The sequence below is a fragment of the Streptomyces sp. NPDC036822 genome, from assembly GCF_055609145.1.
Window position 1 is genome coordinate 55,661 of record NZ_JBVJPY010000003.1, and the last position, 55,870, is coordinate 111,530.

At 70.9% G+C, this 55,870-nt stretch carries 51 protein-coding genes, 2 tRNA genes and 1 other RNA gene (1 of these 54 only partly in view); 27 read left to right on the top strand and 27 right to left on the bottom strand.

Translation table 11 applies throughout. From position 1 onward, the window contains the following. The 6 genes from ACZ68P_RS07780 to ffs form a co-directional block, all read right to left on the bottom strand. Nucleotides 1–882, bottom strand: the 5' portion of a protein-coding gene (locus tag ACZ68P_RS07780) for a phosphoribosylaminoimidazolesuccinocarboxamide synthase (RefSeq protein ID WP_471003996.1). It extends 30 nt beyond the left edge of the window; 882 of the gene's 912 nt are visible here — the first part of the coding sequence; the start codon lies at nucleotides 880–882; its stop codon lies beyond the left edge, outside the window. Nucleotides 883–979: 97 nt separating this feature from the next. Beyond that, complete coding sequence (locus ACZ68P_RS07785) at nucleotides 980–2,440, bottom strand: N,N-dimethylformamidase beta subunit family domain-containing protein (protein WP_471003998.1); 1,461 nt, start codon at nucleotides 2,438–2,440, stop codon at nucleotides 980–982. A 313-nt stretch (nucleotides 2,441–2,753) separates the two neighbouring features. Further along, the gene (locus tag ACZ68P_RS07790; protein WP_471004000.1) at nucleotides 2,754–4,616 is read right to left on the bottom strand and encodes a M48 family metalloprotease; all 1,863 of its coding nucleotides are present in this window, start codon (nucleotides 4,614–4,616) and stop codon (nucleotides 2,754–2,756) included. Nucleotides 4,617–4,859: 243 nt separating this feature from the next. Next, nucleotides 4,860–6,110 (bottom strand): phosphoribosylamine--glycine ligase, encoded by a 1,251-nt coding sequence (gene purD / locus ACZ68P_RS07795; RefSeq protein ID WP_471004002.1) that lies wholly within the window; start codon nucleotides 6,108–6,110, stop codon nucleotides 4,860–4,862. A gap of 61 nt (nucleotides 6,111–6,171) precedes the next feature. After that, the gene (locus tag ACZ68P_RS07800; protein WP_471004004.1) at nucleotides 6,172–8,325 is read right to left on the bottom strand and encodes a DNA polymerase III subunit gamma and tau; all 2,154 of its coding nucleotides are present in this window, start codon (nucleotides 8,323–8,325) and stop codon (nucleotides 6,172–6,174) included. Nucleotides 8,326–8,368: 43 nt separating this feature from the next. Beyond that, an RNA gene (gene ffs, locus ACZ68P_RS07805) (signal recognition particle sRNA small type) lies at nucleotides 8,369–8,467 on the bottom strand. A 128-nt stretch (nucleotides 8,468–8,595) separates the two neighbouring features. On the opposite strand from ffs, the gene ACZ68P_RS07810 reads away from it, so the two are divergent. Continuing rightward, nucleotides 8,596–8,683: transfer RNA gene (locus ACZ68P_RS07810), tRNA-Ser, on the top strand. A 62-nt stretch (nucleotides 8,684–8,745) separates the two neighbouring features. Here ACZ68P_RS07810 and ACZ68P_RS07815 read toward each other — a convergent pair. The 13 genes from ACZ68P_RS07815 to ACZ68P_RS07875 form a co-directional block, all read right to left on the bottom strand. Then, on the bottom strand, nucleotides 8,746–10,026 hold the full coding sequence (locus ACZ68P_RS07815) for a tyrosine-type recombinase/integrase (protein WP_471004006.1): 1,281 nt from the start codon (nucleotides 10,024–10,026) through the stop codon (nucleotides 8,746–8,748). Between the two features lie 10 nt (nucleotides 10,027–10,036). Beyond that, on the bottom strand, nucleotides 10,037–10,258 hold the full coding sequence (locus ACZ68P_RS07820) for an excisionase family DNA-binding protein (protein WP_471004008.1): 222 nt from the start codon (nucleotides 10,256–10,258) through the stop codon (nucleotides 10,037–10,039). A gap of 469 nt (nucleotides 10,259–10,727) precedes the next feature. After that, nucleotides 10,728–12,203 carry an ATP-binding protein gene (locus tag ACZ68P_RS07825; protein ID WP_471004010.1) on the bottom strand — a complete coding sequence of 492 codons (1,476 nt, stop codon included), beginning with the start codon at nucleotides 12,201–12,203 and terminating at the stop codon, nucleotides 10,728–10,730. Between the two features lies 1 nt (nucleotide 12,204). Further along, entirely contained in the window at nucleotides 12,205–13,065 is an 861-nt protein-coding gene (locus ACZ68P_RS07830; protein ID WP_471004012.1) for a bifunctional DNA primase/polymerase, read from the bottom strand. A 295-nt stretch (nucleotides 13,066–13,360) separates the two neighbouring features. After that, the gene (locus ACZ68P_RS07835; RefSeq protein WP_471004014.1) at nucleotides 13,361–15,466 is read right to left on the bottom strand and encodes an FtsK/SpoIIIE domain-containing protein; all 2,106 of its coding nucleotides are present in this window, start codon (nucleotides 15,464–15,466) and stop codon (nucleotides 13,361–13,363) included. An 89-nt stretch (nucleotides 15,467–15,555) separates the two neighbouring features. Next, entirely contained in the window at nucleotides 15,556–15,738 is a 183-nt protein-coding gene (locus tag ACZ68P_RS07840; RefSeq protein ID WP_471004016.1) for a DUF6257 family protein, read from the bottom strand. After that, complete coding sequence (locus ACZ68P_RS07845) at nucleotides 15,738–15,902, bottom strand: hypothetical protein (RefSeq protein ID WP_471004018.1); 165 nt, start codon at nucleotides 15,900–15,902, stop codon at nucleotides 15,738–15,740. Before ACZ68P_RS07845 ends, ACZ68P_RS07840 begins: the two co-directional genes overlap by 1 nt. A 76-nt stretch (nucleotides 15,903–15,978) precedes the next feature. Continuing rightward, nucleotides 15,979–16,170: a hypothetical protein gene (locus tag ACZ68P_RS07850; protein ID WP_471004020.1), complete on the bottom strand. Its 192-nt coding sequence runs from the start codon at nucleotides 16,168–16,170 to the stop codon at nucleotides 15,979–15,981. Next, a complete protein-coding gene (locus tag ACZ68P_RS07855) occupies nucleotides 16,167–16,544 on the bottom strand; it encodes a DUF6251 family protein (RefSeq protein WP_471004022.1) in 378 nt (125 codons plus the stop codon). Before ACZ68P_RS07855 ends, ACZ68P_RS07850 begins: the two co-directional genes overlap by 4 nt. Nucleotides 16,545–16,755: 211 nt before the next feature. Continuing rightward, complete coding sequence (locus tag ACZ68P_RS07860) at nucleotides 16,756–17,094, bottom strand: RRQRL motif-containing zinc-binding protein (protein ID WP_471004024.1); 339 nt, start codon at nucleotides 17,092–17,094, stop codon at nucleotides 16,756–16,758. Beyond that, nucleotides 17,094–17,963 (bottom strand): DUF2637 domain-containing protein, encoded by an 870-nt coding sequence (locus ACZ68P_RS07865; RefSeq protein ID WP_471004026.1) that lies wholly within the window; start codon nucleotides 17,961–17,963, stop codon nucleotides 17,094–17,096. The genes ACZ68P_RS07860 and ACZ68P_RS07865 overlap by 1 nt, the downstream gene beginning before the upstream one ends. Further along, nucleotides 17,960–18,460 carry a Pycsar system effector family protein gene (locus tag ACZ68P_RS07870; protein WP_471004028.1) on the bottom strand — a complete coding sequence of 167 codons (501 nt, stop codon included), beginning with the start codon at nucleotides 18,458–18,460 and terminating at the stop codon, nucleotides 17,960–17,962. The genes ACZ68P_RS07865 and ACZ68P_RS07870 overlap by 4 nt, the downstream gene beginning before the upstream one ends. Next, nucleotides 18,457–18,723 (bottom strand): DUF6284 family protein, encoded by a 267-nt coding sequence (locus ACZ68P_RS07875; RefSeq protein WP_471004030.1) that lies wholly within the window; start codon nucleotides 18,721–18,723, stop codon nucleotides 18,457–18,459. Before ACZ68P_RS07875 ends, ACZ68P_RS07870 begins: the two co-directional genes overlap by 4 nt. 466 nt (nucleotides 18,724–19,189) lie before the next feature. On the opposite strand from ACZ68P_RS07875, the gene ACZ68P_RS07880 reads away from it, so the two are divergent. Both ACZ68P_RS07880 and ACZ68P_RS07885 read left to right on the top strand, forming a co-directional pair. Next, nucleotides 19,190–20,026, top strand: a complete 837-nt coding sequence (locus tag ACZ68P_RS07880) for a sigma-70 family RNA polymerase sigma factor (protein WP_471004032.1) — start codon at nucleotides 19,190–19,192, stop codon at nucleotides 20,024–20,026. Nucleotide 20,027: 1 nt separating this feature from the next. Next, nucleotides 20,028–20,837 carry a protein phosphatase 2C domain-containing protein gene (locus tag ACZ68P_RS07885; RefSeq protein ID WP_471004034.1) on the top strand — a complete coding sequence of 270 codons (810 nt, stop codon included), beginning with the start codon at nucleotides 20,028–20,030 and terminating at the stop codon, nucleotides 20,835–20,837. A 165-nt stretch (nucleotides 20,838–21,002) separates the two neighbouring features. Here ACZ68P_RS07885 and ACZ68P_RS07890 read toward each other — a convergent pair whose 3' ends face one another. Then, the gene (locus tag ACZ68P_RS07890) at nucleotides 21,003–22,292 is read right to left on the bottom strand and encodes a DUF5677 domain-containing protein (RefSeq protein ID WP_471004035.1); all 1,290 of its coding nucleotides are present in this window, start codon (nucleotides 22,290–22,292) and stop codon (nucleotides 21,003–21,005) included. Nucleotides 22,293–22,570: 278 nt separating this feature from the next. Then, a complete protein-coding gene (locus tag ACZ68P_RS07895; protein WP_471004037.1) occupies nucleotides 22,571–23,746 on the bottom strand; it encodes an HNH endonuclease in 1,176 nt (391 codons plus the stop codon). Between the two features lie 776 nt (nucleotides 23,747–24,522). Between ACZ68P_RS07895 and ACZ68P_RS07900 the strand changes: the two genes are divergently transcribed. Continuing rightward, nucleotides 24,523–26,952 carry a helicase-associated domain-containing protein gene (locus tag ACZ68P_RS07900; protein ID WP_471004039.1) on the top strand — a complete coding sequence of 810 codons (2,430 nt, stop codon included), beginning with the start codon at nucleotides 24,523–24,525 and terminating at the stop codon, nucleotides 26,950–26,952. A 289-nt stretch (nucleotides 26,953–27,241) separates the two neighbouring features. Here ACZ68P_RS07900 and ACZ68P_RS07905 read toward each other — a convergent pair whose 3' ends face one another. Continuing rightward, nucleotides 27,242–29,650, bottom strand: coding sequence for an ATP-binding cassette domain-containing protein (locus tag ACZ68P_RS07905; RefSeq protein WP_471004041.1), 2,409 nt, complete (start codon nucleotides 29,648–29,650; stop codon nucleotides 27,242–27,244). A gap of 989 nt (nucleotides 29,651–30,639) precedes the next feature. On the opposite strand from ACZ68P_RS07905, the gene ACZ68P_RS07910 reads away from it, so the two are divergent. From ACZ68P_RS07910 to ACZ68P_RS07920, 3 genes are all read left to right on the top strand, one after another. Continuing rightward, the gene (locus ACZ68P_RS07910) at nucleotides 30,640–31,314 is read left to right on the top strand and encodes an ABC transporter ATP-binding protein (protein WP_471004043.1); all 675 of its coding nucleotides are present in this window, start codon (nucleotides 30,640–30,642) and stop codon (nucleotides 31,312–31,314) included. Next, nucleotides 31,311–33,581: an ABC transporter permease gene (locus ACZ68P_RS07915; RefSeq protein WP_471004045.1), complete on the top strand. Its 2,271-nt coding sequence runs from the start codon at nucleotides 31,311–31,313 to the stop codon at nucleotides 33,579–33,581. Before ACZ68P_RS07910 ends, ACZ68P_RS07915 begins: the two co-directional genes overlap by 4 nt. 84 nt (nucleotides 33,582–33,665) lie before the next feature. Continuing rightward, nucleotides 33,666–33,866 (top strand): DUF4287 domain-containing protein, encoded by a 201-nt coding sequence (locus tag ACZ68P_RS07920; RefSeq protein WP_471004047.1) that lies wholly within the window; start codon nucleotides 33,666–33,668, stop codon nucleotides 33,864–33,866. A 7-nt stretch (nucleotides 33,867–33,873) separates the two neighbouring features. Here the strand turns inward: ACZ68P_RS07920 and ACZ68P_RS07925 are convergent, their stop codons facing one another. Next, complete coding sequence (locus tag ACZ68P_RS07925; RefSeq protein WP_471004049.1) at nucleotides 33,874–35,070, bottom strand: MFS transporter; 1,197 nt, start codon at nucleotides 35,068–35,070, stop codon at nucleotides 33,874–33,876. Nucleotides 35,071–35,188: 118 nt separating this feature from the next. On the opposite strand from ACZ68P_RS07925, the gene ACZ68P_RS07930 reads away from it, so the two are divergent. From ACZ68P_RS07930 to ACZ68P_RS07945, 4 genes are all read left to right on the top strand, one after another. After that, complete coding sequence (locus ACZ68P_RS07930; RefSeq protein ID WP_471004051.1) at nucleotides 35,189–36,193, top strand: ArsR/SmtB family transcription factor; 1,005 nt, start codon at nucleotides 35,189–35,191, stop codon at nucleotides 36,191–36,193. An 80-nt stretch (nucleotides 36,194–36,273) separates the two neighbouring features. Then, nucleotides 36,274–37,212 (top strand): alpha/beta fold hydrolase, encoded by a 939-nt coding sequence (locus tag ACZ68P_RS07935; RefSeq protein ID WP_471004053.1) that lies wholly within the window; start codon nucleotides 36,274–36,276, stop codon nucleotides 37,210–37,212. A gap of 9 nt (nucleotides 37,213–37,221) precedes the next feature. Next, the gene (locus tag ACZ68P_RS07940) at nucleotides 37,222–38,277 is read left to right on the top strand and encodes an aldo/keto reductase (protein ID WP_471004055.1); all 1,056 of its coding nucleotides are present in this window, start codon (nucleotides 37,222–37,224) and stop codon (nucleotides 38,275–38,277) included. A gap of 172 nt (nucleotides 38,278–38,449) precedes the next feature. After that, nucleotides 38,450–39,679, top strand: a complete 1,230-nt coding sequence (locus ACZ68P_RS07945; protein ID WP_471004057.1) for a winged helix DNA-binding domain-containing protein — start codon at nucleotides 38,450–38,452, stop codon at nucleotides 39,677–39,679. A 35-nt stretch (nucleotides 39,680–39,714) separates the two neighbouring features. Here ACZ68P_RS07945 and ACZ68P_RS07950 read toward each other — a convergent pair whose 3' ends face one another. Next, a complete protein-coding gene (locus tag ACZ68P_RS07950) occupies nucleotides 39,715–40,347 on the bottom strand; it encodes a MarC family protein (protein WP_471004059.1) in 633 nt (210 codons plus the stop codon). A gap of 138 nt (nucleotides 40,348–40,485) precedes the next feature. Between ACZ68P_RS07950 and ACZ68P_RS07955 the strand changes: the two genes are divergently transcribed. After that, nucleotides 40,486–40,902, top strand: coding sequence for a YciI family protein (locus ACZ68P_RS07955; RefSeq protein ID WP_365713509.1), 417 nt, complete (start codon nucleotides 40,486–40,488; stop codon nucleotides 40,900–40,902). Continuing rightward, nucleotides 40,899–42,209: an RNA polymerase sigma factor gene (locus ACZ68P_RS07960; RefSeq protein ID WP_471004879.1), complete on the top strand. Its 1,311-nt coding sequence runs from the start codon at nucleotides 40,899–40,901 to the stop codon at nucleotides 42,207–42,209. Before ACZ68P_RS07955 ends, ACZ68P_RS07960 begins: the two co-directional genes overlap by 4 nt. A gap of 101 nt (nucleotides 42,210–42,310) precedes the next feature. Here ACZ68P_RS07960 and wrbA read toward each other — a convergent pair whose 3' ends face one another. Next, nucleotides 42,311–42,919, bottom strand: coding sequence for an NAD(P)H:quinone oxidoreductase (wrbA, locus tag ACZ68P_RS07965; protein ID WP_471004061.1), 609 nt, complete (start codon nucleotides 42,917–42,919; stop codon nucleotides 42,311–42,313). Between the two features lie 188 nt (nucleotides 42,920–43,107). Here wrbA and ACZ68P_RS07970 point away from each other — a divergent pair, with 188 nt between their 5' ends. The 3 genes from ACZ68P_RS07970 (at nucleotide 43,108) to ACZ68P_RS07980 (ending at nucleotide 46,538) form a co-directional block, all read left to right on the top strand. Then, nucleotides 43,108–43,842, top strand: a complete 735-nt coding sequence (locus ACZ68P_RS07970) for a TetR/AcrR family transcriptional regulator (protein ID WP_471004063.1) — start codon at nucleotides 43,108–43,110, stop codon at nucleotides 43,840–43,842. A gap of 415 nt (nucleotides 43,843–44,257) precedes the next feature. Further along, entirely contained in the window at nucleotides 44,258–44,860 is a 603-nt protein-coding gene (locus ACZ68P_RS07975; protein ID WP_471004065.1) for an HhH-GPD-type base excision DNA repair protein, read from the top strand. A 115-nt stretch (nucleotides 44,861–44,975) separates the two neighbouring features. After that, nucleotides 44,976–46,538 (top strand): M28 family metallopeptidase, encoded by a 1,563-nt coding sequence (locus ACZ68P_RS07980; protein ID WP_471004067.1) that lies wholly within the window; start codon nucleotides 44,976–44,978, stop codon nucleotides 46,536–46,538. A gap of 194 nt (nucleotides 46,539–46,732) precedes the next feature. Here the strand turns inward: ACZ68P_RS07980 and ACZ68P_RS07985 are convergent, their stop codons facing one another. After that, complete coding sequence (locus ACZ68P_RS07985) at nucleotides 46,733–47,473, bottom strand: class I SAM-dependent methyltransferase (protein ID WP_471004069.1); 741 nt, start codon at nucleotides 47,471–47,473, stop codon at nucleotides 46,733–46,735. A 475-nt stretch (nucleotides 47,474–47,948) separates the two neighbouring features. On the opposite strand from ACZ68P_RS07985, the gene ACZ68P_RS07990 reads away from it, so the two are divergent. Both ACZ68P_RS07990 and ACZ68P_RS07995 read left to right on the top strand, forming a co-directional pair. After that, nucleotides 47,949–48,245: a type II toxin-antitoxin system VapB family antitoxin gene (locus tag ACZ68P_RS07990; protein ID WP_009067182.1), complete on the top strand. Its 297-nt coding sequence runs from the start codon at nucleotides 47,949–47,951 to the stop codon at nucleotides 48,243–48,245. Between the two features lie 112 nt (nucleotides 48,246–48,357). After that, entirely contained in the window at nucleotides 48,358–48,984 is a 627-nt protein-coding gene (locus ACZ68P_RS07995) for a LytR C-terminal domain-containing protein (protein ID WP_471004072.1), read from the top strand. Between the two features lie 269 nt (nucleotides 48,985–49,253). Here ACZ68P_RS07995 and upp read toward each other — a convergent pair whose 3' ends face one another. Then, on the bottom strand, nucleotides 49,254–49,889 hold the full coding sequence (gene upp, locus ACZ68P_RS08000) for a uracil phosphoribosyltransferase (protein ID WP_365713492.1): 636 nt from the start codon (nucleotides 49,887–49,889) through the stop codon (nucleotides 49,254–49,256). Between the two features lie 89 nt (nucleotides 49,890–49,978). Here upp and ACZ68P_RS08005 point away from each other — a divergent pair, with 89 nt between their 5' ends. The 9 genes from ACZ68P_RS08005 (at nucleotide 49,979) to ACZ68P_RS08045 (ending at nucleotide 55,776) form a co-directional block, all read left to right on the top strand. After that, a complete protein-coding gene (locus ACZ68P_RS08005) occupies nucleotides 49,979–50,161 on the top strand; it encodes a hypothetical protein (RefSeq protein WP_471004074.1) in 183 nt (60 codons plus the stop codon). Nucleotides 50,162–50,396: 235 nt separating this feature from the next. Beyond that, nucleotides 50,397–50,936: a tRNA adenosine deaminase-associated protein gene (locus tag ACZ68P_RS08010; protein ID WP_471004076.1), complete on the top strand. Its 540-nt coding sequence runs from the start codon at nucleotides 50,397–50,399 to the stop codon at nucleotides 50,934–50,936. A gap of 125 nt (nucleotides 50,937–51,061) precedes the next feature. Continuing rightward, a complete protein-coding gene (tadA, locus tag ACZ68P_RS08015; RefSeq protein WP_471004881.1) occupies nucleotides 51,062–51,490 on the top strand; it encodes a tRNA adenosine(34) deaminase TadA in 429 nt (142 codons plus the stop codon). Between the two features lie 273 nt (nucleotides 51,491–51,763). After that, nucleotides 51,764–51,848, top strand: a tRNA-Ser gene (locus tag ACZ68P_RS08020). 450 nt (nucleotides 51,849–52,298) lie between these two features. Then, the gene (locus tag ACZ68P_RS08025; protein WP_365713486.1) at nucleotides 52,299–52,463 is read left to right on the top strand and encodes a hypothetical protein; all 165 of its coding nucleotides are present in this window, start codon (nucleotides 52,299–52,301) and stop codon (nucleotides 52,461–52,463) included. A 10-nt stretch (nucleotides 52,464–52,473) separates the two neighbouring features. After that, the gene (locus tag ACZ68P_RS08030; protein WP_365713484.1) at nucleotides 52,474–52,767 is read left to right on the top strand and encodes a Dabb family protein; all 294 of its coding nucleotides are present in this window, start codon (nucleotides 52,474–52,476) and stop codon (nucleotides 52,765–52,767) included. A gap of 209 nt (nucleotides 52,768–52,976) precedes the next feature. Next, nucleotides 52,977–53,822 carry an RNA polymerase sigma factor SigF gene (locus ACZ68P_RS08035; RefSeq protein WP_365713482.1) on the top strand — a complete coding sequence of 282 codons (846 nt, stop codon included), beginning with the start codon at nucleotides 52,977–52,979 and terminating at the stop codon, nucleotides 53,820–53,822. A gap of 245 nt (nucleotides 53,823–54,067) precedes the next feature. Next, complete coding sequence (locus ACZ68P_RS08040; RefSeq protein ID WP_365713480.1) at nucleotides 54,068–54,976, top strand: RNA polymerase sigma factor SigF; 909 nt, start codon at nucleotides 54,068–54,070, stop codon at nucleotides 54,974–54,976. A 50-nt stretch (nucleotides 54,977–55,026) separates the two neighbouring features. Continuing rightward, a complete protein-coding gene (locus tag ACZ68P_RS08045; RefSeq protein ID WP_471004079.1) occupies nucleotides 55,027–55,776 on the top strand; it encodes a hypothetical protein in 750 nt (249 codons plus the stop codon). Nucleotides 55,777–55,870 lie beyond the last annotated feature (94 nt).

Here is a 55,870-nt window from a genome sequence, read left to right on the forward strand (position 1 = left end):
GTACGCCTCCAGGTACTTCGCCCGGGTCGCGTCGACGATCTCCTGCGGGAGGGCGGGCGGCGGGCGCTCGCTCGTGCGGTCCCAGCCGGAGGCGGCCGAGGTCAGCCAGTCACGGACGAACTGCTTGTCGTACGACGGCTGGGCGCGGCCCGGCTCCCAGCTCGCGGCCGGCCAGAAGCGGGACGAGTCCGGGGTCAGCACCTCGTCGGCGATGACCAGCCGGTCGCCGTGCGGGGTGGACTCGAAGCCGAACTCGAACTTGGTGTCGGCGAGGATGATGCCGCGCTCGCGGGCGATGTCGCGGGCCCGGCTGTAGACGGCGAGGGTCAGCTGCCGCAGATGGGCCGCCGTCTCCGCGCCGACCTGGCGGGCGACCTCCTCGTAGCTCACGTTCTCGTCGTGCTCGCCGACGGCGGCCTTGGTGGCCGGCGTGAAGATGGGGGCGGGCAGCTCGGAGCCGTCGGTCAGCCCCTCGGGCAGGGCGAGGCCGCAGACCGTACGCGACTCCTTGTACTCGACGAGCCCCGACCCGGTCAGATAGCCGCGGGCCACGCACTCGACGGGCACCATCCGCAGCGACTTGCAGACGAGCGTGCGGCCCGCCCAGTCGGCGGGGGCGCCGGCCGGCAGGTCGGTGGACACGACGTGGTGGGCGGCCAGGTCGGACAGCTGATCGAACCACCAGAGCGAGAGCTGGGTCAGGACCCGGCCCTTGTCGGGGATCTCGGTGGGCAGGACCCAGTCGTACGCGGACATACGGTCACTGGCCACCATGACGAGGTCGCCGGCCTCGTTCTGGTAGAGGTCACGCACCTTGCCCGTGTGGAGGTGGGTCAGGCCCGGGACCTGAACAGGCTCGGGCTTTTCTACGAATCCGGACACGGTTCCTCCGCGTAGGTTGATCCAGGAGCGCTTCGATTCTCTCGCATCCTGGCGTGGGGGCGTCGCCCGGCCCCGCCCCCTGCCTGTCGTTCTTCGCTCAGTCCCGCTTGCAGATGCGGTCCAGGAGGTTCGCGGTGGCGCGCTGGATCCGTGGATCGACATGGCCCGGCCGGTCCAGGGCGGGCGACCAGGCGAACGTGCCGGAGGCGAAGACCCAGGCGCCGGACGGGGACCGGTAGAGGGAGGTCTCCTGGTGGCGCAGCGCCCCTTCGCTGTCCTGGTAGGGCGAGTGGGCGAGGAGGATCCGGCCGTCGTGCTCGGGCAGGGCGGTGCGCGGGAAGTAGCGGTCCGCCTCTCCGGCGACCAGGCCCTGGATCTCGTCGCCGTCGCCCGCGCCGGTGGACTCCCAGAGCCAGTGGTCCGCGTTCCGTACGACCAGGGGGTGCGGCTCGGGCACCCTGCCCGCGTACTGGAGGCCGAGCAGCTGCTGCTCCGAGCGGTCGACCTCGCGCCAGAGAGCCGGGCGGCCGGGACCGCGGCGCTTGCGGCAGGTCAGCAGCCGGTCGGGGACGCCCGACGGGGAGGGGCCCAGCTCGACCTGCCAGTACATGGTGTTGGCCGAGAGGAAGACGAGCGACGTGCCCTGGTCGCGGGCGAGTTCGACCGTCTTGCGCATCGGCACGGACCAGTACTCGTCGTGTCCGGGGAAGACCAGGCCGCGGTAGCGGGTGGGGTCGACGCGCCCTGCGTGCAGGTCACGGGTCTCGGCGTACGCGAGGTCGTAGCCGTACCGCTCGGCCCAGCGGATGAAGTCGTAGGCGTGCCCCACGTGCAAAGGCAGGCCGGCCCCCGCGTAGGGGCGGTCGAAGGAGACGGTGACCGCCGCGTCCTCCTCGCCGAGGAGTCGGCCGTGCTCGTCCCACGCGTGGTAGAGGCTGGCGCCCGTCCGGCCGTCCTCGGGGTAGAGGTTGTACGCCTGCCAGGTCACGTCCGGAAGGACGAGGAGAAGGTCGGCGGGGTGGTCGTCGCGGACGGTGAAGGGGATGTGGGAGCGGTAGCCGTCGGCGGTGGTGAGGACGGCGACGTACGCGCCGATCGACCAGAAGGACGGGATCTGGAGGCGCCAGGACTGCCACCAGTGGTGGCAGGAGACGGTCCGGTCGGCGGTGAGCGGGGCCGGCTGGACGATGCCGGCGAGCCGCGGACTGGTGGTGATCTTGGTGGCGCCCTCGCCGGCGTAGTGACCGATGCGGTAGATGTCGACCGAGAACTGCTGCGGCGGGTCCACGGTGATGTGGAAATCGATCGCCTCGCCGGGCGCGACGGCTCCGCTGGACGTGAAGCCCTTGATCTGGCGGTGCACGTCGTCGGCCGTACGCGGGCCGCCGCTGCCGCCGCGGGCGAGGGTCGTGTCGGCGTACCAGGGGACGACATGGCCGGTGTCGTCGAAGTAGTTCTCCGACCCGCGCAGCCAGGGCAGGGGGCCCTGCCCGAACGGGTCCGTGACGGCATGGGCGAGTGCGCCCGATTCCCACCGCCTGATCTGCTCCGCCCCCATGACGCGCCCCTCCCTTGACTCCCCCGTGTCGTGTGCTGTGCCGTGTGCTCGTTCTGTGCCGGCCGCCGCCCAGGCTCTGCCGCGGCGGCTCTGTCATGTGCTGCTGTCAGTGCCGGTCCCCAGCACATCACATAACGCACGCACTCCGTCACCGTTCGTCGCGAATTGACGTGAACGGAAGGCAGGCTTCCGGGTTTGACGGCTCCGGGCTCGCCGTTTCCCGTCCCTGGAGCGGCGGTCGGGGCCCAGGTCCGGTCCCCGCTGTGGTGGCCTACCGCCGAGCGGCCGCCGGGGCCGACCGCCGGGCACGGCGTCACACGAGGCGCACCGGCTTCTCGGGTCGGACACCGGTCTCCATGAGCCACGCGCGCAGGGGCTCCGCGTCACCGTCCTCCACCAGGGAGAGGACCCGGGCGGCCAGGTCCGTGCTGCGGGCCCCGCCCACCAGCAGCGCGGGGCCGTCGAGCCAGTCGAGGCCGGGGGCGGCGCCGGCGGTGTCCACGGCGGCGCAGCAGACCATCGCCGTCACGTGGTCGGCGAGCAGGTCCCGCCCGGTCCGGGGCGGCTGGAGCGGGAAGAGCGGCAGCTGGTCGTCGGCCTCGCTCCCGCCCAGCGCCGCGGCGTGGGGACCGGGGACGGGCACGGCGGGCTTGGCGGCCTCCTCACGGGCCACATGGGCGCTCAGAGCGGCGGCGAGGGAGTCGGCGGCGGCGTTGACCGGGGAGAGGGCCTCGGGGAGAGGCTCGGGGAAGGCTTCGGGGAGAGCTTCCGGCAGGGCCTCGGGGCGGGCCTCGGCGGGGGCCGCGTCCGGGAGGGCGGGCTCGGGGGCCGCGTCCGCGAGGGCGGGCTCGGCGGGAGCGCCCGTAGGGGCGTCGGGGGCGTCGGGGGCGACCGGGTCGGCCTTTCGCGCCGGCACCGACAGGTGGGACATCACACGGGTCAGAGTCGGCCCGTCGGCGGCCGAGCGGCCGGCGGTCCCCGAGGGCCGTACGCCCAGCTCGTCGAGCACCTGGTGGAGGCGGGCCGCGTCCGCGCGCCACTTACGGTCCACGACCTCCTCCGGATACTGGCTCCACTCCACCGGTGACCAGTCGGGGCCGGGCTCGGCCGGGCCGCCGTGGAAGAGCCGGGCGGCGAGCAGCGAGGCCGCCTCGTCCACCGCGCCGGGCTCCTCCAGCAGGTCGCAGGCGGGGCGCTCACCGAGCCGGGTGGTGAAGCCCTCCGCGAGCCGGTCACGGCGGGAGAGCTCGGTCAGGGCCGCGACCACACCGACGTCGAGGCTCGTCGGCCAGCGGCCCATCCGCCAGGCGGGCAGCGCCACCCGGGTCAGCAGCCGGTCCCAGCCGGCGTAGGCGAGACCGACCTGCTCCTGGGCGACGATCCGGACGCCGTAGTCGACCTCCTGGGCGCGCTCGGAGCCCGCCGCGGCGACGCCCCGTTCCATCTCTGCGGCGTGCCCGCGGCAGCTGCGCAACAGCACCCGGGCGACGCGCCCGACCCCATGGGCGCCGAGCCGTCGGAACGGGTCGAGCCCCGGGGTACGGGGCGAGGCGACGGCGGCGTCCAGTCCCTGCACGAAGCGGCGGGCGGCGGCTATGTCCGGCTGCGCGGCCGGAGCCGTACCGGCGACGACGGGGGCGAGGACCGCGCGCAGCTCGCCGACGCGCATCCACCACAGGAAGGGGGAGCCGATGACGAGGACGGGCGCGTCGGAGGAGCGCCGCAGCCCGGCCGTGCGGTCGTGCGCCGGATGCGTACGGTCCTCCAGCCAGCTGTCGCAGTCCGGCGTCAGGGCTATCGCGGAGGGGGCGGGGACCCCGAGCCGGTCGGCGAGGTCCCGGACCATCCGGTAGAGATCGGGGGCCGCGGTCTCCGCGAGCTCGACGGTCGGGGTGACGGCCGGCCGGGCTCGGGCGACGACCAGGGCGACGGCCGCCGCGGCGAGGAGGACGACGAGCGCGAGGACGGTCACCATCCAGCGGGCGGTGTCCCAGCCGGGGCCTATGAAGTGGCCGGTGATGCCTCCGGCGTACAGGACCACGGCCGCGGCGGCGGGGAGCAGCGCGACGGCGAGGGCCCTGCCGCGGACACGGAGCACGGCGAGGGCCCGGGAGCGCGCGGCGCGCGCACCCATCTCCTCGCCGACAACGGAACCGGTACCGGACACGCCGTACATCACCCCCTCCTGCCCACGTCGGGACTGCCTGTGGCGGTGTTGCTCACTCCCCCACTGTGGCACCCGGCACTGACATCGCAATGCCGGTGGGCCAAGTGCCGGAACGCCTTCGCCGCACCCTAGTTGGGGCTGTGGCGGGCGTCATCCGGATGGCCCAGTCGTCACTCGATGGAATGGCTTTGGGTAAAGGTGATGACGGTTCGGCGTGCTGAGGGGTTCACTTCCCCCCAGCACGCGCGGGGGTCACTCCCCGGCGGCCTTGCGCGCGATGTCCGTCCGGTGCTGGGAACCGTCCAGACGGATCCGGCCGACCGCCGCGTACGCCCGTTCGCGCGCCTGCGCGAGGTCCTTGCCGGTCGCGGTGACCGACAGGACGCGGCCGCCGGCGCTCACGATCGCGTCGCCGTCCCGCTTCGTGCCGGCGTGCAGCACGTACGCGTGCGGCGCGTCCTGCGCCGCGATCTCGTCGAGGCCCTCGATCGGGTCGCCCGTCCGCGGGGTGCCGGGGTAGTTGTGCGAGGCGACGACCACGGTCACGGCGGCGTCGTCGCGCCAGGTGAGCGGCGGCTGGCTGTCGAGGGTGCCGTTGGCGGCGTTCAGCAGGACGCCCGCCAGCGGGGTCTTGAGCCGGGCGAGGACGACCTGGGTCTCCGGGTCGCCGAAGCGGGCGTTGAACTCGATGACCCGTACGCCACGGCCGGTGATCGCCAGCCCCGCGTACAGCAGGCCCTGGAACGGCGTCCCCCGGCGGCGCAGTTCGTCCACCGTGGGCTGCAGGACGGTGGCCATGACCTCGTCCACCAGCTTGCGGTCGGCCCACGGCAGCGGGGAGTACGCACCCATGCCGCCGGTGTTCGGGCCCTCGTCGCCGTCGAGCGCGCGCTTGAAGTCCTGCGCGGGGGTGAGCGGGAGGACGGTGAAGCCGTCGGTGATCGCGAAGAGGGAGACCTCGGGGCCGTCCAGGAACTCCTCGATGACCACGCGGCCGCAGGCGAGCGCGTGCGCGCGGGCCTCCTCGAGGTCGTCGGTGACGACGACGCCCTTTCCGGCGGCGAGACCGTCGTCCTTGACGACGTACGGAGCTCCGAAGGCGTCCAGCGCCTCGTCGATCTCCTCGGGGGTGGTGCAGACGTAGCTGCGGGCGGTCGGGACGTTGGCCCCGGCCATCACGTCCTTGGCGAACGCCTTGGAGCCCTCCAGCTGAGCCGCTTCCTCGGACGGGCCGAAGCAGGGGATGCCGGCGGCGCGGACGGCGTCGGCGACACCGGCGACGAGCGGTGCCTCCGGGCCGACGACGACCAGCTCCGCCTGGAGGTCGGTGGCCAGCCGTGCGACGGCTGCGCCGTCCAGCTGGTCGACGGGGTGCAGCTCGGCGACCTCCGCGATTCCGGCGTTGCCGGGCGCGCAGTGCAGAGCGGTGACGACGGGATCGAGGGAGAGAGAGCGGCACAGGGCGTGTTCGCGGGCGCCGCCGCCGATGACGAGGACCTTCACACCGGTCAGGGTAGCCCGCGGGGCGGGATGCCCCTTGTGCGGGCCACCGAGCGAGACGCTCCTACTCGTTCGTGTATTCCTCCAGGACCGTGGCCCCGAGCTCGCGCACGATCAGGTCGTGGCCGGAGAGCGCGGAGTCGACGAGATCCGGATCGTCCTCCTCCGGGACGTCGTCCTCGGGTGCGACGGGCTGCGGCGCGGGCGGCGCCTGCCGTGCCGGCGGGGAAGCGGACGCGGCTCCCCCGGGGGCCGACCGGCCCTGCGGCGCGGGAGCCGAGGCGTGCTGCGGGGGCGCCGAGGGCGGCGCGTACTGCTGCTGCGGGGGCTGCTGCTGGTACGGCTGGGGTGCGGACGAGGGGGGTGCGGAGGCGGGGCGTCCGCCGCCGAAGTTGGTCGCGGCGGGCGGGGGCGCGACCCCGCCCGAGGGGTCGATGATCGCCTCGATCTTCCACTGGACGTTGAACTGCTCGGCCAGCGCCTGCTTGAGGACCTCCTCGCTGCCGCTGCTCGCGAAGTTGTCGCGGGCTCCGGCGTTGAGGAAGCCGAGCTGGAGGGTGGTGCCGTCGAAACCGGCGACCTGGGCGTTCTGGCTGAGCAGGATCCAGGTGAAGCGGCGGCGGTTCTTGACGCCCTCCAGGATCGACGGCCACATGTTCCGCACCTGGGCGGCGCCCTGGGCCATCTCCCCGGAGGGGGCGGCCGGCGCGGGCGCGGAGGCCTGGGGCGTGGAGCCGGGCGCCTGCGGTGCGGCGGCGGGCGAGGACGCGGAGGGCGCCGGGGAGGAGGCCCCGGGCCAGGCACCGGGAGCCCCGGCCCCGGGCCTGGCGGCCCCCGGCCAGGCACCCGGCCGGGGCGCCTCGGCGGCAGGCGCGGGAGCAGGTGCGGGCTGAACGGGGGCGGGAGCGGGCTGCACGGGGGCGGGGGCCTGGGGAGCCGGGGCCTGGTGAGGGGCCGGGGCGGGTGCTTCCGGAACCGGCGCGTGGAGGTCGGGAGCGGGGGCGTACCCCATGGCCGGAGCGGGCGAGCTGGTCGTGAAGACGGCCCCGGGCGCGGCGGCGGCACCCCGCTCCAGCCGGTCGAGCCGGGCCTGGAGCGACCGCTCGTCGTCGAAGGCGGCGGGCAGCAGCACGCGCGCGCAGATCAGTTCCAGCTGGAGCCGGGGCGAGGTCGCACCGCGCATCTCGGTCAACCCGGTGTTGACCAGGTCGGCGGCCCTGCTCAGCTCGGCGGCACCGAAGACGGACGCCTGGGCCTGCATGCGCTCGACGACGTCGACGGGGGCGTCGATGAGCCCCTTGTCGGCAGCGTCGGGCACGGCGGCCAGGATCACCAGATCGCGCAGCCGCTCCAGCAGGTCGGCCACGAAACGGCGGGGATCGTTCCCCCCCTCCACGACCCGGTCCACGACCTCGAACGCGGCGGCGCCGTCCCCGGCCGCGAACGCGTCGACCACGGAGTCGAGCAGCGACCCGTCCGTATAGCCGAGAAGCGAAGTCGCCATGGCGTATGTCACACCGTCGTCCGCGGCGCCGGCCAGCAGCTGGTCCATCACGGACATCGAGTCACGCACGGACCCGGCACCGGCCCGCACGACGAGCGGCAGGACCCCGTCCTCGACCGGGATGCCCTCGTGTCCGCAGACCTCGCCGAGATACTCCCGCAGGGTGCCGGGCGGCACGAGCCGGAAGGGGTAGTGGTGCGTCCGCGACCGGATGGTCCCGATGACCTTCTCCGGCTCGGTGGTCGCGAAGATGAACTTGAGGTGCTCCGGCGGCTCCTCGACCACCTTCAGCAGGGCGTTGAAGCCCGCCGAGGTGACCATGTGCGCCTCGTCGATGATGTAGATCTTGTACCGGCTCGACGCCGGCCCGAAGAACGCCTTTTCCCGCAGGTCACGGGCGTCGTCCACACCACCGTGGGAAGCCGCGTCGATCTCGATGACATCGATCGACCCGGGGCCGTTCCGCGCCAGGTCACGGCAGGACTGGCACTCCCCGCACGGGGTGGGCGTGGGCCCCTGCTCACAGTTCAGACAGCGCGCGAGGATCCGCGCGCTGGTCGTCTTTCCACAGCCGCGGGGCCCGCTGAACAGGTACGCGTGATTGACCCGGTTGTTCCGCAGGGCCTGCTGCAACGGGTCGGTGACATGCTCCTGCCCGATGACCTCGGCGAACGACTCGGGGCGATAACGGCGGTACAGCGCGAGAGACGACACGTATACGAGGTTATAGGCGCCCACCGACAACGCGGGCCGTCGGAACGCAAGCGCCCCTCACGCACCCGCCAGAGCCGACCTACCCTTGCTGCCTTCCGGCCCTGGGGGAGTTCAGTCAGATAGCGCCACGTGAGGGGCTGCGCCCAGGGTACCCGATCCCGAGCCCCCGCGGCCCCCCGGTCGCCGACGGCCATCCCGCGACACCCTCCGGCGAGAGCTCCTGTGGATCAGGTTCGCGAGCACTCCCCAACGTCTTGTATTGTTTGCCGCGGAGGATTCGCCTAGTGGCCTAGGGCGCACGCTTGGAAAGCGTGTTGGGGGCAACCCCTCACGAGTTCGAATCTCGTATCCTCCGCCAGTGCCTCACCGGGCACGATGTCGAAGGGCCCCACCGTTCGCGGTGGGGCCCTTCTTCGTTCCTCAGACCTCGTTGTCCTGGTCTTTGTCCACAAGCCTAGATTCCGGGGCACCCCAGATCGCTGCGCCGATCTTCCGGGCCACTTCCTTCAGGAGGTGGTCAGGTACGTGGAGGTACCGCGCCCGCATGCGCGCGGCGCCACCTGGCTCCCAGCCCATGATCTGATCGATGACTCGATCCGGGACGCTCAGCAGCATCAGCACCGTGCCGGCCGTGTGCCGGGCATCGTGCAGCCGCCCGTTCCGGACCGCCGCGTCCACCAGAAGCCGCTTCCAGTCGTGGTAGTCGGTGTTCGGGCTCAGGGGGCCGCCCAGGGCTTTGGTGAACACGTACTCCGACTCCGTCCACAGGTCCCCTGCGCGCTTGCGTTCGCGGGCCTGTGCCTCCCGGTGGGCGCGAAGCATCGTGACGAGCGGCCCGGGGAGGGGAACGGCCCGGCGGCCCGCCCTGGACTTCGTGTTCTTCGTCTCGCGGCGCGTCTGGAGCCGGTCAGGGCAGTAACCCGCCTTCCGGCCGCAGGGAGCCGACGCGGCGCACCCGTGGGCGTACTTCGGGCGGAGCCTGTTGCGGCGCAGCTTCAGGTACTCGTTGTCCAGGTCGACGTCCTCCCAGCGCAGCCCCAGCGTCTCGCCCTGTCGCAGGCCAAGGGCGAGGGCGAGCATCCAGCGGGCACTGTTGCGGCGCTTGTTGACCTCCAGCAACAGGCGCTGGACCTCCTCCACGGAATAAGGCTCCACCTCGGACTCGTCCTCCTCCATCCGGGGCGGCTTGGCGAGGGCGGCGGCGTTCTTCGCCGTGTGGCCGCGCCGCACGGCCTCCCCCAGGGCGGTGCGGGCCGTCCGATGCGCCTGGTGAGCGGTTCCCGCCTTACTGCCGGCGTTCTGCATCCGCCGGTACAGGCTCTCCAGATGCTCCGGCTCAAGCCGGTCGATCCGGTGCTTCCCGATGCCGGGGATCAGGTGCACGCGTACCGCGACCTCATAGCCGTCGTAGGTGTTCTCGCTCACGACTGGCTTGGCGATGTTCTCGATCCAGTGGGCGAGCCACTTCTCGACGGTCCACGGCTTGCCTGGCTGACGCGCCGAGCCCTCGTCGCGCTGCTTCTCCAGGCGGCGGACCTCGTCCACCAGCTCCTTGCGGGTGGGGCGGGTGAGGTGGCGGCGGTACGGAGCCCCATCGTCCTTGAAGCCCATGGGCACCCGGGCGTGCCAACGCTCGTCCTTGCCGAAGTAGATGGCGGATTCGCCGTTGGCGCGGCGCGTTCGCTTCTTCTGTTCTTCCACGGTGTTCCTCTTAGGCGGCCGGCCGGTGGGCCCGGCGGAGCTTGGCGGCGAACTCGGTGACGGCGTCTGCGGGGACCCGGCGGAGCCGGCCGACGGGCACGGTTTCCAGCTCGCCGGTGCGGATGAGGCGGTAGCAGAGGGTGCGGCCGATCTGGAGGCGGCGAGCGGCCTCCTCGACCCTCAGCAGGACGAGCGTGTTGTCCTCGGGCGTCTTGAGGTCTCGGTCGTTCATCCGGTTCAGTCCTCCGGGCGAGAGTGGGTGCTCGATGGGTTCGGGCGGGCGAATGTGTCCGAGGTGGGGATTTCTGCGTCATCGCGTCATCAGCGTCATCCGGGCCGCTGACCTGGGCTTTCAGGTGACGCAAGGGTTCGCGGCCTGTGTCATCGGTGACACAGGCGTCCGTCACGTGGTGACGCAGGTGACGAAGGGTGACGCAGAGATTCGGGCTCTGCGTCACCCCTTTTCGTGCAGGTCAGGTGCGGTTTTCGGGGTCGTAGTGACGCAGGTGACGCAGCGTCTTTCTACTTAGGAAAAAACGGGGGTTGTGTCTGTTGTTGTGCGCGCCTTCGAGCGTGAAGGGGAGCCGCGAAGCGGCACGCCCTTTGGGCGGCGGCGAGCCGCCGAAGAGCAAGAGGAGCACCCGAGCGCCAGGGGGCGGGGTGCTCCTCTTGCTTGTGCGCGAGGGTCTCGGTGGCGGGGGTTAGAACGCCGTCTGCTGCTCGTCGGTGGGGGGCTTGGGCCGGATCATCTCGATGAAGCGGGCGGCCTTGGTGCGGCCCCAGTCGACCAGGACGCCCCGCGCCGCCAGGACGGGCTGGAGCCGCTTGAGGCGGTCGGAGAGGACCTTGCCGGTGGTGGGCCAGCCCTTGGGCAGGGGCCGGAACTCCCCTTCGTCGGTGTAGAGCTGGGTCAGGGCGTGCAGCCACTCGGCGGACGTCATCCGTACCTCGGTGCCGGGCTCGGTACCGGCGGCGTGCTTGAGGACGGTCTGCGCGAGAAGGTCGCCCTCGATGACGTCGTCGTTGAGGTCGTCCAGGCTGGCCCGGTAGGCGTCCAGCGCGCCGAAGTTCCGGGCGGTGTCGAGCTGCGCGCACAGATGGGCGAAGTCGGCCATCCGCAGGTCGGTGGGGATGTCGGCCTGCGCGGCACGGACCTCAACCGCCAGGTCGAGGACGGAGCCGAGGATCACGGGCAGCGCTTCGGCGAACTCCGCCCACAACTCCGCCTCGGTCCGCCGCACCCTCGGACGCTCCAGGCGCAGGGGCAGGAGGCGTTCGGCGAGGTCGGGGCGGATGACGCCGACGTCGATCCCGGTGAGCAGCATCGGCCGGCGGTAGCGGGAGCGGACGACGTCGCCGTCGGTGAACAGGGCCCGTTTGATGTTCTCGGCGCCGGTGACGATGCAGCACATCAGGTCGGACAGGTCGGGGCCGAGGTGGGAGAGGTTGTCCAGGCCGGTGACCCACCCGGCGGCGACGGCGGTGATCAGGTTCTCCTCGTCCTTCGGGGCGCGCCGGAGGTCGCCGCTCATGCCCTCGATGATGCGGACGAGCATCTTCCCGGCGGTGGACTTGCCCGCGCCCTGCGGGCCGGTGAGGAAGGGGGCGGGGACGGGAGCGTTGGGGCTGAGGCAGCCGACCAGCCATGCGAGGGCCAGGGATTCGGCGCGGGCGTCGGTGAAGTTGCACAGCCGCATGAGCAGGTCGATGCCCTTGCCGTTGGTGTCCTTGACGGGGAGGGGGAGTTCGCCGGTGAGCTGGGTGCGGCGCCAACAGACTTCGCGGGGGTCGGGGATGGTGATGTCCCAGCCGGTGGGGTGGATGCGGACGGACTTGCCGTCGTCGCGGCCGAGGTCGAGCCAGGTGGCGCCGTCGAATCCGGGGGCGACGCGGATGTGGATGGGCTGGACGTCCTCGGTGAGCGCGAGTGCTTCGATCAAGTCGAGTGCCTCCTTCAAGGCGGTTCCGTTGAAGACGCCGAGCCCATCGCGGAACAGGCCGACCATGAGTTCCTGGCGGTGGCTGCCGGTGGTGCCCTGGGAGCGGATGGGGCGGGCGACGGGGTGTCCGTTGCGCTGGGCGTAGACGGTGCCGTCGACCGTGCGGAAGTAGCGGAAGTGCTCCCGCGCGTAGTCGCTGATGATCTGGCGCGCCGGGTTCTTCTCGTCCTCGGACATGTCACATCCCCAGAGCCGTGGCGGCGTTGGTCCAGGCGGTCTCGCAGTGCCGGGCGGATTCACCCTTGGCCTGCGCCGCGCAGAACAGGCGCATGATGTGCGCCTCGGTCAGGCAGCCGCACCGGCCATGGGCGGAAAGCACCGCCAGGAACGTCCGGTACACGGTCGCGTGGACCGCGCTACGCGCTTCGCTGATCCGCTGCTCCGCCATGGCAATGCCACGCTCCAGGAACACGGGCGACCGGTGCGGGCACTGCCCGCCCCTGGCCGGCGCGGGCACGCTGCACCGTGTCGGGTGGAGGGCGGCAGGCGCCTTCACGATCAGGGCGCGGACAGCCTCGGGCAGGGTGGCCATCGCGCCGGTGCCGGGGCCGAGCCACCGGGCGTAGGACATGGCCGACTTGATGTCGACGCCCGGCCGGACGCCGTTGGCGGACTGCATCGTGCCCCGGTAGATCCAGTGCTCGCCCCGCGTCGTCGGGACGGTGCGGGTCGGCGGCAGGCTCTTGCGGGCCCACGCGATCGCGTCGGCGTCGTCCAGGTCGACCACGGTGACGCCGGCGCCGCCGGGGTGGTAGGCGACGGTCTCGGCGTGCTGCCACGCGGGCTCCCAGGCCGGGGAGGTGAGGACGCGCGTGTGGGTGGTGGCGGCGGCCCACCCGTGGCAGGGCCGGGGGCAGGCGCAGGGGCCGGGGGTCTTCATGTTCGGCCGGCCGCCGCATGCGTTGTCGGTGCAGGCACGGCAGTTGCCGAACGGCACCTTCCCCGCCCGCAGCGGCAGGACCGGTACCCCGGCGGCGGCCAGGCGTAGAGCGAGTAACTGCCGCTGGCCGTCTCGCCGGATGAGGGTCGGATGGGTCATGCTGGTGTCTCCAGTTCTGTTGCTGGTGGACGAGAGCGGCCCCGGACTTTGGCGAGACGGGGGCCGCTCTCGGCGTTCGTGGGGACGGCAACCGGAACCACTGATTGCGGTCGCCCAGGGAGGCGGGTGCACCCCCTGCCGGGTGGCTTGTGGAGGGGGTTTCCGCAGGTGGTGGCGGAGCGCATCCCTGCCTCCCTGATCGACTGTTTGTGCAGGTCAGGGCCAGGGAGGCGGGTCAGGGAGGGGTTCAGGGAGTTCTCCCTGCCTCCCTGCCGCTTCGGGGGTCGGTTTCCTGTCATGCTTCGGCGGAAGTGGAACCATCGGTGCGGTTGGCGAGGGCGCGGGTGACGCGTTCACGGCCGACGACCATGCGGCCGTCGGACTTGTACGGCTCGGCGCCGGCGTCCTCCAGGACGCGCTTGAGGTCGCCGGGCGTCCAGCTGCCGTAGGTCTTCTCGCTGAGCGCGGACAGCCGCTTGAGCACGTCTGCCGTCAGGACCCGGGCGGTATCTCCCAGGACGGTGGCGATGTCGGCGAGCGCGTCGCGCTCCTCGCCCTGGTCGATGACGTGCACGGTGGTGACCCCGTCCCGCAGCGCCTTCGCCCGCTCCGCAACGAGTGCGGCCGTGTCGGTGTCGATGAAGTGCGTGCGCACCGTGATCGACGGCTGCCCGGCCGGGATCTTGATGCCGTCCGACGCGACCACGACGGTGCCCTTGTCCAGGCCCTGGCGCAGCATGTGGGGCGCGGCGCCGCCGTCAACGGCGCTGTCCCCGAGGGCCATCCGGGCCTGGGACTCGGTGCCGAGAACGAGGGAGACGCGGGTGTGGGCGCCCTCGCGGACCAGCTTGGGCAGGTTCTCGTTCGTCGGGTCCTGCGTGCCCTGCCACATCAGCACGTCCACGGCCCGGCCCTGGTTGTGAATCTTGCGGACGGCCTGGAAGTAGCGGGACGTGGCCTTCGTGCCGCCGTAGGGCCGCTTGTCGTCTCCGACGGCCGGGCACATGAACGCGATCTGGGCTTCGTCCACGAGGCAGATCAGCGGCGTGAACTTCGTGCCAGGCGGGGCCTGGATGCGCCGTTCCATCTCCGCCACCACCGCCTCGACCATCTCGGTCGCCTCGATGACGTGCTCGTCGGTCGGCCCCTGGCTCAGGACCGTGGCGATCCCGTCGAACATGCCCCAGTCGCCCACACCCTTGAGGTCGGCGATCCGGAACTCCACAGAGCGGTCCAGCGCGAGCCACAGGGCGAGGGAGCGCACGGCGGCCGTCTTGCCCTGGTTGGACTTTCCCGTGATCAGCAGGTGCCGCTGGTACACGCTCAGCTCGGCGGCGTCCCCCCGCAGGTCAAGGCCCCACGGGGCCTTGCCCTTGACGTAGTCGGCGCTGATCGTCTCATCCGTGGTGAGCGGCGAGGGGCCGATGGGCTCGTCCAGGGCGCCGGAGTCGGCGATCCACAGCCGCACGGTGCGGGCCGCTTCGGGGATCGTGATGAACACTTCGTGCTCGTGCCGGTTGAGGTTCTCGGCGAGCTTCTTGCGCCGTCCCCGCACCTCCGCCGTCGACACGCCCGACGGGAGGGTGACGTCGACCTCGACACCGCATCCGGCGATCCGGATCGGGCCGAGCATCGCCGCCCCGGCGTCGCCCATCTCCTTGATGGCGTTGCGCAACGGCGCGATGCCCAGGTCCCGCAGGGCGGTGACGACGATGGACGGGGTGATCGGCGCCCCGGCGTCGTCGCTGCGCGAGTGGGCGGGAAGTGCCCACTGCGGTGCAGCGCCCCGGTGCCGGCCGACCGCCCACACCCCCGCCAGCGCCAGCCACGGCCCGACGGCGACCAGCGGGCCCCACAGGATCGTGACCAGGGTGACGAGCAGCCGGATCAGCTCCACCAGCGCCATCAGCGGGGTGACGACGTCGGTGATGTCCTTGTTCGCTATGGCCAGCGCGACCCCGATCGCCAACAGCGCGCCGATGCCACCGCCGGCGCCGTAGGCGGCGCCCTTCACCAGCTTCTCCGGGGCCATCAGCAGATCCATGCGCCGCTTGTGCCGCTGCTCGCGGAAGCGGTGCAGCCGTTCCTCCCAGTCGCCCGCGGCTTCGTAGTTGCCTGCCGCCTCGGCCGCGCGGAGCAGCCGTTCGTAGCGGGCACCGGTCCGCCCGTCCCACGCCCGACGCGTGACGATCCGGGTGCCGCCCAGGACGTAGGAGCCGTGGCGGACGACGGCCCGACCGGCGCCCTTGGTGCGGTCATGCGTGACGACGTGGGCGACGACGCGGCCGGTGCGCTTCCACACCCGGACGGGCTTGACCGGCTCCACCACGGCCAGGGCGGGGGCGGTGGTGGGGTGTTCGGTCTGGGGGTCTTTGAACAAAGGGATGACGTTCTCGGTCATGCTGGGGTTCTCCTGCTGCTCGTGAGGGCGGAGGGATGGGCCCGGGGCGGTCGGGATGCTTGGCGGCTGTCGGCCGCCCCGGGGCACCGCTACTTCTTGCGCTTGGCGTCCTTCTCGGCGCGCCTACGGGCGCCCTCGATGACGCGCTCGACCTTGCGTTCAAGGTCGGCCTGGTGGACGTTCTCCCCGGCGATCGAGCGCTTGGCCATGCGGGCGACGTTCCACGCGATCCGGGCGTGCTCGCCGGCGGTCAGCTTGGGGTGATCGGCCATCACTTGCCCTCCGCGTTCTTCTGGTGGGCGGTCTCGGTGAGGGCGGCGGCGTGGGCAAGCTGTGCCCACACGGCGGCCTCGGCCACGATCCCGGGCCACTGGTCGCGGTAGACCTGCGCGGCCAGGAGCTTTTCGGCGCGTTCGCGGTACTCGTTGCTGGTCACAGCGGACGTTCCTTTCCGGGGCCGGGCTGTCCGGCTCCCCACCCGCCCCGGGGCATCCGGGGCGGACAGGCAGCCGTCAGCGGCGGTGGCCGGCCTTGTGCCGGCGGAGAGCCCGCTTGCAGTCCGGGCACTTGCGCTCCGGTCCGTGGCCGTCGACGGGCGGCGGGATGATCCGGCCGCAGATCGCGGGGGTGACGCCCCGCTGCATCTGCGGGTGGCACTCCGGACAGTGGAAATGTGAATCGAGGACGCCAGGCACGGCGATCACCGCTCCTTCCGGCGGACCCGCTTCAGCGTCTTGGCGGCGTTCCTGCCGTCCGTGCCGCCCACGGTCTTCACGACCGAGACGACGCCCCAGGCGAGGGCGACGGCGAGGAACGCGAGGATCGCGAGGTTCGCGGCGATCGCGGTCAGCGCGCCGACCAGGAGGGGGCCGAAGTAGACCCCGGCGGCGACCGCGCCGGCGCCGACCCCGGAGCCGAGCGCGAGCCGCTGGACCGTGCGGTCCGGGGCGGCCTGGTGGATGTGCTGGTGGACCACCTGCGGCCCGGCCGACTGATGGACGGCGGGCAGGTGGTCGGCGTAGACGTAGGTGCCGTCGGGGAGCCGCACCACAGGGGCGGGCTCGGGCAGATTGTTCACGGGTTCTCCCTGGTCAGCAGGAGGGCCGCTAGAGTCGCGGCCATGGGGGCAATCGAGATCGAACTGGACCCGCTGCCGTGCCGCTGGTGCCAGAAGTTGATCGAGCAGCCTCGGTGGTGGCGCCCGAAGCGGCACTGCAGCCGTTGGCACCGTGTGAAATCCCGAGTCGCCCAGTTCGTCGGCGCGGTGCTGGGGCTCCTGTAGCGACAACTCAGGCAGCGTTGTGCTGCCCGGGGTAGGCGCAGGGGGTGCACATGCCGAGCGAGGGCGGGATGCGGTATCCGGCATCCCGGCCGCACTCGGGGCAAACCCGCCGGGCGGCGTTCGCTTTGGCGAGCGCCGCCCGTCTCGCTGCGGTCATGGGTCGAACAGGTTTGGCCTGGTCGATCCGGTAGAGATAGGCGACCAGCGGCCCCCGCCGCCGGCGGGGGCGTTCGAGCTGCGCCACGACCGGCTGACCGGCCGGACGCAGCCCCATCGCACGAAGCTGCCGGAACGTCGCCAACCCATCGGGTGCCAGACGCCAGCGGTAGACGGGGACGCTGCCCATCACGCGACCGCGACCGGCTCAGCCGCCTGTCCGGTGGTCCGCTCGGCCCGCAGAGTCTCGCGGAGCATCCGGGCCTTGTCCGGAGAGGTGCGCAGCGCCTTCCTGATGCCTTCGGCAGTCAACTGCTCGACCGGCCACGACTCGGTCAACTGCCGTGCCTCGGCCAGCAGCTCGTCGGCCGTGCGTCGCGGTCGGGTCGATCGGGCCGCCTCGGGGACCCGACCGGTCGCCCGACGCGGGGCCGACTGCTCGGCCGCGACCGCCCGAACCATGACCCGATCAGTCGACACCTCATCGAGCGGGGAATCGACCCGCGCGGGCGGCTCGATCGCTACCGGCTCGACCAACGCGGAGACCAGCTCCGAGGCGGGTTCCGCCACGTCAGACGTAGACCGTTCTGTATCTGTCTGCGCCGATTCCTCCGCATCGGCGGGATCGGCCGGTCGATGGTGCAGGACCTTGGCAACCAGATCGGATCCGAAATAGATCGACCCGACCGGCAGGGAGGTGGCGAGCAGCACGAGCATCCAGTTGACCGGGTCCCAGTCGGCCAGTCGGGTCCAGTCGATCGATTCGCCGTGCAGCTCGGGGACGAGTCCGTGCACGAAGTTGAGGACGAGTGAGGCGGCGGTGTAGGCGGCCAGGACTCGCAGCGCGAACCGCTTGTCCGCCCGATCGGTCAGCACGAGCGTGGCGACCAGGGCGAGGGCCATCAGGCCGTCGACCACGAACGGGTAGAGCCTCGCGCCGGTCTCGTCCGCCCCCACGGCGGTCGCGACGTCTCGCAGCGCGTTCCAGGAGACGCGAAACGCCATGCCGACCACGGCGACCAGGGCGAGGACGAGCAGCGTCTTCCCTGCGCGGTTCATGCCCCACCGCCGATCCGCACCACCACGGCGATCACGGCGGCGAGGGCGAACACGACGCCGGCCGCGCGGGTCAGGTCCACGGCCCTCTGCAGCCGGGCGAACTTCGCCACCGCGATCCGGGCCAGGGCCGCGATGTCCTGCGGCCGGTGGTCACCGCGCAGCTCGGCCCGGATCTCCTCGGCCGTCAGCGTCGCCCACCTAGGGAAGCCGACCGGCGCCGGACCGCCGAGCCGCGGGCGGACCACCGCGAGCAGCACGCCGGCGGCGGCGACCAGCAGCGCGACACCGACCCCGGCCACAATCAGCGTCACGGACGGGAGGTGCAGGCCGGTGACGGCCGTCCAGCACGCGGCGAGCGCCGCGCCGTCGAACGCCAGGAGCAGCGACGCCTTGGTGTCCGTGCGGGCGATCTCCGCCTTCACCTCCGCGTGCGCGGCGGTCAGGTTCGCCTCCACCCGCACCTCGGGCGTGAGCGGAACGCTGGGGAGGGTGCTCATGCGGCACCGCCCGACTGGACGACGCCGGCGCGGTTGGTCAGGTCCCGGCGGGCTGCCATGACCCGGTTGCGGGCCCTGCGGATGCGGCGGGCGTCCAGCTCGGTGGCCGGCCGGTCGATGGTCATGATCTGCGCGTCGAGCAAGTCGACCTCCGCCAGGATCAGCGGCATCTCGTCCTCGATCGCGTCCAGCTCCGCGTCCGACGGCTCACCATCGAACGGGACGGCCGTAACAACGGCCTGAAGTGCAGCGATGAACTTCATTGGGTGTGTTCCTCTCATCCAGGAACGGCCCGAACAGAGCCCCCGGTGTTCCCGCACCGGGGGCTCACGCCGTTAGAACCAGCGATCCGGCTCCCTGCCACCCCGCCCGTACGACCCGAGGACCGGACGGGCGGGGGAGGCAACCGGCCGCAGTCGCGAAGACTGCGGAGATGTTGAGCGCGCGGACCTGTGCCGCGCCGGCCGCCTTATCGAGGAGGCGGCGGCCTCATCACTCATCACGCTGTTCAGTTCTCAAGTAACCGGCGCTTCCTTCGAGCCGACCCGCATGTACGGAGCTCTCAGGGCGCTACCAAATGGCAAGGGGGGATTACCACCCACGCCACCTGGGGCCTCTCCTGTTAAGGGGGGGTTGCCACACAGCTTGGCCGTGCCTAGCGGTTGATGTCAACCCCCCCTTACCATGGGTCTCGGAAGTACTTCTCTGAGCCGATACGCGAGGCGGGACATGATCGAGGAAGTCCGACGGGTCTCGGCGATGCAGGATCACGCCCTGCGCGTCAAAGCTGCCGTTGACCTCATGACTGAGCTGCAGTCCGCCGTCATCGAGACATCACGCATGCGCAAAGAGAGCATCGCGTGGCTTCGGAAAAACGGTCATTCCATGGCCGACGTAGCCAAGCTGATGGGTGTGAGCCGCGCTCGCGTCGCCCAGCTCAAGGACGCCGGCCCGCCGCCGGAGCGAGCGTTCCTCGGAACTCGGCTCGTTCAGGTGTATGTCCCCATGCGGCCTGGGGAGCGCGAGTACGTCGCCGTGGAGGACAGCTCCACAGGACAGAAGATGCTCGCCCTTGCCCAGAATCTCCAGCTGGAGGGGGAGCTGCAATACATCCCTGTCTCGGGTGAGCTAAACCTCAACTGCGACGACCTCGTCATCGTCTGTGGCCCGAAGACATCTCCTGAGGCCGCAGCGGCGCTGAGCGGGGACCCGCGCCTCTCGTTCGAGACTTTGCCTGATGGGCGCTGGGCACTCATTGAGCGCGAGACCGGAAAGGTCCACACGTCACCGAGCGATGACCCACACGAGGCGAAGCCGGCGGACGTGGCCTACCTGGGGAGGCTGCCTCGGCCGGATGGACAGGGGACGTTCCTCATGATCGCTGGGGTCCATGCTGTCGGATCGCTGGGCGTAGTCCACTACCTGACCGAGAACCTCGCCTCCCTCTACGAAGAGGTGGGAACTTCGCCGTTCTCCATGGTCGTGGGGTGTGACTACACCCCAGGAGACAAGTCGGTAAAGGTCAGCCGATCGGAGAGCGGCGTGCTGCTCCATGAGGCTGCCTGACATGCATGTAGCGGCCTTCAGTAGCGCCTGCCCGGGGCGGACCAATGAGGATTTCGCCGCCTGGAACGATCGCGTAGTCGTGGTCGTGGACGGCGCTGGCATGCCTTCGGAGCTGCAAGCGCCATGCGTCCATGGCGTTGCCTGGTTCGCCAGGGCCCTCGGGACAGCGCTGTGTGCGACTGCGAGGGGCAGTGAATCTCTTGTTGATTCTCTCGCTTCGGCGATCAGCCGGACAGCCGATCTGCACCGCGACACGTGCTCAGTCGAAGATCCGCTCTCCCCCTCGGCGACTTTGGCTGCGCTTCGCGTGCGCGAGAGTTCCGTGGACTGGCTCGTGTTGGGGGACTGCACACTCGTCCTGGACCACAAGGTGGCGCCGGAAGTGATTTCTGACGACCGTCTCGCGTCTGTGGCCCAGGAGGAGCGGACGGCCATGAGGGCCGCGCCACAAGGCTCTGAGGAGCGCCGCATCCTCCACAGTCGTCTCGTACAGGTGGAGCGGGCACTCCGGAATCGTCCGGGAGGCTATTGGGTGGCTGCGGGGGATCCCCAGGCTGCGGGGGCGGCGCTTCACGGCACATTTCCCCGAGAGGAAGTCAGGCGGGCCGCCCTACTGACCGATGGCGCGGCGCGGCTGATGAATCTCTTCGCTTTGGCCGACTGGCCAGACTGTCTGGACATCCTCGCAACTCAGGGGCCCCGGAGGCTAGTTGGACGCGTGCGTGACGCAGAGCTGAACGATAACTCTACGGCTCGTTATCCGCGCAGTAAACTCCACGACGATGCGACTGTGGCCTATGTATGCCTATAAACGGCACCGCACCGCCAAGTAGACCATCGCCACCGCACTCACCACCTAAGAAGTGTCTAGGGGGCGCCTTAAGGTGCGCCCTAACGCCCAGCCACTACGGCTATATGGCGGAGCCTGCAGCACCACCAAGCAGGGGGGGCACGCCTTGACGCAACCTTCGGTTATTTACTTGTCGACGAAAGGAAGCTTATTATGTACTGTGTTGGCAAATTCAGCCCCTCGCCCTGGCTGCAGAATGGCCTCTGCGGGAATCCACTTCACTCCTCGCGCAAGTTGTATAACCACACCATGCACCGCAGCAGTGATAGGTCGCCCTTCAGCATCGCCTGAATAAGTACCATCGGGGATGAACCCCATATGGTCCTTTACTTTTTTCTCCATATCGACAGCATTGGCCGGGGGCGTGCCAACCGCGATCAATCCCAAACTCGGTTCCCAGTGAAGCCACCGCGTACCTCCTCCAGGGTATATCGCAAGGATGGTAGCTCCGGACAGAGGCGGCAACTCAGGCCATAGATTTTTGTCAAGCCATTCACATGCCCTCTTGTACACTCCCCACCCTGCGATTAGTTCATTAAGGGAGCGAACCAGATTATCCGCATCGATTCCATGGATCGCATGGATGCGCATACAAAGGTCCCTGAAGAACGAAATCCCCTCCGGGAAGGCCAGAGCAGCCAGCTCCAACGATGGTCCGGTCCTATGAATTACCGAACCTTTCTCCGCCTGAAGCGTTCCTAGCGTTCCTCCTGCACTCCCGTGAGTCACCTGGGAGAACAGGCGGTAGGTGTCATAGTCATCCTCCAAACCATGCAACTTTGCACGAGAGTAGAGGTCTACCTGCGCCCAATCCCTGTTGAAAGAATTACCATGCCGACTTAGCATCGCTCGATGCATTTGTGCGCTTGAACGGCCCAGCTTCCCCCTTCGGTGGGCCTCTCTTTTACGCTGAGCGCCGCCCAAGAGAGGCAGTCTCTTCAGCATTCGGGACAGTATTTGGTGAGTGACCACCTTATGGTCCCCATATCGCTCAGCCGCCTGCGCATCCCCGGCGACGTAGCAATAATTCACGAGGTGCTCGTAAAGCGAACGGGTTGTTCGCGCGGAAGAACGACCGTCACCATCCCAAAGAGCGCTCAAGAGGATGATAAAGTCGTTCAGCGCATGGTTAAATATTGCCGCACAAGACTCCCCGCCAAGACCAGTTCGATACAACTGAGCAGTGAAAAAGTGAAGCTCTTGCGTTACGGAATCCACGACCCCCACGAGAGGGGATAGCTGGTTGTGAAGGGCCTCTTCGACCTCCTTCCCCACGGAGATGCCAAAACGACGTGACGGCGGGACTGAAAGGTCCACGCGACTGAATAGTTCCACGCAGTTCTCCCCACCTGAGGCGCTAATGGCTGTAAGGCATTCTGGCATGTAACGCCAGCCTGTGTCCCGCCAGTTCACCATGAACCCCGCCGGACGTCGCCGCCGCGGTCCGGGAGAACACCAAGGCTAAAAGGTGACCAACGACTACGCCCAGGATGGTCGTTGCGGCGCTGCCATCACCGCACGGGACATCAGCGGCTGATATCACCTCGGTGAACGGCCGTGGAAATCTGCGAACTGGTCACGGTGTCGCGCCGCGGGCTCGCCTGGCGTTTCACCGCTCTCTAGCCCGGTTCAGCTGCGTTGCACACGCCTACGGATCGGAGGCGTGCTGACGGCGCCCGGGGAGGTTGCTCGGGCTACCTCTCTCCGCCCGCACGTGACTGCCATTCCATATAACGCCAGCGGAGGGCCTCGGCGTGTGGGCGCCGAGGCAGCTCACGGAGATGCGGCGTGACGATCCCGAGCTCCTCGAGAGTGGGGCCGTGGGGGCGCGTCACGACGTCGAGGGTGTCCGGCTCGATAGCGAAGAGGTGCGCGTCGTACGCGCGGTGGAGTGCCGCGTTGAGCGGCAAGCCGTTGCGAGGGTCGTCTGTGCCGTCCGCGGCATCGGGCCGAAGGTGCGCCGCCTCGATCATCTCAGGCACGGCGATCCCCGAGAGAGGACAGCGCGGTCCATAGCGCTGAAAGACTCGCAGCTTGAAGCGTCGCTGCCCAGGGCGTTCGCGGACGTTTCGTTGGCTGGCCCGGCTGCGGTTGCCCGTCAAGGAGAAGGGCTGCTGGTCCGAGTCATCCTTGGTCAGCAGTTGTTCCGGCGGACTGTCGCCGAAGCTGATCAGGAAGATTCTGGAGCGCTCTTCCCATCCCTCCACCCACGCCAGACGCAGGATGCGGACGCTGGATTGAGGGGTCGGCTTGGCAATGACAAAGATGGGGAGCTCCAGGGCTGCCGCTGCTTTGGTCGCCGCGACCTCTGACGCATCACGGCCCGGGCCTCGGCCTGTCGTCGGGTAGTGGTAGATCACGTCCCTGTCGCTGATCTCGTCTGGGTAGTGGGCGCCGGTATGCAGGACTCCCATAGTGATGCCGCCCTGGTGGACGGTGTCCGTCCTGGCCTTGTCCATCCAGATGCCTTGCCCACCGCCATAGACGCCGAATGAACGCAGAACCCCTGGCGGAACCTCGCGAAGGTTTTCTGTGAGTCCTAGGTGCGACCAGACCGCGAGACGCCAGGCACGCTCCCCTTCGACGGTGGTAGGCCGTCCGTCGATCACTGTGAAGCCGAGGCGCTCCAGCAGGCGATTGCTGTGATCCCGACCACCGCTGATGACTCGTGCGTCAGGGCCTCCGTGCCCGTAGCGATGAGCCACGTTGGCGACCGCCTTGGCGTCGTACAGCCGGCCGTCGACCTGCAGGTAGTACTGATTGGCACGCTCGAGCTGGTGCCTGTTCAGGAAGGCGTCCCGCCCCTTGTCGTCATACTCGTGGAGAACGCGCCGAACGATGCTGGCATCCGTCAGCCCTGTGGTGGCCATGGGTCCCCTCCGTTGCCTGGTCCGGTGTTGATCGTAAGAAGGGCCTCTGACACTGCGTCGTTCGTTGTCCTGTTCTTTGTCCAGTGCACCGACGGACGTCACCGTTCACCGCCGTACACGAACTCCGTCTGATCAGCCGCAGAACTGCCGCGGACGCTCACGTACAGCCGCGCGGACAGTTGGAAAGCGTGTTGGGGGCAACCCCTCACGAGTTCGAATCTCGTATCCTCCGCCAGTGCCTCACCGGGCACGATGTCGAAGGGCCCCGCAGCTTGCTGCGGGGCCCTTCTTCGTGTGTGGGTGCAGTTCCCGGCTATCACCCGTTGAGGACCGTCTGGCACACGTCGCAGTACATGGCCGCGTTCTGCCCGTACCGCCGCATCATCTCGCTGCAGCCGGCGCACAGCCCGAGCTCCCATGGCGGACAGCCCAGCGCCGCGGCGACCGTCGCCCGCTCGACGGGAGTGATCCACGCCGGTTCGCTGGAACGTCGGGCCGGCAGGCGGGGCAGGGTGAAGCCGCCGGTCGGCTCATCGAGATCGCGAAGAGGCCGGGCATCACTGACGGCTCATTGACAGTCTCTTTCATCTCCGGCATTCACGACATGTCACACGGCATGCCGGGATCATCCGCGCTCCGGCCCATCAGCAGCTCACTCTCCGTGGGTGAACTCCCCACCGAGTGCCGACGGTGGACCCGTCGAATACGCCATCCTTGGCTCCGCTCGGGGCTGCTCTGGTCCCCAGCCGAGTTCCCGGTCTCGCGAGGTGTTCCGCATGACGTCCCGATCCACGCTGACGGCCTGGCTGGCCGGACTCGACGCCCCGCGGCTGGCACGCGTACTCGGGATACGGAAGGACGCCGTGGCGCCACCGGAGCTACGTTCCATGGAGGAGTTGGCGGAACGCCTTCTGCGGCCCGGCTCGGTCGCGCTCGTCCTGCCGCAGCTGGCCCTGCCGCACCTCCAAGTGGCCGAGGTCCTGGCCGCCTTGGGAACGCCCTTGTCGCGCGGTGACCTGGCGAGGGCGCTGGGAGCGACGGCGCCCACCGTCGCTCGGGTGCTGGACGGCGTGCTGGTGGCTCTGGCCGATCACGCTCTGGTCTGGCCGGACGGCGACGGGAAGCTCGCCATGGCCGCACCGCTGCGGCAGGCGTGGGACGCGCCACTGGGCCTGGACGCTCCATTGGAAGAGCTGCTGGAGGGTGTGACCTCCGAGGAGCTGCGCGGCATGCTCGTGGCCCTGGGTATCAAGCCGCCCGGCACGCGGCAGCAGCGTACGGCCGCCGTCCTGGAACACCATGGCGATCAGCAACGCGTCGCCGCAGTGATCGCCCGGGCTCCTTCGGCCACCCGCCGGCTGCTTGAGCGCCGGGCGCAGTCCGCACCGCGACACATGGAGTTCGTCGTGTTCGGAGCCCCCGGGGCCGACTCGCCGGGCGAGCGATGGGCCCTGGACCGAGGGCTCCTGGTCCGGAACCGCCATGGGTACGGGCAGGCCCGTATGCCCGCCGAGGTGACACTCGCACTGCGCGGGCCGGGCTGGTCGGCCCCGTTCGAGCCCTTCCCGCCCGTCGCGGAGCCGGTGTCCGTCACCGCCGTGGAGGTGGACCGGGAGGCGATGGCGGCGGCTGCGGCGTTCGCGGCACAGGCCGCCTCGGTCCTGTCCGCCTCCTCGTCCGCTCCGCCGGCCACGCTCAAGTCAGGTGGGATCGGCGCACGTGAACTGGCCAGAATCGCCAAGGCGGCGCAGGCCGACGGCGTTGTCGTACGCATCACCCTGGAGACGGCGTACTCGGCGGGGCTGCTGGCGGTCGACGGCGACCGCGTCGCACCCACCGAGGAGTACGACACCTGGACGGCGCAGGAACCCGCCGAACGGTTCGCGGAGCTGCTTCAGGCATGGTGGAGCTTGGGACGCACCCCTTCCCAGGCCCGCGACGAGGACGGCAAGACGCTGCCGGCGGTGGTCGGGGCGCCTCCTTGCGACGGCTGCCTGCAGGCGCGACACGGGCTGCTCGCCGCGGCGGCGATGCTCCCGGAAGGGCAGGGCGTGAAGGTCGCCACAGACCTGGGCCCGCTGGTGACATGGCACCGTCCGCTCGCCCACCCGTCCTCCCATGACGAGACACCGTTCGCCGCAGTGATCCGCGAGGCGGAGTTGCTCGGTGTCATCGCCCGAGGCGCCCTCTCCCCCCTCGGTGCCGCCCTGCTGGCCGATGACGCGGAAGGGCTGACCACCGCCTGCCGGCGGCTGCTGCCCGAGGCCACCGGAACGGCCCGGTTCGGCGGCGACCTCACGGCCGTCATCGCCGGCATGCCGTCCGTACGTGTCGCCGAACTCCTGGATTCGACCGCCGACCGGGAGATCAGCGGCACGGCGTCCGTGTGGCGGTTCAGCGCGGACAGCGTCCGCCTGGCCCTCGACGCCGGCCGTACAGCGGACGAGATCTCGGCCGAGCTGACCGCCATCGCCGGCGGGGTCCTGCCCCAGCCCCTGTCCTATCTCATCGCCGACACCGCTCGCCGGCACGGCCACGTGCGCATCGCCCCCGCCGCCTGCGTCGTCCACGGAGAGGAGCCGGCTCTCCTGGCCGAACTCGCCGCCCACCGGGGGCTTGCCGCGCTCGGGTTGCGGCAACTCGCCCCGACCGTGCTCGTCAGCGGCAGCCCGCCCGACCAGACCCTCGCCGCGCTACGGGCCCAGGGCTATGCCCCCGTCGCCGAGGCCGCTGACGGAACCGTACGCATCGAGAAGATCGCCCCCCAAAGGGCCGCCGCCATTCCGGCCCCACGGAAGGCCAGGGGGCAAAAGGGCCCCGAACGCACGGCGTACCGAGCGGCGGAGGCGTCGACGGCCGTCGACTCGTGCGCCATGGCCGCCCGGCTGCTGACCGCCCCGCTGACGGTGCCGGATCCCGACCCCTTCGGGACCGGGGGCCCCTTCCATACGGACACCGAAGAGATTGTCTCCGGGTACGCCAAGCAGTTGACGTACACCGATGTACGCCAACTCGCCTACGCCATCGATGCCGGTACGGCCATCCGGGTCGCCTACGTCGCCGCCTCGGGAAGCTCTACCGTCCGTACCCTCAGCCGCCTCGACCTCGACCCGCCCTACCTCGAAGCCTGGTGCCACCTTCGGGACGCCGAGCGTGTCTTCACCCTCTCGCGCATCCATGAGGTCATGCCGGTGGGGCATGGCTGAAGCCCCGGGGCGCGTAGCGCTCGGTGGGAGCGTCGCTGTCGGGCGTTCCCTTCCCGCCACCTTCATGCATCACCGTTGATGTACTAGGTGCACCTATAGATACACAACGAGGTGCACCGATGAGTCGCACAGTGATCGATCTCGACGACGAACTGCTGGCCGAGGTGGCCAGAGCCCTCGGCACGGGCACCAAGGAGGCGAAGGGCCCCGCAGCTTGCCGCGGGGCCCTTCTTCGTCGACGCGCTCCGGCGGCCCGGAGCCGCTCCGGGCTGAGCCCGGGGGGGCGGGGTCAGGCGCCGACGTAGGCCGCCAGGTGTTCGCCGGTGAGGGTGGAGCGGCCGTCCACGAGATCGGCCGGTGTGCCCTCGAAGACGACCAGGCCGCCGTCGTGACCCGCGCCCGGGCCGAGGTCGATGATCCAGTCCGCGTGGGCCATGACCGCCTGGTGGTGTTCGATGACGATGACCGACTTGCCGGCGTCGACCAGCCGGTCCAGCAGGCCGAGCAGCTGCTCGACGTCCGCGAGGTGGAGACCCGTGGTCGGCTCGTCGAGGACGTAGATGCCGCCCTTGTCGCCCATGTGCGTGGCCAGCTTCAGCCTCTGCCGCTCGCCGCCCGAGAGCGTGGTGAGCGGCTGGCCGAGGCTGAGGTAGCCGAGGCCGACGTCCGCGAGCCGGTCGAGGATGCGGTGCGCGGCCGGGGTGTGCGCCTCGCCCGAGCCGAAGAACGCCTCGGCCTCGGTCACCGACATCGCCAGCACCTCGCTGATGTCACGCCCGCCGAGCCGGTACTCCAGCACCGACGGCTGGTAGCGCTTGCCCTCGCAGTCCTCACACGTGGTCGCGACACCGGCCATCATCGCCAGATCCGTATAGATGACGCCCGCGCCGTTGCAGGTCGGGCAGGCGCCCTCGGAATTGGCGCTGAAGAGCGCCGGCTTCACGCCGTTGACCTTGGCGAACGCCTTGCGGATCGGCTCGAGCAGGCCGGTGTACGTCGCCGGGTTGCTCCGCCGCGAACCACGGATCGGGCTCTGGTCGATCGACACCACCCCCTCACCGGCCGCCTCCGCCTGCCGGGGCAGCGACCCGTGCAGCAGCGAGCTCTTGCCCGATCCCGCGACGCCCGTGACGACGGTCAGCACCCCGAGCGGGATGTCCACGTCGACGTCCCGCAGGTTGTTCGCCGACGCCCCGCGGATCTCCAGCGCGCCCGTGGGCTTGCGCACCGTCTCCTTGAGCACGGCCCGGTCGTCCAGATGGCGGCCGGTGATCGTACCGCTGGCCCGCAGACCCTCCAGCGTGCCCTCGAAGCAGACCGTGCCACCCGCCGTACCCGCGCCCGGCCCCAGGTCCACGACGTGGTCGGCGATCGCGATCGCCTCCGGCTTGTGCTCGACGACCAGGACCGTGTTGCCCTTGTCCCGCAGCCGCAGCAGCAGGTCGTTCATCCGCTGGATGTCGTGCGGGTGCAGACCGATCGTCGGCTCGTCGAAGACGTACGTCACGTCCGTGAGCGACGACCCGAGGTGCCGGATCATCTTCACCCGCTGCGCCTCGCCGCCCGACAGCGTGCCCGCCGGCCGGTCGAGCGCGAGGTAGCCGAGGCCGATCTCCACGAACGAGTCAAGGGTCTGCTGCAGCGCGGCGAGCAGCGGCGCCACCGACGGCTCCTTCAGCGCGCGGACCCACTCCGCCAGGTCCCGGATCTCCATCGCGCAGGCGTCGGCGATGCTGATCCGCTTGATCTTCGACGACCGCGCCCCCTCGCTGAGCCGGGTGCCGTCGCACTCCGGGCACGTCGTGAAGGTGACCGCCCGCTCCACGAACGCCCGGATGTGCGGCTGCATCGCCTCCTTGTCCTTGGACAGGAACGACTTCTGGATCTTGGGGATCAGCCCTTCATAGGTGAGGTTGACGCCGTTGACCTTCACCTTGGTCGGCTCGCGGTAGAGGAAGTCCTGCATCTCCTTCTTCGTGTACCGCCTGATCGGCTTGTTCGGGTCGAGGAAGCCCGACTCGGCGTAGATCCCCACCGTCCACACGTTGTCCGACTTCCAGCCGGGGATCGTGAACGCGCCCTCCGCGATCGACTTGGAGTCGTCGTACAGCTGGGTGAGGTCGATGTCGGAGACCGAGCCGCGCCCCTCACAGCGCGTACACATGCCGCCGGTCCGCTCGTACGTCGCCTTCTCGGCCTTGGTCTTGTTGCCCCGCTGCACGGTGATCGCGCCGCTGGCCCGCACCGAGGCGGTGTTGAAGGAGTACGCGCTCGGCGGCCCGATGTGCGGCTTGCCGAGCCGGCTGAAGAGGATGCGCAGCATCGCGTTGGCGTCGGTGGCGGTACCGACGGTCGAGCGGGGGTCGGCCCCCAGCCGCTGCTGGTCGACGATGATCGCCGTCGTCAGGCCGTCGAGCACGTCCACCTCGGGGCGCGCCTGGGTCGGCATGAAGCCCTGGACGAAGGTGCTGTACGTCTCGTTGATCAGCCGCTGCGACTCGGCGGCGATCGTGTTGAACACGAGCGAGCTCTTGCCCGAGCCGGAGACCCCGGTGAAGACCGTCAGCCGGCGCTTCGGGATCTCGATGCTGACGTCCTTGAGGTTGTTCTCGCGCGCCCCGTGCACGCGGATCAGATCGTGGCTGTCGGCGAAGTGCGGCGCAGGCGACTGCGTATCCGTCCTCTGGGCCTTGCTCATCGTGTTTCCCTCCGTTGGGCGGAAGCCGCGGGCGCGGTCTCCGTCGGCGTCGCCTGGCTCGATCCGACCAGCTGCGAGCAGTATGTGCGGTTTGCGTACGTTGTCGCGGGGCGCGGCACGGCTTGGGGGGCCGGGTCTCACGGTAGGCGGGGGGCGGGGGGCGGCGCTTCTCGAATACTGACCGGGTGGGGGGTGCGGGGCGGAGATGGGGGCGGGGCCCGGGGTGCGGCAGGGACGGTCACCGTCGCTCCCGAACGGACCGACGGACGTCACGCGACAGCCCACCGGCCACCCCCGTACCCGGCTCCCCTAGCTGCGGGCTGGCTGGACGTTACTGCGCAGCAGGCCCGGCGGGCCAGGCATGTCCGGAGGGCGGCGGCGGGCTTTTTCGGCGAGTTCACCGCTTCGAGCGACGTGCGGGGGCAGAGACGTTCCGCCCGCGCGTGCGCCCTGTGATCGTCGGAATACTTTCCGTCACGCCCAGGTGGGCGCTCTCATCTCTGGAGGAATCGTGCGGAAGTTGGCGACGGTGGCGGTGGCGGTGGGGTTGTTCGTCGGGGGGATGGGGGCCGCGGTGGCGGATGGGTGGCGGACGATGCCACATCTGTCGAGCGGCGGTGTGCAGTTCGCTCAGGGGAAGTCCAAGTGGGAACCCAAGGGGCAAAACCATGGAGGGCTTCACTTCACTGGACGGCTGGGCGACACCGACCCCGACGACGGGCACAACGTCTATTTGGACACGAGGGTCGAGGGCTACAGCTGGAAGCGCTTCAGGGGTGTACAGAAGCGAAGCATCTACCTGGACAAGGTGATCTACGACGGTGCCGTCCAGCAGACGGGACAAGCATGGCTTCGCGCCTGTCGCGATCGAGGGTCCCTGCGCCCTGACAACTGCTCGGACCATGTGTACTACGAGCGAAACACCCGCTAATTCGCCGGGCACGGAGGCCGCCGAGGCGGCCTCCGTGCGCAAAGGAGACCGCATCACCATGGACGCCATTCTCTGCGCCAAAGGCGTGGATCTCTTCTACGGAGCGCACCAGGCCGTCAGCGGTGTGGACTTCGCTCTTCAATCGGGCGAGGTGGCCGCCATCATGGGCAGCAGCGGGTCAGGGAAATCCTCGCTGCTGTACTGCCTGGCAGGGGTACTCGCCCCGACGTGCGGCAGCGTTTCCTTCGACGGTGTCGCCTTTTCGACGCTCGACGACGATGCGCTGAGCACCCTGCGGCGGGAACGCTTCGGTTTTGTCTTCCAGTACGGCGAACTACTTCCCGAGCTGACCGCCGAGGAGAACGCCGCCCTGCCACTGCGGCTTGCCGGCCAACGCAAGGCACCAGCGCATGCGGCGGCCGGAGAGGTCCTGGGGCGACTCGGCATGACCGAGCTGCTGCAGCGTCGTACCTCGCAGCTGTCCGGTGGGCAGAGCCAGCGTGTGGCGGTCGCGCGGGCGCTCGTCCACCGGCCGACGGTGGTCTTCGCCGATGAACCGACGGGCGCATTGGACAGCGGCAACGCAGCAGCCGTGTTGCAGGAGTTCCTGCGGCTTGCACGCGATCAGGGGACCGCCGTGGTGATCGTCACTCATGACGCGGCCGTCGCCTCGCACGCCGACACGCGTTACACGATGACCGACGGGCTTCTGGCACGCGAGGGAGCCTCATGAACCCGTTCCTCTTGGGGCTGCGCCTCTTGTGGGGCGGCGGTCGCAAGGGGCGTGCTCGCTTCGCTCTCATGGCATTCGGCTGCTCCCTGGGGGTGGCCTGCCTTGCCGCCGTCCTCACGATCCCCGCGATTCTCGCAGCGCACGACGCGCGAACCATCACTCGCGAGCCGCAGCCAGCTGAGATGGACGGCAGAAGCCCTGACACCGGCCTTGTCTACCTCAGCCACGAGGACGCCTATGGAGCACAGCGCCTGCGCCGCGTCTTCCTCGCCGGGCCGATCTCTACCTCGACCCCGGTTCCACCAGGTGTAAGCCGACTCCCGGCTGCCGGCGAGGTGGTGGTCTCCCCCCGTCTGCAGAAGGTCTTGACGGAACACCCCAATCTGGCGGGGCTGCTGCCCGGTCGGGTGACGGGAACCATCGGGCCGGAGGGACTCACCGGCCCCGACGAGCTTTACGCCTACATCGGCACCACCGCAGACCAGCTGAGGGGCGCCAGTCCACTGCATCACTTTGGTGGCCGGTACCCAAGATTCAACGCGGTAGAAGAGTCCACCCTCGACATCTTGCGGTTCACGCTCGCCTGCGTCGTACTGCTGCCCCTGGCCGTGTTTCTCTCTGTCTGTGCACGTCTCTCCGCCGAGTCACGGGCGCGCAGGCTGGCCTCGCTCCGCCTCGTCGGGTTGAGCATCAAGAACACCCTTCGAGTCAATGCCTCAGAGACCGTCGCAGCAGCCTTCCTCGGGGCGCTCATGGGGGTGGGCGGCTACTTCGCGGTCAACGAGATCATGGCTCGGATAGGGCTGCCCGGTCTCCACTGGTATCCGTCCGACGGACACCCGACTGTCTCAACGATCTCCGTTTGTTTGATGGGCTGCCCCACCCTCGCCTGGTTCGTCGGACGGCACCACGCCCGCCAGGCAGCTCTCACCCCACTCAACGTTCGCCGCAGCGCTGTGCACAGACCACCCAATAAGTACGGCACCTTGCTCCTTGTTCCAGGCCTCGGAGTCATCGGTGGGTACTGCGTCCTCAGCATCCTTGGCAAGGATCCCTCCGGAGGGTCAGCGAACTCGCTCCTCGTACCCGGTGCCGTTCTCCTGACGGGAGCTGGCCTGGTATTCGGACTCGCTCCTGTAACCTCCTGGCTGGCTCGCCGTCTGGCTCGCTCCGCCCGTTCGCTTCCGTTGGCTCTCGCAATGCGCCGGATGGAGGTTGAGCCGGGAAGCTCCCTGCGAGTCGTGACTGGCCTTGTCCTGCTGGTCTACGCGACGTCGCTCACGCAGGGCGTACTCGTCGAACTCAGTCAAGTGAGTCGTAACACCTCGCCCGTCCAAACCTATCGCCTTCCTCTGGCCGAACTCTCCCCTCAGCAGCGCGAAAGAATGGTGAGGGTGAAGGGGGTTCGGAGCCATGCCGTCGTTACGCGATCCTGGACGCCTGACAGCGACGCATTTGGGCCAACGATCTACGCAGCCGTCGGTAGCTGCGCCCAGTATGCAAGTTTCACGAGATCGGTATCCGACTGCGTCGACGGCAAAGTTCTCAGGCTGAGCCACGCGAACCTCTCGAAAGAACAGAATTCGCAGCCGCTCCTTTCCTATCCTTTCCTGCTGGACAATGGCAAGAATTTCACAGTCACGGTTCCGAAGCAGGCCGCAGTCGTCCATAATTACGAGCTGGCCGGTATCAGTCCAGACGTACTTGTTCCGCCCTCCCATCTCCCACCCGGAACCCTACTGGCGGACAGCGATCTCAACCTCCTCAGCAGCTCTGACCCCGAAACCGTCCGCAATGTCCTTGACGGCATCGGGGCCATCGCACCCACCGCCAAAGTCCAACCCGTCGGCATCCACATCGAAGCCCTCCAGCAACTCACCGTCATCCGCAGCCTCCTCGCCGCCGGTATGGTCCTCGGGCTCGTCATCAGCGTCGCCGCCTTCGTCGTGTCCGTCGCCGATCGGGCCATGGAGCGGCGGAGTCAGGTCACCGCTCTCGTGTTGCTCGGGGCTCGGGCCGGGACGTTGCGGGCGGCGCAGTGTGTGCAGGTTCTGGTGCCGTTGGGGGTCGGGTTGGGGGCCGCCGTGGTCACCGGGTGGCTGGCCGAGTCGAGTTATCTGATCACCGGGGGTGGGGCCGTGCACTGGGACTGGAGTGGGCTGCCGTTGCTCCTGGCCTGCACGCTGGGGGTGCTGGTCGCCGCCGGGGTCGCGTCGTTGCCGCTCGTGCGGCGGCATGTCGATCCGGAGCACATTCGGCGCGACTGAACCGATGAGTTCCGCCGGCGGGTCCGGTCAACTTCGTAGAAGAGCAAGCGCGACGCGAGACTCACGAGCCGAGAGGTGCCGACCATGACCCAGCCCGTCAAGGGACCCGCCAGCTACTTCCCCTCCATCGAGAAGAAGTACGGGCGCCCGGTCGAGGAGTGGAAGGAGCTCATCCGTGCCTCGCCCCTGACCAAGCACATGGAGCTCGTCTCCTGGCTCAAGACCGAGCACGGCCTCGGTCACGGCCACGCCAACGCCCTGGTCGCCCACACCCTCGCCGAGTGACGGGTCCTCACGCCGCCAGGGCGTGGGCCGTGCGGTGGGCGACGCGGCGCGTGAGGGTGAGCGTCGCGGCCGCCGAGAGGAGGCCGGCGGTCAGGGCCGTCCACCAGAGGGCGGCCGGGCCCACGGCGGTGTAGAGGGTGACTCCCAGGGTGAGGGCGGCGAAGCGGGCGACGCCCCAGGTCCAGCCGAAGGCGCCCTGGTAGCGGCCGCGGGCGTGGGCCGGGGCGAGGTTGGCGACGACGGCCGCCGCGATGCCCGCGACGCAGACCTCGCCGAGGGACCAGACGACCACCGAGACCGTGTAGGCCACGACCCCGTCCGCAGCGCCGGTCAGGGCCACGCCGACGGCGATCAGGGCGCTGCCCGCGCACTGCACCGGCAGCTGGGGCAGCCCGGCCAGCCGCGCGGTCGCGAACGGCTGCAGGACGACCACGAGCACCGCGTTGACCGCCGCCATCACCCCGTACACCGCAGGGGAGAGCCCGCTGTCGTGGATCGCCAGTGGCAGGGCGACCTCGGTGAGGGAGTACACGAACAGCTGGACACCGAAGAGGGGCAGGAGCAGCAGGGCCAGCCTGTCCCGGAGCACCACTCCGTAGCCGGTGCCCTCACGGCGGACATCCGCCCCGGTGCCCTTCCGCCTCGGCGGCTCGGGCAGGCGCGTCGCGACCACCGCCGCGTAGATCAGCATCGTCGTGATGTCGACCGCGAAGAGCAGCCAGTACCCCCGCGCCGCCAGGAAGCCGCCGAGGACGCCCGCCGCCGCCGTACCGATGTTCACGCCCCAGCCGAACAGGGCGTACGCGCGCTGCCGGCGCTCCGCGTCGACCGCGTCGGCCATGAGCGCGTACGCGGCCGGCCCCACCAGCGCACCCGCCGCGCTGACCAGGAGCGCGGCGGCCGCCATCGTCCAGACGCCGGGTGCCAGGAACAGCGCGCCCTGTGCCGCCGCCGCGCCGAGCAGGCCGATGAGCATCGTCGGGCGCCGGCCGATCCGGTCGGCGAGGACGCCGCCGAGCGCCGGGCCGAGGAGGTTGCCCGCGCCGAGCGCGCCGAGGACGTACGAGGTGTCGGTTCCCGTGACCCCTCGCGCGGCGAGGAGGAAGACGAGGAACGGGGTGACCAGATGGCCGAGCCGGTTGACGATCGTGCCGGCGAAGAGGGTCCAGACGGTGGACGGAAGACCGCGAAAGGGGGAGCGCATGCGAGGAGGGTGCGCCCCGCCGACCCCGCCGATCCATTGATTAAGCTCAGACCGAATCAATGCCCGGTTCCGAGGGCGATGTGGCGGACGGACGGACGGACGGGGAACGGGACATCACATGGAGTCGGGACTCAGCTTCTCGGCCGCGGACCTGGCGCAGACCCGGTTCGCCGTCTCCCCCATGTGGGAGGTCGTCACCGGTTTCCGGCTGCTCCGCGAGGAGGCCGTGCCGCCGCCGCACCGGCGCTGGGCGGCGCAGGTACGGCCCCGGCTCGCCAGGGCCGGGCTGGACCGGGGGTGGCTCGCCGAGCTGGTGCCCGCCCGCGGTTACCTCGCCGACTTCCTCAACCCCACGCCCACCGGCCCCTTCCCCGCCCTCGCCGACGAACTCGACGCGATCCGCCGGACCCCGCCCGCGCGCGTACGCGGCGACCTCGCCGCGCTCGGCACCGAGCGCCCCGCCGGCCACCGGCCCTCCCCCCGCCTCCGGCTGCTCCACGAAGCGCCCGAGACGGCCCTGGTGAAGGTCGCCGCCGAGATCGAGATTTACTGGGAACTGGCCCTCGCCCCCTACTGGGCCCGCATCCGCCGGCTCCTCGAAGCCGATGTCTTCCACCGCGCCCGGCAGGTCGCCGAGCACGGTTCCGCGCGCGTCCTGAGCGAACTCCACGAGACCGTGCGGTGGGACGACGGCACCCTGCGCCTGGTCCGGCGCCACTGCGCGCTCTCCCGCGACGAAACGGGCTCCGGGCTGCTGCTCATCCCCTCCGTGTTCGCCTGGCCGCGCGTCCTGACTCGTACGGTCGCTCCCGAACCGCCCCAACTCGCCTATCCCGCACGGGGCATCGGCACCCTCTGGGAACCGCGCCCCGCCGCCGCCACCGACGCCGTCGCCGCCGTCCTCGGCCGCTCTCGTACGCTCCTCCTCACCGAACTCGACACGCCCGCGTCGACCACCCAGCTCGCCGCCCACTCCGGCCTGTCGGCGGCCGGTGTCTCCCAGCACCTCACCGCCCTGCGCGACGCCGGGCTCGTCACCGCCCACCGCAGCGGCCGGTCCGTGCTGTACGCCCGTACCGCCGTGGCGGACGCCCTGCTCACTCCCACGGGAGAGTCCGTATGAGAGAGGCCGGGGATCAGGCCGGGGATCAGACCGGGAAGCAGGCCGGGGATCAGACCGGGATGCACGCCGGGGATCACGTCATGAATCCGGCCGGGGAACAGGCCCGGTCCGCGCGCACAAGTGCCATCGACCCGGCCCGGCCCGCGTCGCCGCACACGGGCGCCACGAACCCCGCCTGGTCCGCGCGGACGGTCGTCCGCGACGGTGTGCGGCTCTCCTGCCGCGACTGGGGCCTGCCCGCGGGCCACGGTGGCGGGGGCTCACGGGAAGCCGTCGTCCTGCTGCACGGGCTCGCCGGGCACGCCGGCGAGTGGGACACCCTCGCCCGCCTGCTGCACGCCGACGGGCACCGGGTCGTCGCCGTCGACCAGCGGGGACACGGCCTCAGCGAGCGGCTCCCGCAGGACACCTCGCGGGCCGCGTACGTCGCCGACACCGTCGCCGTGCTCGATCACCTCGGCCTCCACCGGCCCGTCCTCGTCGGCCAGTCCCTCGGCGGCCACACCGCCCTGCTCACCGCCGCCGCCCACCCCGGCCGGCTGAGCGGCCTCGTCCTGGTCGAAGCCGGCCCCGGCGGGCCGAATCCCGGCGTCGCCGACGAGATCGGCGGATGGCTCGACGCGTGGCCGGTCCCGTTCCCCTCCCGGGACGCGGCCGTACGGTTCCTCGGCGGCGGCCCGGTCGGCGAGGGATGGGCGGACGGGCTGGAGGAAAGGGACGACGGCGGCCTGTGGCCGAGATTCGATCCGGGCGTCATGGTGCGTTCCCTTGCCGAGAACACCACCCGCTCCTTCTGGGACGAGTGGCGGGCCGTCGACTGCCCCACCCTCGCGGTCCTCGCCCGGAGCGGCATCGTCCCGGCCGACGAGTTCGACACGATGACCCGGCTGCGGCCCGGCACCCGGACCGTGAGCGTCCCCGGCACCGGACACGACCTGCACCTGGAACGACCGGACGTCCTCCATCGTCTGCTGGCGGACTTCCTCGGCCCTTGCCTTGGAGCGCACTCCAATTCGTAGGGTGCGCGCATGCGTTATCGGATACTCGGCGGGACCGGGATCGACGTCAGCACGTACTGCCTCGGCACCATGATGTTCGGAGCCGTCGGCAATCCGGACCACGACGACTGCGTACGGATCATCCATGCCGCCCTCGACCAGGGCGTCAACTTCGTGGACACCGCCGACATGTACTCCGCCGGCGAGTCCGAGACGATCGTCGGCAAGGCGCTCCGCGACCCCGGGCGGCGGGACGACGTCGTCCTCGCGACGAAGGTGCACTTCCCGATGGGCGAGGCGCGCGGGCGGAGCGGCAACTCCCGCCGCTGGATCACCCGGGCCGTCGAGGAGAGCCTGCGGCGGCTCGGCACGGAGTGGATCGACCTCTACCAGGTGCACCGGCCCGACCACCGTACGGACATCGAGGAGACCCTCGGGGTCCTCGGCGACCTCGTCTCCCAGGGCAAGATCCGGGCGTTCGGCTGCTCCACGTTCCCCGCCGAGGAGATCGCCGAGGCGCACCACGTCGCCGAACGGCGCGGCCTGCGCCGCTTCCGCACCGAGCAGCCGCCGTACTCGCTGCTCGCGCGGGGTGTCGAGGCGTCGGTGCTGCCGGTGGCCCAGCGGTACGGGATGGGCGTGATGACCTGGAGTCCGCTGGCGTCCGGCTTCCTCAACGGCCGCTACCGCAAGGGGCGGCCGGTCGATCTGACCAGCGGGCGGGCCGCGCTCACGCCGCACCGCTTCGATCCGGCGATCCCCGGGAACGATGCCAAGCTGGACGCGGTGGAGCGGCTGGTCGCCCTCGCGGAGGAGACCGGCTGCTCACTGCCGGAGCTGGCGATCGCCTTCGCGGCCGCGCACCCGGCCGTCACCTCCGTGATCATCGGTCCCCGGACGATGGACCAGCTGGAGGGCCTGCTCAAGGGGGCCCCGCTCGTCCTCGACGACGACGTCCTCGACCGCGTCGACGCGATCGTCCCGCCGGGGACGAACCTCTACCAGCCGGACGGGGTCTGGCGGCCGCCCGCCCTGACGGACGCGTCGCTGCGGCGCCGGCCGGTGGGGGACCGCGCGGCGGGGTGAGACGGGCCGCCCGCTCCCCCACGGGCCCGCCCCTCGACCGGCCCGTCCCCTCGGCACTTCCGTCCCCTCACCGCCTGCCGCCTCGACCGGCCCCCGCCCCTCACCGGGCGGAACCGGTCGGCGGGACGCCGTCCGGTGTCGGTTGTCAGACCCTTCCTCCATGCTTACCGGCATGGGGAGCACGAAGCAGGGCGCGCGGCGGATCGACGCGGCCGAGCGGCGGGCGCGGCTCGCCGTGCGGCACCGGCTGGCGGGCGAGGCGAAGGCGGACACCGTCGAGGAGGTGGCCGGGTCGCTGGTGGCCCTGCACGCCACGGACCCGGCGACGGTGTTCCTCGCGGTGGGGGCCCGGCTGGCAGGCGGCGCCGACGGCGGGGAGGGTTCACGCGCCGGCGGCGGTCGGGAGGATGCCGTCGCCGGTCTTGAGCGGGCCCTGTACGAGGACCGGTCGCTGACGCGGATGCACGGCATGCGTCACACGATCTTCGTCTTCCCCACCGCGCTCGTCCCCGCCGTGCACGCCTCCACCACCCGCGACGTCGCCGCCCGTGAGCGCGCCTCGCTCCTCAGGCACCTGGCCGCGGGCAGCGCGTACGACGCGGAGTGGCTCGCGGAGACCGAACGCCTGCTGCTGGCCGAGCTGGAGGCGCGCGGCGAGGCGACGGGCACCGAGCTGGGTGCGGCCGTCCCCCGCTTGCGGGTGCAGTACGTGTACGGGGTCGGCACCCGGCAGGAGGGCCCGCAGCCGCTCTCCAGCCGGCTGCTGCGCGTGCTCGGCATGGAGGGCCGGATCGCCCGCGGGCGTCCGCAGGGCGCCTGGACCTCCAGCCGCTTCCGCTGGGCCCTCGCCCCCGAGCGCGCCGACCCGTCGGACGCCGACGCGCACGCCGTACTCGTACGGGAGTGGCTCGCGGCCTACGGTCCGGCGACCGAGGCCGATCTGAAGTGGTGGACCGGCTGGAGGGTCACCGACGTCCGCAAGGCCCTCGCGGCGGTCGGCGCGCGGGACGTGGAGCTGGCGGAGGGCACCGGCCACGTCCTGCCGGGCGACACCGCTCCCGTGCCGGCGCCGGAGCCCTGGGCCGCGCTGCTGCCCGCGCTCGACCCGACGGCCATGGGGTGGCAGTTGCGCGACTGGTTCCTGGATCCCGCGCACCGGCCCGCCCTCTACGACCGCAGCGGGAACATCGGCCCGACGGTCTGGTGGGACGGCCGGATCGTCGGCGGCTGGGCCCAGCGCCCGGACGGCGAGATCGTCTGGCGGCTGCTCGACGACGTGGGCGAGGAGGCCCGTTCGGCGATCGCGGCGGAGGCGGCCGGACTCGCGGCCCGGATCGGCGCCGTCCGGGTGACCCCCCGTTTCCGTACGCCGCTGGAAAGGGAGTTGTCGGCCGGAGCCTGAGCGCGCGGCCCCGCAGGCGAGCCTTCGGACACGACCTAGTGTCCTTCGCGGTCCAGGCCCTCCACTCCCAGCTCCGCGAGGCCGTCGAGGACCAGGTCCACGCCGACCGCCGCGAGCAGCAGGCCGAGGAGACGGCCGAGGAGTTCGATGGTGGCGTGGTGGGTGCGGCGCAGGAGGCGGGTCAGGAGCAGGACGCAGACGAGGTCGAGCACGATGACGCAGACGTAGGAGCCGACGACCGTCGAGCGCCAGGTCCAGGAGTCGCGGGCCGCCGCCTCGATCAGTACCGCCGTCATCGCCAGAGGGCTCACGACGTACGGCATGAGCAGCTCGCGGACCCCGCTGACCAGGTCGGGCGCGTCCTGGTGCGGGCCGTCCGAGCCGAAGTGGAGGCCGAGGACGAGGCCGACGGCGTAGAGGAAGAAGATGGCGCCGCCCGCGAGTTGGAGGGCGGGGGTGCTGATGTGGAAGAGGTCGAGCAGCCACGGCGCGGTGATGCCGGTCAGCAGTCCGACGAGGACGGCGGCACCTGACGCGACCAGGGCGATCATCCGGAGCTGGCGGGGCGAGTGGAGCTGGGCCAGGCCGGCGAAGGCCAGGAGCACCTTCGGCGGGCCGACGACCGAGAAGAAGGTGATGAAGGAGGCGGAGAAGCCGAAATCGTTCACCCCCGGAATCATGGTTCCTGCGGGTGGAATCCCGGCAGAATGCGGATCCGCTCCCGCGCGGTGTCGAGAAACGCGACCCGGCTCCGACGTCCCCTGTGAAAGGCAGACAGCCGAGGAAGACGATACGAGGAGCACGTCATGAAGTACCTCGTCATGGTGCAGGGCTCGCAGGCGGACTACGACGCCATGAACGGCAAGGGCTCGCCCGGCAGCCCGGCCTGGACCGAGCAGGACCTGCGGGCGATGTTCGCCTACATGAACTCGATCAGCGACGACCTCTCCGAGTCCGGTGAGATGGTCGACGCGCAGGGGCTCGTCGAGCCGGCGCAGACCCGGTTCGTCACCGCCGACCAGGACGGCCGGCCGGTGGTCACGGACGGGCCCTACCCGGAGACGAAGGAGCTGCTCGCCGGCTACTGGGTGCTCGACTGCGAGAGCCTGGAGCGCGTCACGGAGATCGCGGCGCGGGTGGCGCAGTGTCCGGTGCCCGCCGGTTCGAAGGAGTCTCCGGTGGTGATCCGGCCGATCGACGAGCGCGGCGGGGGCGACGTCTGACCGTGGAGGAGTCCCGAATCGAGGACCTGCTGCGCCGGCACGCGCCGCAGGTCCTCGGCGCGCTCGTGCGGCGGTACGGACACTTCGACGCCGCCGAGGACGCCGTCCAGGAGGCCCTGCTGGCCGCCGCCCGGCAGTGGCCGGAGACGGGGACGCCCGCCAACCCGCGGGGCTGGCTGATCCGGGTGGCGGCGCGGCGGCTGACCGACCAGCTGCGGGCGGACGAGGCACGCGCCCGGCGCGAGGAGACGGCGGTGCGCCTGGAGCCGCGCGAGGTCCGGGCGGCGCCGTCCGACGACGACACGCTGACGCTGCTCTTCCTCTGCTGCGATCCGGCGCTCAACCCCGCCGCCCGGGTGGCGCTGACGCTGCGCGCGGTGGGGGGCCTCACCACCGCCGAGATCGCCCGGGCCCATCTCGTACCGGAGGCGACGATCGCCCAGCGGATCAGCCGGGCGAAGCGGAAGCTGAAGGACCGCCCCTTCTCGCCGCCTCCGGAGCCCGGCCCCGGCGCGTCGCCGTCCGGCCCCGCCCGGTCGGCTGGACCCGACGCGTCGCCGTCCGGCCGCGACGCGTCGCCGTCCGGCCCCGCTCGGCCGGGCGACCGGGACGCCCGGCTGCCGGCCGTCCTCCACGTCCTGTACCTGATCTTCAACGAGGGGTACACCGCCACCTCGGGCCCGGCGCTCCACCGCGCCGACCTGGCGGGCGAGGCGATCCGGCTGACCCGGGAGGTGCGCCGCCTGCTGCCGCGCGAGGGCGCGGTGACCGGTCTGCTGGCGCTGATGCTGCTCACGGAGGCCCGCAGCGCGGCGCGGACGGGGCCGCACGGCGAGCTGGTCCCGCTCGACGAACAGGACCGGACGCTCTGGGACGCCGCCGCGATCGCCGAGGGCACGGCCCTGGTCGAGGAGGCCTTCGCCGAGGGCCCGCCGGGGCCGTACCAGCTCCAGGCGGCCATCGCGGCCCTCCACGACGAGGCGCCTCGCGCGCAGGACACGGACTGGCCGCAGATCCTGGCGCTGTACGACGTCCTCGTCGCCGGAGCGCCGGACCCGATGGCCGAACTCGGCCGCACGGTCGCCTTCGCCATGGTCCACGGCCCCCGGGCCGGCCTGTGCGAGCTCGCCGCCCTCGAGCCCCGGCTGCGGGGCCACCACCGTCTGGAGGCGGTCCGCGCCCACCTTCTGGAACGCGCGGGCGACACCGAGGCCGCCCGGGCCGCCTACCAGTCGGCGGCCCGTCACACCCTCAGCGGCCCGGAGCGCCACTACCTGCGAACGAAGGCGGCCCGCCTGGCCGAATGAGCCCGCGGACCGCCCGTCTCGTCCCCTGCGCGGCTGTCGCCGTCGGCCACCCGCCCGCCGTTCGGCCGGCGGGCCGCCGTAGGTCAGCCGGTCGCCCTCACTCAGTCGGTCGCCAGGCCCTTCAGGCGCTTGGCGATCGTCGTGAGCCGGGTGCCCTGGTAGCGGGCCGCCTGGAGGACGTTCTCCTCCGGGGCGCCGTTGGCGCCGGGGTGCGCGGTGCCGTAGGGGTTGCCACCGCCCGCGTAGACCGACGGGTCGGTGAAGCCGGGCGAGACGATGACCGAGCCCCAGTGGTGGAAGGTGTTGTAGAGCGCGAGCAGCGTCGACTCGTTGCCGCCGTGCACGTTGTGGGCGCTGGTGAAGGCGGTGGCCGCCTTGTCGGCCATGACGCCCCGCTGCCACAGACCGCCGCTGGTGTCGATGTACTGCTTCAGCTGCGCCGCGACGTTGCCGAACCGGGTCGGCGAACCGAGCGCGTACGCGTCCGCCCACTCCAGGTCGTCGAGCGTGGCGACCTCGACGTCACCGGTGGCGTCGACGTGGGCGCGCCAGGCCGGGTTGGCGTCGATGGCGGCGTCCGGGGCGAGCTCGGGCACGCGCCGCAGACGGACCTCCGCGCCGGCCTTCTCGGCGCCTTCGGCGACGGCCTGGGCGAGCGTGTGGACGTTCCCCGTGGCCGAGTAGTAGATGACAGCAACCTTGACGGACATGGCGAGCCCCTCGATCCCTCAACCGGATATCTCTCAACCGGATTCTTTTCCGATTCAACGCCCCGAGCCTAAACGGATAGCCATCCACTTCGCAAGCGGAGACCCGGGTCAACCGGATAGCGCTCCGTTATGCTCGTGTCACGGACGGAACGAGGGGGCACGACAGGACGAAGGGCAGGCGTACGGCGATGAGCGCGAAGACACCGCAGAAGAAACCGCGGGACGCACGGGCGGAAGCGGAGGCATCGCCCCCGGCCCCGTCCGAGGAGAGCGGCCCGGCGCCCATCGCGCTCACCCCCCGGCCCCCGGCGGCGCTCACCCTCCTCCGTACCGCCGACCAGCCCGCACCCGAGCGCGCCGACGCGGCCCGCAACCGGCGCAAGATCCTCGACGCCGCCGCCCGGATCGTCGCCGAGGTCGGTCCCGAGGCCGTCACCATGAACCAGGTCGCCCACGCCAGCGGGATCGGCGTCGGCACGGTCTACCGCCGCTTCGGCGACGTGGCCCAGCTGCTCTGGGCGCTCCTCGACGACCGGGAACGGCAGTTCCAGGAGGCGTACATGAGCGGCCCTGCGCCGCTCGGCCCCGGAGCGCCGGCCGCCGAACGGCTCACCGCGTTCCTCGACGCGCTCGTCGACCGGGTCATCGAGCAGCGCGAACTCCTCCTCGCCGCCCAGGCCGCCGCGCCCAGCGCCCGCTACACCAGCGGCGCGTACCTGGCGATGCACACCCACGTCGCCCTGCTGGTCTCCAGGGTCAGGCCGGAGGCGAACAGCTCGCTCCTCGCCCACCTGCTGCTCGCGCCGTTCTCGCCGAGCCTGATGCACCACCTGTCGGTGGAACGGGGGCTTACCGCCGACGAACTCAAGGCGGGGATAGCCGAGGTGCTCACCCTCACGGCGCCGGAGCCGCGCGCCGACTAGGGGTGTCCGGAAAGGTGGTGCTGTCCGCGGAGGGCAGGGGCACTCCGTACACCGACCGGGTCGGCGACGCCCGGCTCGGTTCCGTCCGTATCTGTGCGCACCGCTTCGCGCACGGCGCGTTGCCGGAGGAGGGCGTGCTGATCCGCGGCGCCCACCGGCTCGCGGGGATCCCGGGCGGGCTGATCCACGGCCGAGCTGATCCACGGCCGGCTGGACCAGGCCGGGCCCCTGACCACGGCCTGGGAGCTGGGCCGCTCCTGGCCGGACGCCGAACTGCCGGGCGTCGAGAGCGCGGGCCACCTGGGCGGCGACGGCGCCCGCGAGCGCGTCCCGGCCGCGCTGGAGCGCTTCGCGGACGGGTGAAGCGCCGTCCACAGGCCGCGCGCCCGGCAGTGCGTCGCGCGATCATCGAGGTATGAGTACCCAGATCCACCTCGCCCAGCAGACCGAGGCAGACGAGCTCCTCGGCCGCTCCCCGCTCGCCGCGCTCGTGGGCATGCTGCTCGACCAGCAGGTGCCCATGGAGTGGGCGTTCTCCGGTCCGTACACCATCGCGCGGCGCCTGGGCCGTGACGATCTCGACGCCGGGGAGATCGCGGCGTACGACCCCGAGGCGTTCGCCGCGCTCCTCTCCGACAAACCCGCCGTGCACCGCTATCCAGGGTCGATGGCAAAGCGGATCCAGCAGCTGTGCGCGTTCCTGGTGGACGAGTACGGCGGTGACGCCGAGGCCGTCTGGTCGGACGCGGGCACCGGGAAGGAGCTGCTGGACCGGCTGAAGGCGCTGCCGGGCTTCGGGGTGCAGAAGGCGCAGATCTTCCTCGCCCTGCTCGGCAAGCAGTACGGCGTGCGGCCGAGCGGCTGGCGGGAGGCCGCCGGGTCCTACGGCGACGAGGGTTCGTACCGGTCGGCCGCCGACATCACGGGGCCGGAGTCGCTCGCGAAGGTCCGCGCCTTCAAGCAGGAGGCGAAAGCCGCCGCTAAGACCGCAAAGGCCGCGAAGAGCACGGGGAATTGATGATTCCGGATGTCAATCCTGCGGAATGTGACATGAATTGCGCCCAAGCTGTTCACAGAGAGCACCAGAGATCGCTAACTTCCCCTCAACCTCGTTCGCACCGGGAAGGACCTCTGTGAACGCATCCCATCGCAGAGCCGCGGCCACTCTGGCCGCAGCCGCACTCGCGACCCCGCTCCTGCTGGCCGCCGCTTCCCCCGCCACCGCCACCGCCGACCCGGGGGCCGCACCCGCCAGGGACGCCGCGAAGCTGGCGAAGAAGCTCGTCCGTGAGACATCCGCCTCGGGCGCCTACAAGCACCTCCAGAAGTTCCAGGCCATAGCCGACTCGACCGGCGGCCACCGCGCGGCCGGCTCGCTCGGACACGACGCCTCCGCGGCGTACGTGTACCAGCAGCTCAAGAAGGCCGGCTACAACGTCTCGTACCAGAAGTTCGACTTCATCTACACCGAGACGCTGGCCGAGAAGGCCTCCGTCGTGTCGCCCGCCCCGCGCGCGTTCGACATCAAGGCGATGACCTACACCAAGTCGACGCCGGTCGGCGGCATCAAGGCCGAGCTGGCCGCCGTCCCGGTCGACGCCGACGGCACCACCGGATGCGAGCCGGGCGACTTCGCCTCCGGCACGTTCACCGGCAAGGTGGCGCTCATCCAGCGCGGCGGCTGCGCCTTCGCCGTCAAGCAGGAGAACGCGGCCGCGGCGGGAGCCGCGGGCGCGATCGTCTACAACAACGCCGAGGGCGTGCTCTCCGGCACCCTCGGCGACCCGGCGGCCGGCAAGATCCCGACCGGTGGCATCACCCAGGCGGAGGGCGCCAAACTCGTCGCCGACCTGGCCAAGGGCCCGGTCACCCTCTCCTTCGAGATCCGCCAGCTCCAGGAGAAGCGCACGACGAACAACGTCATCGCGGAGACGAAGCGCGGCAACGCCGCCAACACCGTGATGCTCGGCGCGCACCTCGACTCGGTGACGGCCGGCCCCGGCATCAACGACAACGGCTCCGGCTCCGCCGGGCTGCTCCAGGCGGCCCTGGAACTGGCCGAGTCGAAGGACAAGGTCCGCAACAAGGTCCGCTTCGCCTGGTGGTCGGCCGAGGAGAACGGTCTGCTCGGCTCCGAGCACTACGTCGCGAACATGAGCGAGCTGGACAAGAAGGAAGTCAAGCTCTACCTCAACTTCGACATGATCGCGTCGCCGAACTACGGCCTGTTCGTCTACGACGGCGACAACTCGGACGGCGTCGGCTCGGGCGCGGGCCCGCAGGGCTCCGCGCAGCTCGAGCGCGACATCAACGCCTTCCTCGACAAGCAGGGCAAGCCGCACGAGGGCACCGACTTCACCGGCCGCTCGGACTACGGCCCGTTCATCGAGGTCGGCATCCCGTCCGGCGGTACGTTCACCGGCGCCGAGGGCATCAAGACGGCGGCGCAGGCGGCGAAGTTCGGCGGGACGGCGGGTGTCGCGTACGACGTGAACTACCACGCCGCCGGCGACGACCTGTCGAACATCAACATGACGGCCTTCGACGTCAACATCGACGTGATCGCCAACGCCGTGGGCACCTACGCCCACGACATCAGCTCCCTGCGCAAGCCGGTCGTCTCCACCCCGACGGACGGCGACGCGGGCAGTGGTGGCGGCCTTCACGACGGTCACGACCACGAGGTCACCGAGTAGGACCGCCGGCGGCCCGGCCCGGGGCGACCCGGAACCGGGCCAGTGACCCGGCCGCGCTCCGGACCCAGCCGGTCACGGGGCCGGCCGAGCTCCGGCCGCAGCCGGGTCCCTGGCCCGGGGAGGCATCGCCTCTCCGGGCCCGCGGCCCCACCACCCGGCCCCCGGCCGTCAGGCCCTCAGGGGGCGGCAGTTCCTCAGGCGCGGCAGCGCAGCATCTCCAGCGGGGGATTGGCGCGGAGGTCCGCCCAGAAGTCCGCGCCGAACGCGCGCACGCCGGCCTCGGACACCTCCACGGGCGCCCAGGTCGGCTCGCCGAATCCGGCCGCCCGCAGACACCTCTCGTAGACCTCGCGGGGCGGATTGGTCCCCACGAAGGAGATCGGCGGATCGAGCAGCGCCGTGATCCTCACCCGCGGCCCGGTCTCGATCTCCTCGCCGGTCGGCTCGCAGAGGAAGCCGTACTTCGCCAGGGACGGCCCGTCGAAGCGGTAGTCGGGGTTCTGGGCGAGCACGAAGAACTCGCCACCGGGCTTCAGGCTCCGGCGCACGTTCCGGCACATCCGCTCCATGGCCGCCACGTCCGGCGCGTAGTGGAGCAGCTGGACTCCCGCGGCGAGGTCGAAGCGCCGCTCCAGGGGAGGCAGTTCGGCCACGTCACCGACTTCGTAGCGCACTCCCAGCGGCTCGCGTTCCTCGAACGCCCGCGCCACGGCGACCATTTCGGTCGAGATGTCGACGCCGAAGACCTCCGCAGCGCCACGCCTCTTGAACTCCCTGCTGTAGAAGCCCGTACCGGAGGCCAGGTCGAGGACCGACTTGCCCCGCACGTCACCGACCATGCCCAGGAAGGTGGGAACCTCTCCGTACCGCGCCAGCGGCAGGGCCTTGAAGCCCTCGAACGCCTCACCGATCTCGTCGTAAAGCTGCACGGCCATCGTGCCGTCCTCCCCTGTACGTCGTCGACTCCCGGCCCGGCCCCCTTGCCCCTGGGTACGCCGCGACCGCCTCCTGGCAGTCTCTCCGTGTCCTGACGAACCGTCGTATTGGCGGAAACCACAAAGATCCGGACCTCGCCACGGCCGCGCGTACGAGAGACCCGCCCCGCCTCTCGACGCTCACCGGTGCCGGTGGCCCCGGCGACCAGGCCGCGGCGGTCGAGCACGGCCGGCGGGACCCGGAGCGGCACGTCCGGGTGACACGCGCCGTCCCGGAGCAGGGCCCCCGGTTCGAGTGCCGCCCCGGCGAACCCGTACGCCGCCACGGCGTCCGCGACCTCCCCGGTCGGAGGCACTGCGCTCACGCTCATGAAGGACCCCATTCCGGGTTTATGACGGTACGCGGCGGTTCGCGCGGCATCCCACCGCGTCCTCGTGGCTGCGCCGGGAGCCGCTCGCCCGGTAGGCTTTCCGTGTGATCTTCAAGCGCATCGGTAACGGGCGGCCGTATCCCGACCACGGCCGGGAAAGCACCCGGCAGTGGGCGGACGTGGCGCCGCGCCCGGTCCGCCTCGATCAGCTGGTGACCACCAAGGGCCAGCTGGACCTGGAGACGCTGCTCGCCGAGGACTCCACCTTCTACGGCGACCTCTTCGCGCACGTCGTGAAGTGGCGGGGCGATCTCTACCTGGAGGACGGCCTGCACCGCGCGGTCCGCGCCGCGCTCCAGCAGCGGCAGGTGCTGCACGCCCGAGTGCTGGAAATGGACTAGGGCGTCCCGTTCGGATCAGCCCCTGACCCGTTCGGGGACTCTTCCACCCATCCGGACGCGATCACATGATCATCCAGTAGGCACCACCGACGAGCGGGATTACGCTGCGCTCATGAGCATGCTCACTCCCCCCGGCCTGGGCGGAAAGTACCGCATCACGGGGGACACCTACCCGCGCATGCGCCGCCCCAGCCGCCGGCGCAAGATCGTCATCGCGTCCGCCACCGCCGTGGTCGTGCTGGGCGCCGCCGGGTGGGGCACCCTGCAGCTCGTCCAGGTCTTCTCCGGCGACGGCACGAAGACGACGGCCGCCCGCGGCGCCGACTGCAAGCCCGCTCCCAAGGCGACCGGCGCCCCGGTCGCGGCCCTCCCCAAGCCCGCGCAGATCACGGTCAACGTCTACAACGCGACCCCGCGCGGCGGCCTCGCGAAGGCGACGGCCGACGAGCTGAGGAAACGCGGCTTCATCATCGGCAAGGTCGGCAACGCGCCCGTCGCGTACGACAAGAAGGTGCCGGGCGCCGCGATCCTGCTGGCCGCCCCCGGGGCCGCCAAGGGCGCCTTCTCCGTACTGGGCACCCAGCTGAAGGCCGCCACGACCAAGACCGACACCCGCGCCACGGCGGACGTGGACCTGATCCTGGGCACCGCCTTCAAGGCCCTGGACCCGAAAGCGGCGGCGGACGCGGCCCTGGTCGCTCTGAACAAACCCAAGCCCGCGCCCGCGCCTACTTGTTAGGGGCTCGGTTCGCCTCCGGGCGCTTGGTGCGGCTGCCGACGGTCGATCGTGCTCGCCCGCTCGTTCCTCGCGGCCTGCGCGCGTTCTTCCTTCCGGCAGCCGCGCGCCCTTCGGCTCACTCGCCGAAGGGGGCCCGGCGCCGGGCGAGGGCGGGTGTCGGAAGTAGCGTCGTCCGTCCGAAGGGCTGGGCTGGGGGCACCTCCCGTGCCCGAAGGGCTACGGGGAGTGCGTGCCAGACGCCCCCGGCCGACGGGATTTTCGACCCCGCCCTAGTCGGCCGTGCCGTACATGCGGTCGCCCGCGTCGCCCAGGCCCGGGACGATGTAGCCGTGCTCGTTGAGGCGCTCGTCGACCGAGGCCGTCACCACCGTCACCGGCGTGCCCGCCAGCTCGCGCTCCATGATCTCGACGCCCTCGGGGGCGGCGAGCAGCACGACGGCGGTCACGTCGTCCGCACCCCGCCGGATCAGCTCCCGGATGGCCGCCACCAGCGTGCCGCCGGTCGCCAGCATCGGGTCCAGGACGTACACCTGGCGGCCCGAGAGGTCCTCCGGCATCCGCGTCGCGTAGGTCGACGCCTCCAGCGTCTCCTCGTTGCGGATCATGCCGAGGAAGCCCACCTCGGCGGTCGGCAGCAGCCGCACCATTCCGTCCAGCATGCCGAGGCCGGCGCGCAGGATCGGCACCACCAGCGGACGCGGGTACGACAGCTTCACACCGGTCGTCGGCGTGACGGGGGTCTCGATGTCGACCTGCTCGGTGCGCACGTCCCGCGTGGCCTCGTAGGCGAGCAGGGTGACCAGCTCGTCCGCCAGACGGCGGAAGGTCGGGGAGTCCGTGCGCTTGTCGCGCAGAGTGGTGAGCTTGTGGGCGACCAGCGGGTGATCGACGACGTGGAGACGCATGCCCCAACAGTAGCCCGCACTGGCATCAACCCATGCCGTGGAGGGAAGGTGGGGATGCACGTATACCCAGTCCCGGGGTGGTGTGGCCCATGCCGAACACGAAGGACCCGGACGACGAGCCGCAGGAGACCGACGCGGAGCGCCGTCGACGCCGCGCCCAGTTCCTGCGCGAGCTGCACGAGGCCAAGGCGCTGCGGGACCGTGTCCAGCCCCGGCGCGCCCGGGCGGCCAGGATGCGTCAGCAGATGCGCATGCGGACCTTCCGCTGGTGAGGGCGAGGGTGGCCGCGCCCGCCGGGGGCGGCGGCCACGGCGGCGGCGCGCGGCCGTGCGCCGCCGATGCGCCGGGGCCGTGCGCCCACCCGTTCGCGGTGTCGATCAGACTGATGCACGACGCAAGAGCCGAAGACCTCTCCTGAAGCCGCCGTTTCTGCCACGATGCCGATTGGGCGGGGCTTCAGGAGCGCACCGCCGGATCGTCACACCTCTGATCAGTGGGAGAGTCACGGTGTACTTCGCCGCACTGCTCGCGCGCACCGAAGACGGGTGGGAAGCGAGCGACACAGAGATCGACGATGTGGAAACCCTGTCGGACCTGACCGAACTGGCCCGTGAGGCAGCGGTCGACGACGACACGGTCATCGTCTTCATCGAACAGGAGGACGCCTGGTTCGGCCTCCTCCGGATCGAGGGCGAGGAAGACCCTCGCATCTACGTGTCGGACGGGGCGGCCGCCGCCCGCTCCTCGTACGGGGAGATCCTCACCAGGGAACTCCTCGGCGACGACCTGGACGACGCCGCCGACCTGGACGCGCTGGACCTCGACGGCACGGAGGACGGAGAACCTCTCGACCTGGAGGACGAGGCGGAGGAGGAGCAGGCGCCGGACGTGGCCGCCGACGCCGTGCCGGCCGCGCCGGTCGGCGACCGGCTGATCCTCGCCGACCTCGGCCTGCCGGAGAAGCGGCTGCTGGCGCTCGACAGCGACGCGCTGGCCGAGATCGCGGACGCGCTGGGCGCCGCGGAGGTGCTGGAGACCGTTCGCTAGTGACCCACGCAGGATCCGGGCGCGCCCCGGAGCACGACCAGGAGAACGACCCGCAGCACGGCTCCGGGACCACCCCTCGACAGGCCCCGGAGCCCGATCCCCTGCGGGACCCCTGGCGGGATGCCATGCGGATGGCCCTCGCGGAGGCCGATCGGGCCGCGCCGGCCGGTGACGTACCGGTCGGCGCGGTCGTGCTGTCCGCCGACGGCACCGTCCTCGCCACCGGACACAACGAGCGGGAGGCGGCCGGGGACCCGACCGCCCACGCCGAGGTCCTGGCCCTGCGCCGGGCCGCGGCGCGGACCGGCGCGTGGCGGCTGACCGGCTGCACGCTCGTCGTGACCCTGGAGCCCTGCGTGATGTGCGCGGGGGCGCTCGTGCAGTCGCGGGTCGAGCGGGTCGTGTTCGGCGCGTACGACGAGAAGGCGGGCGCGGCGGGTTCGCTCTGGGACCTCGTGCGCGACCGCCGGCTCAACCACCGTCCCGAGGTGATCCCGGGCGTCCTGGGCGCGGAGTGCGGCGAGCAGCTCACGGCCTTCTTCCGCTCCCTCTGAACCACGCCCGCACTCCGTCCGAAGCCCGCACGCGCCCCCTCCGAACCACGGACGCGCTCCCTCGGAACCACGCACGCGCTCCCTCCGGGCTACACACGCGCTCCCCCCAACCACGCTCGCTCCCGCAACCACCCCTGGACCACCCCCGCGACGCCCATGAGGCGCCCCGGGGAAGCCCCTGGGACGCCCCCGGCACGCCTTCCGAACCCGGCTCCGACCTGCGGGGCGATACGGATTTCATCGCAGGGGCACCTTTGGGCTAAGCTCTCTCTCGGTAGCGTGTCCGAGCGGCCGAAGGAGCTCGCCTCGAAAGCGAGTGTGGCGCAAGTCACCGAGGGTTCAAATCCCTCCGCTACCGCTTCGATCGAAGGGCCCGGTGCATCGCACCGGGCCCTTCGTCGTGGAGCGGGCAGAACGGGAAGAAGGCCCCGGCCGCGTGGGTGTCACGCGGCCGGGGCCTTCCTTCGCCGGGCGGGGGGAGCGGCATCGGGGGGACAAACCGCTCCCCCCGACGAGAACCGGACCCGCCGGTCCTGCGCCGCGATCAGGGGGAAGCCCGCGGCGCGGACCCCGCAGTGGGGGCCGGCTCCTCGCCCCGCGGACCTCCTGCCGGATCCGCCGGGCTCGACATCCATACTGCTCTGCCGTCACCCTTCCGGGGGGCGGCAAAAGGCCTCGGTCACCGGGCCCTTGGTCCATAAAGGCCCGGTGAGGGGCTCGGTTAGACTCACGCGACCCGGCGGGGGCCCAGGCCGGACCGGGCAAGACAGGGCAGTCAGACGGAGTACCCCAGGGGAGGGCGCGGCAGATGGCGCAGGCGAAGAAGATCGCGCTGTACGCGGTCGTGGTGTTTGTGCTGTACACGATCATCAATTCCCCCAGCCGGGCCGCCGATCTCGTCCAGGTAGGGTTCGAGGGCATATCGAGCGCCGCGCAGGGCGTCGGCGAGTTCATGACCGCGCTCATCAACTAGGAGTCCCCCCGTGATCCGCCATCTGGTCCTCTTCAAGCTGAACGACGGCGTCAAGCGCGACGAGCCGCGCGTGGTGGCCGGCGTCGAGGCCTTCCGGGCGCTGGGCGACACGATCCCGGAGCTGACGTTCTGGGAGTGCGACTGGAACATCACCGACCGGCCCATCGCGTACGACTTCGCGATCAACTCGGCGGTCGAGGACACCGATGCGCTCCAGCGCTATCTGGACCACCCGGCCCACCAGGCGGGTGTCGCCCAGTGGCGTGAGTTCGCCACGTGGGTGATCGCGGACTACGAGTTCTGAGGCCTTCCTCCTTCCACTTCCGAGGCCCCCCGCCGTCATGGCGGGGGGCCTTCGGGCTTCTTGGCGACCCCTTTGCTCCCAACTTGCCGTCAACACGTGGATATACGGTGCTTGCACACAGTGGACATGTCTTGTGATGCTATGACCGCTTTTGACGGATGAGTTGACCGTAGTTGACCAGCAAGACCAGCCAAAGGGGTGGCGTGAACGTGCCGGCCAGTACAGCGCCTCAAGTCCCGCCCCAGCACGAGGCAGGCGTCCCGGACACCCCGCGCCCACGGCCCCAGAGCACCCGGGGAGCCGACACGCGGGCCCTCACCCAGGTGCTCTTCGGGCAGCTCAAGGGGCTGGAACCGGGCACACCGGAGCACCACCGGGTGCGCGGGGCGCTCATCGAGGCCAACCTGCCCCTCGTGCGGTACGCGGCCGCCCGCTTCCGCTCCCGCAACGAGCCGATGGAGGACGTGGTCCAGGTCGGCACGATCGGCCTCATCAACGCCATCGACCGCTTCGACCCCGACCGGGGCGTCCAGTTCCCCACCTTCGCGATGCCCACCGTCGTCGGTGAGATCAAGCGCTACTTCCGCGACAACGTACGGACCGTCCACGTCCCGCGCCGGCTCCACGAGCTCTGGGTCCAGGTCAACGGCGCCACGGAGGACCTCACGACTGCCCACGGCCGCTCGCCCACCACCGCCGAGATCGCCGAGCGGCTGAAGATCGGCGAGGACGAGGTCCTGGCCTGCATCGAGGCCGGACGCTCCTACCACGCCACCTCCCTGGAGGCGGCCCAGGAGGGCGACGGGCTGCCCGGACTGCTCGACCGGCTCGGCTACGAGGACCCGGCCCTCGCCGGGGTCGAGCACCGGGACCTCGTACGGCACCTGCTCGTCCAGCTCCCCGAGCGCGAGCAGCGGATCCTGATGCTCCGCTACTACAGCAATCTGACGCAGTCCCAGATCAGCCAGGAGCTCGGAGTCTCGCAGATGCACGTGTCAAGGCTCCTCGCCCGGAGCTTCGCCCGCCTGAGGTCCGCAAACAGGATCGAAGCGTAGCTGGAACGGGTAGACCGGTTCGGAGCAGTTCTGCGCGGAAGTTCGGCACCCCAAAAGCCGCACACCCCTTGTTTCCTGCGGAAATCCATCGCCACCGTGTCGACAAGTCACTACAGCGTGTTGCCGACATGTGACATTCTGCTGGAACCGCGTTTGCCGCAGCCCTGCCTCCGGTATTCAGGTGGAGGCTGCGTTCCTCCGATGGTCGTGGCCGCCGCGACCGTCCGCGACCTCAAGGGGGTGGCATGTCCGCAGAACAGGGCAGCTCGAAGGTGCTCACGCTCACGCCCGCGCAGACGCCGGTACAGATGCACGTACCGGAGCAGACGTCCGTGCCGAGCGAAGCGCCCCCCACGCCGCTTGTCGTCTCGTCGGAAGCCCTCGACACCCGCACGCTCTCCCGCTCGCTGTTCCTGCGCCTCCGCGCCCTGGACGACGAAGGAGTCGCGGCGGACAGCCCGGAGCGGACCTACGTCCGCGACACCCTCATCGAGCTCAACCTGCCGCTCGTGCGGTACGCCGCGGCCCGCTTCCGCTCCCGCAACGAACCGATGGAGGACATCGTCCAGGTCGGCACCATCGGCCTGATCAAGGCGATCGACCGCTTCGACTGCGAACGCGGTGTCGAGTTCCCGACGTTCGCCATGCCGACGGTCGTCGGTGAGATCAAGCGCTTCTTCCGCGACACCTCGTGGTCGGTCCGCGTCCCGCGCCGGCTCCAGGAGCTGCGGCTCGCGCTGACCAAGGCGAGCGACGAACTCGCGCAGAAGCTCGACCGCTCCCCGACCGTGCCCGAACTCGCCGCCGTGCTCGGGGTGTCGGAGGAGGACGTCGTCGACGGCCTCGCCGTCGGCAACGCCTACACCGCCTCATCGCTCGACTCCCCGTCGCCCGAGGACGACGGCGGCGAGGGCTCCCTCGCCGACCGCCTCGGCTACGAGGACACGGCCCTGGAGGGCGTGGAGTACCGCGAGTCGCTGAAGCCCCTGCTCGCCAAACTGCCGCCCCGGGAGCGGCAGATCATCATGCTGCGGTTCTTCGCCAACATGACCCAGTCGCAGATCGGCGAGGAGGTCGGCATCTCCCAGATGCACGTCTCCCGACTCCTCACCCGGACCCTCGCCCAGCTGCGCCAGGGCCTGATCGACGACTGAACCGGCTCCCGCATCTGGCCTACTGACGACTCGTCAGCCAGACTGCCGCCATGCGGCGACAGAAGTCACTTCTGGCAGTGGTCGCGCTCTGCCTCGGCGGAGCGCTGACCGCGTGCGGCGGAGGCGACGGCGAGGGGTACGCGGCGGTGGGCGCGGGCTCCACCCCGAAGGGCCCGACCGGGCCCTCGGGAAAGGTCACCCTCGTCCCCCTCGACGGCCCTTCGGTGAGCGGTACGACCTCCAGTACGTCCTCACCCTCCCCATCACCGTCCGACCCACCAGGCGGCCGTACGACCACGGCGCCACCCCCGGGAAGCCCGCCCTCCGGTGACGGGAAGCCACCGACCGCCTCCCACGCCCCGGGACAGCCCGCCGGCCCCGGCACGACCGCACCCGGCACCCCGAGGCCCGGCACCCCCGCGCCCGGCACCACGACGCCGCCTCCGGCACCCCGGCCCACGCCGCCGCCGACCACCCCCGCGCCCGCCCCGTCCCCGGCCGCGCTCACCCTCTCCGCGCCGGCCCTCGCGGACACCGACAAGCGATGGTGCGAGCGCGTGACGGTCACCTTCCGCAACACCGGCGGCTCCCCCGCCCGCTCGGGCACGGTCACCTTCGCCACCCACGTCATCGGGGCGCTCGGGGTCGACTGGGCCACGATCGAATCGACGCAACCCCTCCCGGCCCCGATCGCCGGCGGGACGTCCCGGACGCAGACGTACACCGTCTGCGTGGACAGCTGGCGGGTGCCGCTCGGCATGCACGTCGACACCCGGAAGGTCACGGCCACCTGGACGTGACCATGCCGCACACCCGCGTCGACGGCAGGCACTCACCCCGCGACGTGGGCCGCGCCCGGATGCCGCCGCAGGAGCACGTTCGCGTCGGTCACCG

Excerpts from the sequence above, each read along its gene's own strand:
- ACZ68P_RS07820 (WP_471004008.1), bottom strand. The coding sequence starts at position 10,258 with ATGAACGACCGAGACCTCAAGACGCCCGAGGACAACACGCTCGTCCTG.
- ACZ68P_RS07835 (WP_471004014.1), bottom strand. The coding sequence starts at position 15,466 with ATGACCGAGAACGTCATCCCTTTGTTCAAAGACCCCCAGACCGAACAC.
- ACZ68P_RS07945 (WP_471004057.1), top strand. The coding sequence starts at position 38,450 with ATGGGGAGCACGAAGCAGGGCGCGCGGCGGATCGACGCGGCCGAGCGG.
- ACZ68P_RS07875 (WP_471004030.1), bottom strand. The coding sequence starts at position 18,723 with ATGAAGTTCATCGCTGCACTTCAGGCCGTTGTTACGGCCGTCCCGTTC.
- ACZ68P_RS07905 (WP_471004041.1), bottom strand. The coding sequence starts at position 29,650 with ATGAGCAAGGCCCAGAGGACGGATACGCAGTCGCCTGCGCCGCACTTC.
- ACZ68P_RS07880 (WP_471004032.1), top strand. The coding sequence starts at position 19,190 with ATGATCGAGGAAGTCCGACGGGTCTCGGCGATGCAGGATCACGCCCTG.
- ACZ68P_RS07865 (WP_471004026.1), bottom strand. The coding sequence starts at position 17,963 with ATGAACCGCGCAGGGAAGACGCTGCTCGTCCTCGCCCTGGTCGCCGTG.
- ACZ68P_RS07975 (WP_471004065.1), top strand. The coding sequence starts at position 44,258 with ATGAGTACCCAGATCCACCTCGCCCAGCAGACCGAGGCAGACGAGCTC.
- ACZ68P_RS07900 (WP_471004039.1), top strand. The coding sequence starts at position 24,523 with ATGACGTCCCGATCCACGCTGACGGCCTGGCTGGCCGGACTCGACGCC.
- ACZ68P_RS08005 (WP_471004074.1), top strand. The coding sequence starts at position 49,979 with ATGCCGAACACGAAGGACCCGGACGACGAGCCGCAGGAGACCGACGCG.
- ACZ68P_RS07830 (WP_471004012.1), bottom strand. The coding sequence starts at position 13,065 with ATGACCCATCCGACCCTCATCCGGCGAGACGGCCAGCGGCAGTTACTC.
- ACZ68P_RS07910 (WP_471004043.1), top strand. The coding sequence starts at position 30,640 with ATGGACGCCATTCTCTGCGCCAAAGGCGTGGATCTCTTCTACGGAGCG.
- ACZ68P_RS07930 (WP_471004051.1), top strand. The coding sequence starts at position 35,189 with ATGGAGTCGGGACTCAGCTTCTCGGCCGCGGACCTGGCGCAGACCCGG.
- tadA (WP_471004881.1), top strand. The coding sequence starts at position 51,062 with ATGCGGATGGCCCTCGCGGAGGCCGATCGGGCCGCGCCGGCCGGTGAC.
- ACZ68P_RS07825 (WP_471004010.1), bottom strand. The coding sequence starts at position 12,203 with ATGTCCGAGGACGAGAAGAACCCGGCGCGCCAGATCATCAGCGACTAC.
- ACZ68P_RS08040 (WP_365713480.1), top strand. The coding sequence starts at position 54,068 with ATGTCCGCAGAACAGGGCAGCTCGAAGGTGCTCACGCTCACGCCCGCG.
- ACZ68P_RS07985 (WP_471004069.1), bottom strand. The coding sequence starts at position 47,473 with ATGGCCGTGCAGCTTTACGACGAGATCGGTGAGGCGTTCGAGGGCTTC.
- ACZ68P_RS07955 (WP_365713509.1), top strand. The coding sequence starts at position 40,486 with ATGAAGTACCTCGTCATGGTGCAGGGCTCGCAGGCGGACTACGACGCC.
- ACZ68P_RS07935 (WP_471004053.1), top strand. The coding sequence starts at position 36,274 with ATGAATCCGGCCGGGGAACAGGCCCGGTCCGCGCGCACAAGTGCCATC.
- ACZ68P_RS07925 (WP_471004049.1), bottom strand. The coding sequence starts at position 35,070 with ATGCGCTCCCCCTTTCGCGGTCTTCCGTCCACCGTCTGGACCCTCTTC.
- ACZ68P_RS07885 (WP_471004034.1), top strand. The coding sequence starts at position 20,028 with ATGCATGTAGCGGCCTTCAGTAGCGCCTGCCCGGGGCGGACCAATGAG.
- ACZ68P_RS07895 (WP_471004037.1), bottom strand. The coding sequence starts at position 23,746 with ATGGCCACCACAGGGCTGACGGATGCCAGCATCGTTCGGCGCGTTCTC.
- upp (WP_365713492.1), bottom strand. The coding sequence starts at position 49,889 with ATGCGTCTCCACGTCGTCGATCACCCGCTGGTCGCCCACAAGCTCACC.
- ACZ68P_RS07860 (WP_471004024.1), bottom strand. The coding sequence starts at position 17,094 with ATGGGCAGCGTCCCCGTCTACCGCTGGCGTCTGGCACCCGATGGGTTG.
- ACZ68P_RS07915 (WP_471004045.1), top strand. The coding sequence starts at position 31,311 with ATGAACCCGTTCCTCTTGGGGCTGCGCCTCTTGTGGGGCGGCGGTCGC.
- ACZ68P_RS07840 (WP_471004016.1), bottom strand. The coding sequence starts at position 15,738 with ATGGCCGATCACCCCAAGCTGACCGCCGGCGAGCACGCCCGGATCGCG.
- ACZ68P_RS07920 (WP_471004047.1), top strand. The coding sequence starts at position 33,666 with ATGACCCAGCCCGTCAAGGGACCCGCCAGCTACTTCCCCTCCATCGAG.
- ACZ68P_RS08025 (WP_365713486.1), top strand. The coding sequence starts at position 52,299 with ATGGCGCAGGCGAAGAAGATCGCGCTGTACGCGGTCGTGGTGTTTGTG.
- ACZ68P_RS07890 (WP_471004035.1), bottom strand. The coding sequence starts at position 22,292 with ATGGTGAACTGGCGGGACACAGGCTGGCGTTACATGCCAGAATGCCTT.
- ACZ68P_RS07790 (WP_471004000.1), bottom strand. The coding sequence starts at position 4,616 with ATGTACGGCGTGTCCGGTACCGGTTCCGTTGTCGGCGAGGAGATGGGT.
- ACZ68P_RS07940 (WP_471004055.1), top strand. The coding sequence starts at position 37,222 with ATGCGTTATCGGATACTCGGCGGGACCGGGATCGACGTCAGCACGTAC.
- ACZ68P_RS07870 (WP_471004028.1), bottom strand. The coding sequence starts at position 18,460 with ATGAGCACCCTCCCCAGCGTTCCGCTCACGCCCGAGGTGCGGGTGGAG.
- wrbA (WP_471004061.1), bottom strand. The coding sequence starts at position 42,919 with ATGTCCGTCAAGGTTGCTGTCATCTACTACTCGGCCACGGGGAACGTC.
- ACZ68P_RS08045 (WP_471004079.1), top strand. The coding sequence starts at position 55,027 with ATGCGGCGACAGAAGTCACTTCTGGCAGTGGTCGCGCTCTGCCTCGGC.
- ACZ68P_RS07995 (WP_471004072.1), top strand. The coding sequence starts at position 48,358 with ATGAGCATGCTCACTCCCCCCGGCCTGGGCGGAAAGTACCGCATCACG.
- ACZ68P_RS07970 (WP_471004063.1), top strand. The coding sequence starts at position 43,108 with ATGAGCGCGAAGACACCGCAGAAGAAACCGCGGGACGCACGGGCGGAA.
- ACZ68P_RS07785 (WP_471003998.1), bottom strand. The coding sequence starts at position 2,440 with ATGGGGGCGGAGCAGATCAGGCGGTGGGAATCGGGCGCACTCGCCCAT.